The organism is Erwinia rhapontici (assembly GCF_012271765.1).
Taxonomy (GTDB): domain Bacteria; phylum Pseudomonadota; class Gammaproteobacteria; order Enterobacterales; family Enterobacteriaceae; genus Erwinia; species Erwinia rhapontici.
Window position 1 is genome coordinate 748,141 of record NZ_VRKO01000016.1, and the last position, 54,319, is coordinate 802,459.

The following is a 54,319-nucleotide window of genomic DNA, read 5'->3' on the forward strand; positions in this document are numbered from 1 at the left end:
AGCGTGGCGATAATGCGTTTCTCCCGCTCGGCGGAATTCAGCTCAGTATTCAAACGCAGTGGAAAATCGAGGATCTGGCTGATGCGCTGACGCGGGTTCAGCGAGGTTGACGGGTCCTGGAAAATCATACGAATGCGCTGGCTGCGGTAACCGTAATCACCGTACTCCAGCGCATGGTCGTCAATCACGATCTCTCCGGCCGTCGGTGCGATCATGCCACTGAGCATTTTTGCCAGTGTCGACTTGCCTGAACCGTTCTCACCAATTATCGCCAGCGTCTGACGTTCCTGTAACGTAAAGCTGATCTCTTTGACCGCCTCGACGTGCTGACGTCTGAACAGACCGGTGCGGTAGCGATAGGTTTTACTCAGATTGCGCACTTCCAGCAGTGTATCAACCATTACTGACTCTCCATATTCAGCGGGAAGTGGCAGGCAAAAAGATGGCTTTTGCTGCCTGAAAGGCGCGGCGTTGCCATACAGTCTTTTTGCGCGTAAGGACAGCGTGGGCCAAGGCGGCAACCAATCGGCAGGTGTTCCAGCGAAGGAATGGTGCCTGGCAGCGTATTCAAACGACTCTTGTGCGGCAGAGAACGACCAAAATCCGGCATGGCGCGGATCAGGGCCTGAGTGTAGGGGTGGTGCGGCGCTGTAATCAACTCTTCGCTGACGGCGGTTTCAACGGTCTGTCCGCAGTACATGACGTTAATCCGATCCGCCCAGTGGCTGAGCATTTGCAGGTCATGACTGATCAGCAGAATAGTGGTGTTGTTATTCTGGTTCAGACGCGACAGCAGGCGGAAAATCTGCGCCTGCGTGGTCGGTTCCATGGCGTTGGTCGGTTCATCGGCAATCAACAGGCGCGGCTGATTGGCCAGCGCAATGGCAATCATCACTTTCTGGCATTCGCCATCTGTCAGCTCGTAAGGGAAGCTGCTCATGATGTCTTTATGATCTTTGATCCCCACGCGGTGCAGCAGCTCAATGGCACGGCGGTGGCGCCAGCCGAAGCGCTGATACCAGCGGCCTTTCCATGTCCAGCCGGGGATCGCCTGTTTTAACTGGGTGCCGATACTCTCAGATGGGTCAAGGCACGACTGCGGCTCCTGAAAAATCATCGACACATTATGGCCGACGATCTTACGCCGTTCACGCGGCGAGAGGTGCAGCAGATCGATATCATTAAAGCGCATACGGTCGGCGGTGACGCGCCAGTTGTCGTTAGTGACGCCACAAATCGCTTTGGCAATCAGACTCTTCCCCGAACCTGACTCACCCACAAGGCCGCGAACCTCGCCTTCCGTCAGCGTAATACTTACCCGATCCACGGCTTTGACCGGGCCATCGGCCGTCATAAATTCAATGGTCAGGTTACGAATATCGAGTAGCGGCATTATTCAACTCCCGCATCGATGGCACGGCGTACACCGTCACCCAGCAGGTTAACGATCAATACGCTCAACATAATGGCTGCACCGGGTAACATCACGGTCCAGGGCGCAACATAAATCAGTTCCAGCGAATCGCCCAGCATGGCGCCCCATTCTGGAGACGGCAACTGTGCGCCAAGATCGAGGAAGCCGAGAGCGGCAATATCGAGAATGGCCATCGACAGGGCGCGGGTAAACTCCGTCACCAGCAACGCCAGAATATTGGGCAGAATGGCGTACCACAGAATATCCAGACTGCTGGCCCCATCAAGGCGCGATGCCACCACATACTCTTTTTCCAGTTCGTCATGCACCGCACTGTAAATAGCGCGCACCAGACGCGGCAGGATGGCGAGGTACACCGCCAGCATGGCATGTTCCAGCCGCGGCCCGAGAAACGCGACGACGATTATCGCCAGCAGCAGAGAGGGGATCGACAGGAGTGTATCGAGCACATGATTAAGCGCCGCAGAGCGCAACCCGTGGGTCAGACCGGCCAGCACACCGAGCACCATGGCGCAGACGGAAGCCACCAGGGTGACGACAATCGCCGAGCCAACGGTGGGAGCAGCACCGCCCAGCAGGCGGCTTAACAGGTCGCGGCCCAGGTCGTCGGTGCCGAGGAAGAAGGAGACATCGCCGTAATGCGACCAGGACGGCGGCAGCAACTGATAGCCGAGAAATTGCTGATCAAGCCCGTAGGGGGCGATCAGGCCGCCGAAAATGCACAGCAGCAGCACGGCGATAAACGCATAGAAGCCGATCATCGCCGTGGTGTCACGGTAAAACAGCCCCCAGGTATGACGAAGGGGGCTGGGCGGTCGCTTCTCAGCGTAAATATTATCGGTGGGCATGAGTTTTCACTTCAATTCTTCTGGGTGTGTTGTCGTCTGCTATGGTTTTTTGATTCATATCATAACCTTAGTCTGCATCATCCCTTGATCGTCTCGTCATGTCAGTTTTTTTATCTCAGGCGACGTGACAATTTTCACTGTGCTCGCTGAAAAGCACAGCCTGTAACGATCAGCATAGGCGATTATCCTTCGATATCACTGTCGCAAGCAAGGGAACTCCGGCAGCAATTTATCCTCCTCACGGCACGAATGCTTCTCGGGTCTTATCGGTATCTGTTTCGGTCGAACGGTAGCCGTTTTAGTCGCCGCGTGCCGATAGTTTGCACAATCGAGCAGTCATCAAAATTTTGATTATCTTCATAACACATCCATTGTGATGGTTAAGATGAAAATGGCCCCAAACCCGAGGCCAGATTGTCATTATTGATAATCCTCTGCATCAGGGATAGGGACTGAATAGTCACGGGGATTGAAGGGGTAGGGCACACCATTGACTATTTTGAACTCCGACATAATAAACCGGTTTATCATCCTCTTCGTGGGAGAACGCAAAGCGATATCAACGTTTACCTCTCCCTGGTCAGGGAATTTATAGTAGGTTTCTGGAATACAGATTTCATTGTTATCGATAGTTAAGGCGGGAAAATCCCTGTTGAAACCAGACCGTTCCGGTGCGTTTCGATCTCTTATAGAAAGGAAGTGAACGTAATAATCACCAGGATTTTCAACCTGAAAACAGAATCCGGCAGGGGGCCTGGAAACCTGCGCTATTTCATAGTGGGGAGTATAATCACCTAACAACCAACACCCTGTTAGAAGCAAAGATAACATGGCTGGAAGCAGCATTTTTTGTAACTTCATTACAAGCTCCATGGGAAGGACCTCAGCGTGTATTGATACTGGTGAATTAATTCCTGATCAGATAATTCGCTACAGTTAGTACATAAAGTATTGGACTTCCAGTCATCACGCCTTTTGGTACTTGCAAGCAGGGAATAATCTGCAATAATTGCCGCCTGCTGCTCCATGCGGTATGTACTCAGTGGCCAACTGTTTAACGAATAGTGATAGTCTACGGCCCAACTTATCAACCCTCTCAACTTAACCTTCATACCGTGTTGATACTGCCAAACGTGTGATAACTCATGAATAAAGATGTGTTGGAACAATATTGCAGCCCGCGAAAAATCAGGACTATAGTATTTTTTAAAATACATCTCTCCATTGGGTGACATCGATGTTCCCATACTCTGCAAGCCAAAAGGTAGGTAACTGCCTTTATGTATCCACACCTTCGCGTAATTAATCGTGTCACGAAAAATCTCTCGCGCCATCTTAAGCTCACCCGGTGTCATCAGGCGCAGACTGCCATCCTTAGTTCCCTTATCAAACATAACCGTTCCTTGTTTCATCCATGGTAATTACCTTGTCAATATAGCAAATTCATTTCTTGCATCTTCATAACATATAGAGCGTGATCCTTAAGGTGAAAATGGCCCCGAAACAGGGCCTGGTTTTCTACTCTTTCTCGCGCATATAGTCAGCAGTAGGCACTGAGTATTCACGAGGAGTGAAAGGCTGCGGCTCACCATCGACCATTCTGAATTCAGACACAATATAGCGACGTATCATCATTGTTTTCGTGGGTGACATTAGAGAAATGACAACGTTTATCTCACCGTATGCACGGAATTGATAGTAATCCCTTGGGATGCAAAAATTATTTTTAGAAATGGTTAAGGCAGGTAGCTGCCTGTTGAAACCAGACATCTCGGGTGCATCTCTATCTCTGATTGCGAGGTAGTCGACATAATAATTCTCAGCATTTTTAATCTGGAAGCATAACCCATTATTCACTCTGAATGCTTCGCCGACCTCATATTGAGGTAGCTGTTCCCCTAATAACCCACACCCAGTAAGTAAAGGGAAAAATAGGGTGGTAAATAGTGATTTTTTTATTGTCATTAACGGATTCATGGGAATGCCCTTAACGTATATTTATACTGCTGCATTAACTCCTCAAAAGATAAGTCATCACAGTTAGTACATAATCTATTCATTCTCCAGTTAGTATGCCCGTTGAATTGTGTAAGGAGATAATAATCTGCAATGATTGATGCCTGCTGTTCCATACGAGAGGTACTCAGTGGCCAGCTGTCTAGAGCATATTTATAGGGCGCAGCCCAGTTTATCAGCCCCCTTAATTTAACATTCATACCGTGCTTAAACTGCCATACGTGAGACAGTTCATGAATGAAGGTGTGCTGATACAAAAAGTGAGCCTTTGAATAATCAGAACTGTAATACTCTCGAAGGTACATCTCTCCATTGGGTGACATTGATGCTCTTTTAAGTTGCAAACCAAAAGGCAGATAACTGCCTTTATGTATCCACACCTTTGCGTAATTAATCGTGTCACGAAAAATCTCTCGCGCCATTTTAATCTCGCCCGGCGTTATCAGGCGCAAACTGCCATCCTTAGTATCCTTATCAAACATCGTTAATCCTTGGTTCATCCGTGATCCATTCCTGGCAAGCATAGCAAATACACTTTGTACTAAACAGGTTGTGAGGTGTAATTTGCCTGGTGTGTCACGTTGGCCTTCAATGGCCGGAAAAAAGAAGGGGTAACTAGAAAGGGGTATACCCCGCCAGCTTTAAGACGTAGCGGGATATTTACATAGCGGCAGTCAAACGAATTTAATATTGCGGTGTTCAGGTTAATGAGTTGAACAACGCATAAGCACTATTGTTATTAACGCAGCGCATACCACTCTTTATGCTTCAGCGGATTGGTCATGGCGCCTAAAATATCGGAAAGCACGTTAACGGCAATCACCAGGCTGCCCACTACCATCACGCCTGCGGAAATAGCGGCATAGTCCTGTTGGCGAATGGCATTAATCAGCCAGCGTCCCAGTCCAGGCCAGCTGAATACCACTTCGGTGATCATCGCCAGCGTCAGCATGGTTGAAAATTGCAGGCCAAGGCGAGGGATCACCGGTGGCAGGGCGTTATGCAGGACGTGGCGGCGAATAATGGTAAACAGTGACAACCCACGCGTGGCCGCTGCTTTCACGTAATTCTGCTCCATCACTTCACGGGTGCTGATACGCAGCAGACGGATCACCTCCGTAGTGGGGGCAACGGCCAGCGCCGTCACTGGCAACACCATATGTTTCAGTGCGCTGATAATCATTTCATGGCGCCACGGTGAATCGGTAATCCAGGCGTCGATCAGGGCGAATCCGCTAACATGCTTTACCGGATAGAGCAGATCAAAACGACCGGACACCGGGAACCAACCGAGATTCAGTGAGAAAAACAGCGTTAACAGCAGTGCAAGCCAGAATACAGGTAATGAAAATCCGAGCAGCGCCACGGCGCTGATCGCTTTGTCCTGCCACTTGTTACGCATCACGCCTGCGGCAATCCCCAGCGGTATCCCCACCATCAGCGCCACGCTAAATGCCATAAAGCAGAGTTCCAGCGTGGCAGGGAAAACCTCGCGCAGTTGCAGATTGATCGACTGGCCGTTAATGCTGGAAACGCCAAAATCGAGCTGCAAAATCCCTTTAAACCAGAACAGCCAGGCATCCAGTAAAGACGCACCCTGCAACGGCGCGTGTGGCGTAAAGTAGCTCAGGCTGAAGCCGAGCAGCGTCAACATAAACAGCGTTACGGCAAACAGCACCAGACGGCGCAGCGTATAGATAATCACGGTGACTTCTCCTCGCCGCCATCGCGGTAAACACCGGCAAATGAGGCATTGCCAAACGGACTGAGTACCAGCCCTTTAATATCGTAGCGATAGGCCTGCAAACGCAGAGAGTAGGCCAGCGGCAGAACCGGCAGCTCCTGAGACAACATCGCCTGGGCGCGGTCATAATAATCGATGCGGTTTGCCAGTTGCTGCGACAGCAGCGCCTTGTGCAGCAATTCATCAAAGCCAGAGTGGCACCAGTGCGCATAGTTAGTCTGGGAAGCAATTGCCGCACAGCTCAGCAACGGACGGAAGAAACTGTCCGGGTCATTACTGTCCGTTGCCCAGCCGGTCAGCGTCAGGTCGTGGTTCATCTCCATAAGTCTGGCTTCCTGGAAACGGCCTTCAACCTGCACGATGGTCACGCGAACGCCAACCTGGGCGAGATCTGCCTGAATCAACTCGGCAGTCTTCATCGGGCTGGGATTCCATGACTGGGATGCCGAGGGTACCCACAGATTGAGGTGGAGATCGTCAATGCCCAGTGCCTTAAGCTGATCGCGGGATTTTTGGGGATCGTAAGGGGTCACGCGCGCATCGGTATCATAAGCCCAGGAAGCACGCGGCAGAATCGAAGCAGCGGTTTCTGCGGTACCGTAATAAATCGACTCCATCAAACGTTCGTTATTGATCGCCAGCGCCAGTGCCTGGCGTACCTCTGGGCGATCGAGCGGGGCTTTGCGCGTATTGAATGCCAGATAGGCAATATTCATTCCCGGCCGCAGCGTCAGTCGGAGGCGTGGATCATCGCGCAGGATAGAAAGCTGGCTGGCGGCAGGGTAGGCCAGCACATCGCATTCGCCGGTGAGCAGTTTGGACAACCGCCCGGTACCGCCCGCACTCATATCAATCACCACCTGTGACATGCGCGGCTTGCCCTTCCAGTAGGCGTCGTTACGTTGCAGGCGTACATACTGCCCGGCGTGATAATCGTTCAACATAAAGGGTCCGGTGCCGACCGGTTCACGGTCCAGCTGCTCCTGACGGTCCACTTTGGTGAGTTGGTCTGCGTACTCGGCCGACAGAACTGGCGCGTAGTGTGTTGCGAGATGCCAGAGGAATGAGGCGTCCGGGCTGTTAAGACGGATTTCGACGGTGTTTTTATCGATCTTTTTCACGCTCTGCACGGCGTCAGAGAACTGGAGGCTGTCAAAATAGGGATAGCTGCCGCCGTTGACGTTATGCCACGGATGCTGGCGATTAAACACACGCTCAAAGCTGAACACCACATCATCAGCGTTCATGGTACGGGTTGGCGTGAACCATGCAGTATGCTGGAAGGGCACTTTTTGGCGCAGATGGAAACGGTAGGTCGCGCCGTCGTCCAGCACTTCCCAGCTTTCAGCCAGCTCCGGCATCAGCCGATAGGTGTAAGGATCAACATCGAGCAGGCGATCGTAAAGCTGGGCGGCGAGGGTATCCACCACCAGCCCACTACTGGCCATCTGCGGATTAAACGTATTCATTACGCCATTGACGCAATACACGAAGCCACTCTGGCGAATATCACCAGGCGTGGATGACCATACAGGGGTACTCAGCGCGCTAAGGCTGAGAAGCAAAATTGAGAATAATTTGCGCATAACTCTTCTGAAAATTCAGGCAATAAACAGAGTGTACCGCACTCGGAGGCTGCACCCAAAGTTTGCGAGGGCGAGGGGAAGAAAAATGCCCACAAGCGGTTAAGGGGGGTTAATAATAAGCCTGAACTTGTTATGGAAATGAGAAAGATTCTCAACAAAGTGCTTTACAGATCGGCTTGAGAATGATTATTATTCCCCTGCGCTTCAACGGTGGCTCTACCGTGGAAGAGCACGACATTGCTCACATTGCTTCCAGTATTTTTAGCCCGCCTTGAGCGGGCTTTTTTTTGCCTGATTTCCCGGGCCTCAATCTTCACTGACACTGATATCATGCTTCTTTAACATGGCGCGCAGCTGATGATAGGTCACGCCCAGCAGCTCGGCAGCCCGGCGTTGATTAAAGCGAGCCTGAGTCAGCGCTTTTTCTACCAGCATTTTTTCCTGTTGATACTGCCAGTGACGTAAATCAAGCGGCAGGGCGGGCAGCGCATCATCACCCTGTGGTTCTGTCGTGACGGCAGGTTCCACACGCTGGAAGGGGTTAAGAATGATGTTGTCGAGTGGATCCTCGATGCTGGCATGGCGATAGACCGATCGCTCCACCACGTTTTTCAGCTCACGTACGTTACCCGGCCAGCCATAGCCCAGCAGGCGTTGCTCCGCTGCCGGGGTAAAACCCGGAAACAGCGCCAGGCCCAATTCGCGGCACATCTGGATGGCAAAGTGCTGTGCCATCACCAGGATGTCGCTACGGCGTTCGCGCAGCGGAGGCAGCTGCACCACATCAAACGCCAGCCTGTCGAGAAGATCGGCGCGGAATTTTCCCTCACGGGCCAGCAGCGGCAGATCGTCATTGGTGGCGCACACCAGCCGCACGCTGACCTGCAACGGCTGACTACCGCCAACGCGTTCCAGTTGGCCGTATTCAATGACACGCAGTAATTTCTCCTGCACCAGCATCGGCGCCGTTGCCAGTTCATCAAGAAACAACGTGCCGCCATCGGCACGTTCAAAGCGCCCCAGATGGCGCTTTTGCGCGCCGGTAAAGGCGCCTGCTTCATGGCCGAACAGTTCTGAGTCCAGCAGGTTTTCATTCAGTGCGGCGCAGTTCAGCGAAATAAACGGCCCCTGCCAGCGGTCAGAGAGGTAGTGCAGACGGCTGGCAATCAACTCTTTACCTGTGCCGCGTTCGCCGATGACCAGCACGGGCTTATTTAGCGGTGCCAGACGGGAAACCTGCTCCAGCACATCAATAAAGTTATTCGACTCGCCAAGCAGGGTATCAGGATTTTCACTCATCATTAATTTCACCAAGTGTTAGTGATAAAAACCACTTTAGTCGCTGCATGTCATCCTGTAAAGCGATGCACTCATTGAAAATCAATAAGATAAAAACTGGCACGCCTTTTGAATAGTGTTATGCAGCAAGAACAACAGACACTAACTCAAGAGGATTTTGATTATGGGTATTTTTTCCCGCTTTGCCGACATCGTGAATGCCAATATCAACTCGCTGCTGGAGAAAGCGGAAGATCCGCAGAAGCTGGTGCGCCTGATGATTCAGGAGATGGAAGATACGCTGGTTGAAGTTCGCTCCACCTCAGCCCGCGCGCTGGCAGAGAAGAAACAGCTGCTGCGCCGTATTGATCAGGCTGAAAGCCAGCAGGCAGAATGGCAGGAGAAAGCCGAACTGGCCCTGCGTAAAGATAAAGACGATCTCGCCCGCGCTGCGCTGATGGAAAAACAGAAACTCACCGACCTGACCGCCTCATTGCAGCAGGAGGCCAGCCAGGTTGAAGAGAGCCTGACCCGCATGAAAGGGGAAATTGGTGAACTGGAAAGCAAACTGAGCGAAACCCGCGCCCGCCAGCAGGCGCTGACGTTACGCCATCAGGCAGCATCTTCTTCGCGTGATGTTCGCCGTCAGCTCGACAGTGGTAAAATTGATGAAGCGATGGCGCGTTTTGAATCGTTCGAACGCCGCATCGACCATATGGAAGCTGAAGCCGAAAGCCACAGTTTCGGAAAAAAGAAAACGCTGGACCAGGAGTTTGCTGAGTTACAGGCTGACGATGAAATCAGCCAGCAGCTGGCGGCGTTGAAAGCGAAAATGAATCGCAGTGAGTAACGGAACTGGCCACGGCAGTGGCCAGAACAGTTAAGCTTAACCTTCAAGGAACGTGAATGAGTGTCTTCATTATTGCCTTACCCCTGACGTTGTTTCTGCTGTTCGTCGCGCCGATCTGGCTCTGGCTGCATTACACAAAACGCCAGAACGGTGGGGCGGAACTGTCGCAGAACGAACTGCAACGGCTTCAGCAGCTGACCCAGGACGCACGCAAAATGCGTGAGCGTATTCAGGCGCTGGAAGCCATCCTCGATGCCGAGCATCCTCAGTGGAGGCAGCCATGAGTCAGAAGAAACTGTACTGCATCCCTGAGCAGGGGAAGCTCAAAGGTGTCTGCGCAGGGATTGCCGACTATTTGGGTGTTCCGGTGTTACTGGTGCGTGTGATTGTTATCATGTCGCTGTTTTTCGGTTTGTTTTTACTCACCATCGTGGGCTATCTGCTGCTGGCCGCGATACTGCCGGATATGCCGCCGAGTGAGCAGGGCCGCGACAAACCACTCAGCGCACATCAGCTGTTGGATGAGCTGAGCGCCGAGCTGAACGGTGGCGAGCGTGAGTTGCGCGAGGTAGAACGTTATGTCACCTCGGAAACCTTTAGCGTACGCAGCCGTTTCAGTCAGCTGTAATCTTCCGGTCCTTTTTCAGGAGTCATATTATGCGTCACTGGCAGCCCCATCCGCGCCTGAAAAAGGCCGGAAAATTTATTCTCATCAGCGCCATCACTTACGGTCCGGCCGGATTAAGCGGCTGGGCGGTGAAATCGGTGGCTCGCAGGCCGCTGAAGATCCTGCTGGCCTGGGCACTGGAACCGTTACTAAAACGCGTGATGCGCAGGGCCACCGCGCGCTGGGTGAAGCCCTCATCCTGAGTCAATATACCCGTCATACTTCAAGTTGCATGTGCGTTGGCTTCACTCAGTCACCCGAATCACATACTCGAGTAAGCTCATCGGGCCGCTTTCATGCAGCTCGAATTATTTTGGGTATAAAGCAGCAATGGCATGAGGATGTTACGATAAGGAACACACAACAATAAGGTGCCAACGCCACAGATGAAACGACTACAACATGAATTGCTGTCGCTGGTGAATCGCGGCGCGGATCGCCATCTGCGCCTGGCGGTCACCGGATTAAGCCGCAGCGGAAAAACCGCTTTTATTACCTCGCTGGTGAATCAACTTCTTAACGTCAATTCCGGTGCTCGTCTACCGATGTTCTCGGCCGTGCGCGAACAGCGTCTGCTGGGCGTGAAACGCGTCCCACAGCGCGATCTCGGTATCCCGCGTTTTACTTACGATGAAGGCGTGGCTCAACTCTATGGCACACCGGCGGCCTGGCCAACGCCAACCCGTGGCGTCAGTGAAATTCGCCTGGCGCTGCGCTACCGTTCGCAGGCATCACTGCTTCGCCACTTTAAAGAGACCTCCACGCTTTATCTGGAGATCGTCGACTACCCTGGCGAATGGCTGTTAGACCTGCCGATGCTGGAACAGGATTACCTGAGCTGGTCGCGTCAGATGACGGGCCTGTTACAGGGTGACCGCGCCGAATGGGCGCTGCAGTGGCGCCAGCTATGTGAAGGGCTGGACCCGCTGGCCCCGGCAGATGAAAACCGCCTGGCCGATATTGCCGCCGCCTGGACCGAATACCTGCAGCGCTGTAAACAGGAAGGCCTGCACTTTATCCAGCCAGGCCGCTTTGTGCTGCCCGGTGACATGGCCGGCGCACCCGCCCTGCAATTTTTCCCCTGGCCCGAGGTGGCAGAAGGGGGAGAAACGCGCCTGGCGCAGGCCGATGCGGGCAGTAATATCGGCACTTTGCGCGCCCGCTATCAGTATTATTGCCAGCACGTGGTGAAGGGGTTTTATAAAAATCACTTCCTGCGTTTCGATCGTCAGATCGTGCTGGTGGACTGTTTGCAACCGCTCAACAGCGGGCCGCAGGCGTTTAACGATATGCGCCTGGCATTGACCCAACTGATGCAAAGCTTCTCCTACGGCCAGCGCACGCTGTTTCGCCGTCTGTTTTCTCCGGTTATCGACAAACTGCAGTTTGCCGCCACCAAATCCGACCATGTCACCGCCGATCAACATGCCAATCTGGTGTCGCTGCTCCAGCAACTGGTGCAGGATGCCTGGCAGAACGCGGCGTTTGAAGGCATCAAGATGGACTGCATCGGGCTGGCATCCGTGCAGGCCACCCAAAGTGGCCGTGTTGATCACCAGGGCGAAAGCATTCCGGCACTGCGAGGGCACCGTCTGTCCGACAACACCCCGCTGACGGTTTACCCCGGTGAAGTGCCACCTCGCCTGCCGGGACAGGCATTCTGGCAGGATCAGGAATTCCATTTTGAACAGTTCCGCCCGCAGGATCTGGATGTTGACCGGCCTTTGCCACATATCCGGATGGATGCTGCACTGGAGTTTTTACTGGGAGATAAACTGCGATGAACGCACCCATTAAACCAAGAATTGATTTTGCCCAGCCGCTCAGTGACGAACCGGCGCCTGTTTTACGCCAGCAGCAGGCGTTTGCTGAGCAGCAGGATAACTTCGTGGCTACGGAGCCAGAGCTGGATGTTGAACCGGAAGGTGCCGGTGAGCTGGCGGTGGAAGCCGCACTGCGGCCTAAACGCAGCCTGTGGCGCAAAATGGTGATGGCGGGTCTGGGTCTGTTTGGTGTCAGCGTGGTTGCTCAGGGCGTACAGTGGGCACACCAGGCATGGATAACCCAGGACTGGATCGGCCTCGGCGGCAGCGTGGCGGGCGGATTGATTATCGCGGCAGGGGCCGGATCGTTGATCGGTGAATGGCGCCGTCTTTACCGCCTGCGTGAAAGGGCGGAAGAACGTGACGTGGCGCGTGAACTGCTGGCCAGCCACGGCAGCGGTCAGGGCCGCGCGTTCTGCGAAAAGCTGGCGCAGCAGGCGGGGCTGGAGTCCGGTCACCCGGCCCTGCAACGCTGGCAGGCTTCGTTGCATGAAACGCAAAACGATCGTGAAGTGGTTGCACTGTATGCCCAACTGGTGCAGCCGGTGCTGGATCGGCAGGCGCGGCGTGAAATCAGCCGTTATGCCGCTGAATCGACGTTGATGATTGCCGTCAGCCCGCTGGCGTTGGTGGATATGGCCTTTATCGCCTGGCGCAATCTGCGTCTGGTGAACCGCATTGCTGCGCTGTATGGCATTGAGCTGGGTTATTTCAGTCGGCTGCGGCTGTTCCGCCTGGTGCTGTTGAACATCGCTTTTGCAGGTGCGTCGGAGCTGATCCGCGAAGTGGGCATGGACTGGATGTCACAAGATCTTGCCGCCCGACTTTCCACCCGCGCCGCACAGGGGATTGGAGCCGGGCTGCTGACCGCCCGGCTCGGGATTAAAGCGATGGAGCTGTGCCGCCCGCTGCCGTGGCTGGAAGGAGATAAACCCCGCCTTGGTGATTTCCGCCGTGAGCTGATAGGGCAGTTAAAAGAGAGCGTGCAGCGCAGCGGGAAGGACAATCCATAAACAGACTGTCAACTTTTCATGACAGAACACTTCTGGCCTGACGAGGGATAGCGTATTATCCATCAATACGCTCCGCACTGTGATAATAAAGGTTAAAACGCATGCGTCTTGAAGTTTTTTGCCAGGATCGAATCGGTCTGACCCGTGAACTGCTGGATCTGCTGGTTGAACGCAGCATCGATCTACGCGGTATCGAAATTGCCGCCATTGGCCGCATCTATCTTAACTTTTCCACCGTCAGCTTTGAGCAGTTCAGCCAGCTGATGGCGGAAATCCGCCGCATTCCCGGCGTCACTGACGTGCGTACCGTCTCCTATTTGCCCTCAGAGCGTGAACATCGCGCACTGAGCGCGCTGCTGGTCGCCCTGCCTGATCCGGTGTTCTCCATTGACCTGAAAAGCAAAGTGGAACTGGCGAACCCGGCGGCCCAGGCCCTGTTTTCCCTTAATGAAGAGAAGATGCGCAATTACAGTGCCGGATCGTTGATCGCCGGTTTCAATTTCCAGCACTGGCTGGAAAGCGAACGCATTGAGGCTGAAGCGCATCACGTTGTGCTGCAGGGGCGCGACTTCCTGATGGAGATCACACCGATCTATGCACAGGACGAAGATACGGCGGCCCCGAACCCGGTCGGCGGCGTGGTACTGCTGAAATCCACAGCGCGTATGGGCCAGCAGCTGCAGAATCTTATCGTGAATGATGATAGTGAGTTCCAGCACATTGTTGCCGTCAGCAGCAAAATGCGCCAGGTGGTGGATCAGGCACGAAAACTGGCAATGCTCGATGCACCTCTGTTGATTGTGGGCGATACCGGTACCGGAAAAGATATGCTGGCCCGCGCCTGCCATCTGCGCAGTGCGCGCGGGAAAAAACCTTTCCTGGCGTTGAACTGTGCCTCGCTGCCGGATGATGTGGCCGAAAGTGAGCTGTTCGGACATGCGGCTGGCGCTTACCCCAATGCGCTGGAAGGGAAAAAAGGGTTCTTTGAACAGGCCAGCGGTGGCTCCGTGCTACTGGATGAAATCGGGGAAATGTCACCCCGCATGCAGACCAAACTGCTGCGTTTCCTCAATGATGGCACTTTCCGCCGTGTCGGCGAAGAGCACGAAGTTCATGTGAATGTGCGGGTGATCTGTGCCACGCAGAAAAACCTGATGGAGCTGGTGCAGCGCGGTGAGTTCCGCGAGGATCTGTTCTACCGTCTGAATGTACTGACGCTTAACCTGCCGCCGTTGCGCGATCGTCCACAGGACATCCTGCCGCTGACCGAAATGTTTGTCGCACGCTTTGCAGATGAGCAGGGCGTACCACGGCCAAAACTCTCCGCACAGCTGAATGCCTTCCTGACCCGTTACACCTGGCCGGGCAACGTGCGCCAGTTGAAAAATGCGCTGTATCGCGCACTGACTCAACTGGACGGCTATGAGCTGCGTCCACAGGATATTGTGTTGCCTGAATATGCGATGGAGATGCCGCTGGGGGATGATGCAATTGAAGGGTCGCTGGACGATATCACCAGCCGCTTTGAGCGCTCAGTATTAACCCGGCTTTATCTCTCTTATCCCAGCACGCGCAAACTGGCAAAACGCCTGGGTGTCTCGCACACCGCGATTGCCAATAAGTTGCGTGAATATGGTTTGAGCCAGAAAAAGAGCGATCCTGAATAAGGGTTACCGCGTTTCGCGCAGGTAATCAATCAGTGCTCTGAGCGGCGTGGGCACCACCGTATTGCCGGGATAATAGAGTGAATATCCGGTAAACGGGGGTGTCCAGTCACTGAGGAGCGGCACCAGCTCACCGTCTGCTATCGCCACGTCCACCAGGGCGCCGAACAGATAGCTGATGCCCGCCCCTTGTTTCACGGCGGCAACCAGTAATTCCGGCTCATTGACTCTCAAGGGGGCTGCGATATCCACCTCCAGCCTTTTTCCGTTCTTCTCAAACTCCCATCGCCACGCTGTATGATCCGACGGGCGAAAGTAAGAGAGACAGCGGTGCTGATGCAGATCTGCGGGATGCTGTGGGCATCCGTTTTGTGCCAGATACTGAGGGGAGGCCACCACGTGCATCTGCACATTGCCTCCCAGTGGAACAGCAATCATATCCTGATGCAGTTTTCCCCCCAGCCGTATCCCCGCGTCATACCCTGCGCTGACAATATCAATCAATCCCTCTTCTGACACAATCTCCACCTCAATCTCTGGATAACGGGCCATAAATCCGGCCACTTGAGGGGCCAGCAGATGCAGCGCTGCCAGCCTTGGAGCATTGATGCGCAACGTGCCTCTGGGAATGCGGCTGTGGCTGGCAAGGTCGGCTACTGCCGCATCCAGCTCGGCCAGCAGCGGATGCAACCGGGCAATCAGCGCTGCACCGGCTTCCGTCGCAGCCACGCTCCGCGTGGTCCGGTTCAACAGGCGAACGCCGTGGCGCTGTTCCAGAGATTTGATGGTCTGGCTGAGTGCTGAGGGCGTCAGCGCCAGGCGAGCGGCAGCACGGGCAAAATTGCCGCATTCCGCAATAGCCATCAGCGCCCGCAACTCCATAAATTCACTGCCACGCATTCTGTCTTTCCTGCTTAATACTCCATGAAGATTAAACAGTATTATTTAATAACCCGCTCAGTGCCAGACTCTCCTCTCTTAACACGAGGAGTAAACCATGAGTTTTAAGCAGCAACGCATCCTGATTACCGGCGGCAGCAGTGGTATTGGTCTGGCAGGCGCACAGCAATTAGCACGTGAAGGGGCTGAACTGATCGTTACCGGTCGTAACCCACAACACCTGGCAGAGGCAGCCAGGTTATTACCGGGGGAAACCCGGGTACTGCGTTCGGACAATAGTGAGCCTGACGATTTGACGGCATTAGTTGAGTGCGTGAAACAGACGGGGCCGCTGGATGGGCTGTGGCTGAACGCGGGTTATGCCGCTGTGGCACCCTGCGATCGGCAAGATAAGACGTTCTTTGATGCGATGATGTCGGCGAATGTGCGTGGCCCGGTATTACAACTGGCCGCGCTGTCCACTTTCCTGAAACCGGGGGCAGCCGTTGTTGTGACAGCCTCGTCTTCAGCCTATGAAGGTGCGGCGGCGACCAGTATCTATGCCGCCACTAAAGCGGCGCTGATAGCCTTAACGCGCTGCTGGGCAACGGAACTGGCGGCACGTCAGATTCGGGTTAATTGTCTGGTGCCTGGCCCGATAAGCAGCGAACTGCGCAGCTTCCTGCCGGTGGATCAACGTGAGGAATTTGAACAGGGTGTGCTGGCTCAGGTGCCGTTAGCGAGGATAGGGCGAGCAGAAGAAGCGGCGGCGGTCGCGCTGTTTTTGCTGTCAAGCGCTGCGAGTTATGTGACCGGGAGTCAGTACTGCGTGGACGGGGGATTGCTGATGCGATAGAGCAGGCCACAACGACCAACAAACTGCGTGAATATGGCTTGAGCCAGAAGAAGAGCGATCCGTCGTAGGGGCGAGGCACGCCTCGCCCTGGGTCGGGCATGCCCGACCCCTACGAAAAAATATTACTTCAACGCTGCCAGTGCGGCATCGTAGTCTGGCTCGGTGGTGATCTCATTCACCAGTTGGCTGTAGATGACGTTATCTTTTTCATCCAGAACCACAACCGCGCGCGCAGTCAGTCCGGCCAGTGGGCCGTCAACGATTGCCACGCCGTAGTCCTTTTTGAAGTCGCCGCCACGCAGGGTGGAGAGGGTGACCACATTGCTCAGGCCATCGGAGCCGCAGAAACGGGACTGGGCAAACGGCAGGTCTGCTGAAATACACAACACAACGGCGTTATTCACATCACCCGCCAGCTGATTAAATTTACGCACAGACGTGGCACACACGCCGGTATCAATGCTTGGGAAGATGTTAAGCACTTTGCGTTTGCCCGCATAGTGGGACAGGGAGACATCGGAGAGATCTTTGGCCACCAGGGTGAACGGCTTTGCTGGCTGGCCCGGCGCTGGCAGTTGCCCGTCAACGGAAACCGGATTGCCCTGGAAATGTACGGTCTGAGACATAATCTATCCTTTTAATGTTAATGGTGTTTAACCTGCTTCAGTGTATGCCATGCTGAAGCAGTGAGACAGTATAAATGCGATACAATGTGCTGGCATCAACTCAGATTAAGGATTGAAGCATGAGATCAGTGAAGACTTATCCGGAAAGCTGGCCGTTACATACGCCGTTTGTGATCGCACGTGGCGCCCGCAGTGAAGCGGGTGTGGTGGTGGTTGAGCTGGAAGAAAATGGCATTAAATCCATCGGCGAATGCACCCCCTATGCGCGTTACGGCGAGAGTGAAGCGTCGGTGCTGGCGCAAATTACCGCGTTGTTGCCTGCGTTGCAGCAGGGGCTGACCCGGGCAGAGCTTCAGCAGCAGCTGCCTGCGGGGGCCGCGCGTAATGCGATCGACAGTGCCCTGTGGGATCTGGAGGTGGCGCATGCCGGGCAAAGCCTGTGGCAGTTAACAGGAAGCCATGCACCTGCGCAAATCACGATGGCGCAAACCGTGAGCATCGATGTACCCGAAATGATGGCCAGCAGTGCTCTGGCGCTATGGGAGAACGGGGCCAGATTATTGAAAATTAAACTCGACGATCATCTGATTACTGAACGCCTGGTGGCGATCCGCAGCGCCGTGCCGCAGGCCACGCTGATTGTTGATGCTAACGAGTCCTGGCACAGTGAGGGGTTGGCGGCCCGTTGCCAGCTGTTGGCTGATCTCGGCATCGCCATGCTCGAACAGCCACTGCCTGCGGCTGACGATGCCGCGCTGGAGAACTTTATTCACCCCTTGCCGATCTGTGCAGATGAGAGCTGCCATACCGCGGACAGCCTGCCTGCGCTGCACGGGCGCTATGACATGGTGAACATCAAACTGGACAAAACCGGGGGCCTGACGGCCGCGCTGGAACTGGCTCAGGCCGCGCAGGCACAGGGGTTTGCCATTATGCTCGGCTGCATGCTGTGCACCTCACGCGCCATTCGTGCCGCATTGCCGCTGGTGCCTCAGGCGCGTTTTGTCGACCTGGATGGCCCCACCTGGCTTGCGGTGGACGCCGAGCCTGCTCTACCGTTTAGCTGCGGAAGCATTGAGCTTTCACGGCTGCCAGTAGAGTAAATCGACCAGCGCCCCCAGATAGCGTTCGGTCGCTTCATCGGCGGCAATCGGTGGGAATTCGGCGGTGATGCAGGGCAGGTTGATATCGGCGCACCAGCTGCCAAACGAGCCTGGCGTGGCATAACCGACGCTGGTGACCAGCGGCAGGCCCGTTTTGGCCGCCAGCCAGTGCCCCAGTGGGCTGCTGTGCGGATCTTCAATACAGGCCAGGGGCTCATGAAAGGTGACAATCCAGGCCGGGGAGAGCTGGTGAATCAGCTTGCAAAGCGCCTTCGTTTCGGGTTCGGAAGCGGCATGCTCACCGGTGGACAACAGCACATCGCGTTCCTCGGCCACGCTGTTCCAGCGGTAAACCGTGTCGCCATGCTGCCAGTTGGCGGCAGGAAAGTTGCGGTTGAGATCCACACCATTAGCATTAGCGCGCAGCCCAAGCTGGCAACCGTCCGGGTTTACCGCGAGCACCACATGATGCCGACGATGGCTATCCTGCAACGTGCGCATGGCGCAGGAGAGAGTAACCACCGCTGCGGTTTCATCGCCATGCGTACCCGCGAGGATCAGCCCGCTGTCATCGTCCGCCAGCGGGGCCGGGAACCAGAGCAGCGGTGCGCCCAGCACGGACTGTCCATAGTGTTGCGTGGGGGCATCCAGACGACCACGCAGAGGCCGGGGGTGAAGTAATGACATTGTCCTGCTCCTGAGAGAAAGTTCTGCGCTAAGCCTGGCACATCACCCGCTGCGGTTCATCATAAAAACACTGTTTCGCAGCGTGCAATTTGCGTTAGAGTGCCAGCAGTACAAAAACACCCGCCGTTTCGCTGACAGGTAAGGATATCTCTATGAGGACATCATCATCTTTTGCGCTGGCTGCTTTAGCGCTATGTATCAGCTCAACTTTGCACGCTGCCGACGTTCCGGCAGGGACTCAACTGGCCGCACGACAGGAAATTGTCCGTCATATTAAAGATGAACCGGCCTCGCTGGACCCGGTGAAAGCGGTCGGCTTACCTGAAATTCCGGTGATCCGCGATCTGTTTGAGGGGCTGACCAATCAGGATGCCAGCGGGAAAATCATTCCCGGCGTGGCGACGGCCTGGCAGACCAATGATAATAAAACCTGGATTTTCACGCTAAGAAAAGATGCCCGCTGGTCAAATGGTGACACTGTCACAGCGGCGGATTTTGTTTACAGCTGGCAGCGCCTGGTTGATCCAAAAAACACCTCAACCTTCGCCTGGTTTGCTGAGCTGGCCGGGATTGAAAATGCGGGTGCGATTGTTAAAGGTGAGATGAGCCCGGATAAACTGGGCGTCAGTGCCATTGATGCCACCCATCTGAAAGTCACACTCGATAAACCGGTACCTTATTTTGTCAGCCTGACGGCCAACTTCAGCCTGTTCCCGGTGCCGCAAAAGGTGATTGCACAATATGGCGATCAGTGGACGCGTGCGGGCAATCTGGTCGGTAACGGGGCGTATCAGCTCAACAACCGGGTGGTGAATGAGAAGGTCGAGCTGGTGCGTAATCCGCACTACTGGGATGATGCACATTCGGTGCTTACCAAGGTCACCTTTGTACCGATCAGTGAAGAGTCCAGCGCGACCAAACGTTACCGCGCCGGGGATATCGATATTACCGAGTCCTTCCCGAAAGAGCTTTACGGGCTGCTGAAGAAAGAGATCCCTGCAGAGGTCTACACACCTGACCAGCTCGGCACCTATTATTATGCATTCAACACCCAGAAGGGCCCGACGGCCGATGTTCGCGTGCGTCAGGCGCTCTCCTGGTCCATCGACCGTAAAGTCATTGCGGAGAAAGTGCTGGGCACGGGCGAAAAACCCGCCTGGCATTTTACGCCGGATGTCACGGCAGGTTTTACCCCGAAAGCCAGCTTTATGCAGCAGCACAGTCAGGCAGAACTTAACGCGCAGGCCAAAGCACTGCTCGCGGCGGCAGGTTATGGTCCCACGCATCCGCTCAATTTGACGCTGTTGTATAACACCTCGGAAACACACAAGAAGATCGCCATTGCCGTGGCCTCCATGTGGAAGAAAAACCTTGGGGTCAATGTGAAGCTGCAAAACCAGGAGTGGAAGACTTACATTGATAACCGTAACAGCGGGAATTTCGATGTTATCCGCGCTTCCTGGGTGGGGGATTACAACGAGCCTTCGACGTTCCTCAGCCTGCTGACCTCAACGCATAGCGGTAATATCGCCCGCTTTAAAAGCAGCGAATATGATGCGGTGCTGGCGCAGGCCAGTCGTCAGACTAATGACAAAGCACGTAACGACGACTACAACCGTGCTGAACAGATGATCGCCGGGCAGGCTCCGATTGCGCCGATCTATCAGTACACCAATGGTCGGTTGATTAAGCCTTATGTGAAGGGGTATCCCATCACCAATCCGGAAGATGTTGCTTACAGTCGTACACTGTATATTTTGAAGCACTGATGGCGAGGCGCACGGCTTAAGGTCTACGTTTACGTCCAGGTCAAAGGCGTTTCGCTTTCCCGCTACGCGGGCGAAGCGACAAGGGGCGGCCAGTCGCCGCCTCAACATCAAAACCCAGGTCAAAATCTAAGAAATTAAAACACCAACAAAAGCCAAGAATGGTTCGTTGGCGTTTGGTTTATTTTTAGTCCGTCTTTGATTGTTCTTTTGACGTGGTTTTTGACCTTTGAGCGGCAATTAAGCCTCGCCGAAGGAGAGCGGATTTCCAGGACGAGCCGACAGGACGTCGGCGAGAGGGTGAGCCGGGACAGGGATGTCCCGTCACGCCCGATCCGGCGGGAAAGCCGATCGACTGAGGGAACCCGCGTCAAGCGGGCGATGCGCCTGCCGCAAGCCCGGGTTCCCAGGGCGGCGGCGACTGGCCGCCCTGGGTCGCTCAGCCCGCGTAGCGGGAAAGCGAAACGCCCTTGACGTTGACGTTGACCCGGACCTTGACTTGGCCCTAACCCTGGCCACGCCCCTAACACAACCAATACCCACGAAAAGCAGCAGTTAACGCTGCTGCTTCCGCTATTGAATCGCGCACGTTATGTGCACAATGATGCCATTCTGTCCGAAACGGTAATGATGATGAAACTGACCCCTCTGCTGGTACTCTCTCTGCTACTCAGTGGCTGCGCTTTGAAGCAATATCCTGATTCTCCCCCGGTCAGTGCCGTGCAGGCCGATCAGCTGGATTGCCAGGGCGTACAGCAGCAACTTGCTGAACAACAAAAGGTCCAGCAGGATATCGATAAAACAGGGGAGTTTGACGCGTTGACGGTGGTCGGTGCCGCCATGGACTTCGGTATTGGCAACGGTATTGCGAAACATCAGGCGCAGAAGCAGGCGACAGAGCGCGAAGAACAGTTACAACAGCTGGCCGCAGCGAAGTGTTCACGCGCCAGTTAAGACACAAATCGTAACAAACCGGGAGATCTGTCACAGATTGGCAGCCTGGTACTTGAGACGCGCGTATAATCCCTTATCGTGTTCATCACTGGATTGTTACTGCATTTATGCAGGCAAAACCTGACCGCTGGAGCATATCTGGCTGTCAGGTTTTTTTGTTTCAGGCAGGGAAATGAAAATAGCAAAAGTTCTGAATAATAATGTAGTCATCGTTCATGACGAACAGGGTAATGAACAGGTGGTGATGGGGCGCGGGCTGGCGTTTAAAAAACGCAGTGGCGACGAGCTGGACCCAACGCTGGTCGAAAAAACCTTTGCCCTGAAAAGTCGGGAGCTGACCGGGCGCCTGAGCGAACTCTTGTCCGAAATTCCGCTGGAAGTGGTGATTGCCAGCGAATGCATTATCGCGCTGGCACGCGAGCAGTTGTCCTGCGCGTTGCACGAAAGCCTGGCGATTGCACTGACCGATCACGTCAATTTTGCGCTGACCCGTCATCAGCAGAATTTGCCGATCCGCAATGTGTTGCAGTGGGAAATTCGCAGTCTTTATCCGAAAGAGTATGCGGTCGGGCTGGCGGCACTGGATATTATAGAAAAGCGCTTAAAGGCGCGCTTACCTGAAGATGAGGCGGGGTTTATTGCCCTGCACCTGGTCAATGCCCAGCTGGGCAGCGAGATGCCTGCGGTGATGCATATCACCAAATTTATGCAGGAAATCCTGCATATTGTTAAGTATCAGCTGCAGCTGGATTACCAGACCGACTCGCTGAGTTACAACCGTTTTGTGACCCACCTGAAATTCTTTTCTCAGCGTATGTTGGGGAAACGCGGTGTCTATAGCGACGATGAATCGCTGCATGACGTGGTGCGCGACCGTTATCCTGATGCGTATAAGTGCGTGGAGAAAATTGACCGTCATGTGATGAAAAATTACGAATATACGCTGGGCAGTGAGGAGCGGATGTTTTTGACGATTCACATCGAGCGGGTCAGAAAAGAGACGCTGGCGTTGGGGGAGAGCCAGGACGAGGCATGATGTTTTTCGTTTGAGCGTGTGCAGTCAGGAGCGGGCATGAACACCCGATCCTGACCGCCACCGGTCAACCGTTGAGGCGCAACTGCGGATAACGCTTCATGCTGATGGCACACCACAACAGCGAAAGCATCCCGATGGCACCGCCGACGTAGCCGACACTTGCCATATTCAGGTGGAGACTCACCTGATTTCCCAGTAGCGCACCCGCACCGATACCAATATTGTAGATCCCGGACAGCAGCGACATCGCCACATCGGTCGCATCCGGTGCCAGGGCCAGCACGCGCACCTGCACGGCCAGACCAATCACCATCATCGCCATGCCCCAGACAATACACAGCGTGGAAATCGCCAGCGTGTGGGTGGCAGACACATACAGTGACAGCATCGACAGCGTAATTAATGCAATCGCGCCGAGCAAAAAGGTTGCCGGATATTTATTGCCGTAAATGCTGAACAGAATACTTCCCACAATGCCCGCTGCGCCGAAAATTAACAGCAGGAACGTGGTGAAACCGCCGCTCAGTGACGCCACACTCTGAATAAACGGCTCAATATAACTGTACGCGGTGTAGTGCGCCGTTACTGTTACTGCAATCAGAAGATACAGTGCGACCAGCGCCGGGCGGCGAAACAGCATAGGAACGCTTTTCAACGATCCGGTATGTTCACTTGGCAGCTTCGGTAACAGTTTGACCAGCAGCAGCATAGTCACCAGCGCCACCACACCAATCACAGCAAACGTGATGCGCCAGCCCAGCAACTGGCCGATCATACGGCCAATCGGCAAGCCCAGAACCATTGCCAGCGCGGTGCCCGTGGCCAGCATACTCAGTGCCTGGGTCTTTTTCCCCGGAGGGGCCACACGGATCGCCAGTGAAGCGGTAATCGACCAGAAAATCGCATGTGAAAAGGCAATACCAATGCGGGAGGCCACCAGGGTCGTGAAGTCCCACGCCACCGAGGAGAGAGCATGGCTGGCAATAAACAGCACAAAGATCACAATCAACAACAGGCGACGCTCGACATTACGCGTTAGCAACATCATTGGCAGTGACATCAGCGCCACCACCCACGCGTAAATCGTGAGCATCAGGCCGACCTGCGCCGTCTGCATGGAAAAACTGCTACCGATATCTGACAGCAGCCCCACCGGAACAAACTCCGTGGTATTGAAAATAAACGCAGCAATAGCGAGCATGACCACGCGTAGCCATGCGGTCTTACGGGAAACAGTAGTTGATTGCATTGAAGTTAGCGATGTGTTGAAGGAATGTTAACCCGAAAGAACAGGTCAAAGAATAACGTGGGGATATTGTCTTTTATTTATTCGCCAGATGAAATAAAAAAATCAATAAAATTGTAAATCAGAATTTTTATATAAGCCGGGGTTATGACGAGCGCTTATTTCCCTGTGTAAAAGTGTCTGAACGTTTATCTGCATCAATGTTTGACGCCAATGCGGCCAGGCCGCAGAATCGCGCAGTAATTCAACTCATCAGGCAGCAGCAGAGGAAAGGTATACGTGAGCGTTCTGGATAATGCATTGTTGACGGACATCCTGCAGCAGGTCAGGCCATTAATTGGTCAGGGAAAGGTGGCTGACTACATTCCGGCTCTGGCCGAGGTGCCTGCCGACCGTCTGGGTATTGCGGTCTGCATGCTTGACGGCACCGTCTATCAGGCGGGCGATGCGCAGGAGCGTTTCTCCATCCAGTCGATCTCCAAAGTGCTGTCACTGACGCTGGCGCTGACGCGCTATCAGGACAGTGAAATCTGGCAGCGGGTCGGCAAAGAACCCTCCGGCCAGCCGTTTAACTCGCTGTTGCAGCTCGAGTTGGAGCAGGGTAAACCACGAAATCCGTTTATCAATGCCGGCGCGCTGGTCGTGTGTGACATGCTGGAAACCCGCCTTACCGCGCCGCGCCAGCGTATGCTGGAGGTGGTCAGAAGCCTGACCCAGGAGCCGGACATTGCCTATGATCGCTATGTGGCGCGTTCGGAGTATGACCATTCCGCGCGCAATGCCGCTATTGCCTGGCTGATGAAGTCTTTCGGTAATTTCGACAATGATGTACCGAAGGTACTGCAAACCTATTTTCATTACTGCTCAATGACGCTGAGCTGTGTCGAACTGGCGCGCTGCTTCCTTTATCTTGCTAACCACGGCAAAGGTCTGGGGCAGGAGGAACCGCTGCTGACGCCGAAACAGACGCGACAGATCAATGCGTTAATGGTCACCAGTGGTATGTATGATGGCGCGGGCGAATTCGCCTGGCGCGTTGGCATGCCGGGTAAATCGGGCGTCGGTGGAGGTATTGTTGCGGTGGTGCCGGGGGAAATGAGCATCGCCGTCTGGTCGCCGGAGCTGGATGGTTCAGGCAACTCGCTGGCCGGAACAGCCGCGCTGGAGCTGCTGGCGGAGCGTATTGGCCGGTCGATATTTTGATGCCGGATCCGGTCTACTTCAACAGCGATTAATCACATGGCGTAATCAATGATTGATCGTGGTCAACGACCGGTTTAGCATGAATTGCTAATATTTTGCGCAGCGAAATAACACAACGCTCCACACAGCAATCCATGAACCTGAGAGGATAGGTATGACTATTCAGGCACGGCAGTTAACGCTTAATCATCAATTGCGCCAGTTTGGCGCGCTGGTCAAACTGGCTATGATCCGTTCCACGCCACAGAGTGTCGAAGTCTGGACCATGAGCGGCAATCGTCTGCGTTTCAGACCGACTCAGCAGGTTGAGGCCCAGTTCGTCGCATGTTAAGCCCCGCTTTGTGAAGATCGCCCGACACCGCGGTAACGGTGGGGTCGGGCTCCTGACCCTCATTCGATTTGTGCGTGTTAATAGTGCTGCCGTTTCAGCTCGTCTGGGCTGCCATTCTGCGCCGTGACATCAACGTCCGCACCACCAGTAACAGCATAATCAGCCACTCCGCTGCCAGCGCAGTCAGCACCGCATGCTGGTAATGACCCTGCATGTGCAGCGCCTGACTGAACACGGTGCCCAGTAGCATCGGCCCCAGACCGAACGCCGCCTGCTGCACTGTCGACAGCATCGCACTGCCTGCACCAGCATGATCTTTCGATACCTCAGCCAGACCAATGCGGAAGAAACAGCTGACGATAAACGATTGCCCAAAGCCAACCAGTATCGTCGCCGGGATCAGGCTTCTCACTCCAATCTGCGGCCAGTCCATGTTGAACGTCAGCATCAGCGCAAGCAGTCCTGTCATCTGCACCAGACAGCCGATCAGCAGCGTGTTGACTTTGCCCAGCCGCTCGACAATCCGCGTCGACAGTAATGAACCGATAAAGTAGGCCACGCCGAGAGCAATAAAGGCATTACCTGACTGGAAGGCGTTCAGACCCAGTCCCGATTGCAGCGTCAGTGCCACCACAAACATGAAGCCACTCCAGCAGGAGAAAAACAGCACGGCAATCGATAAGCCGAAACGCACGCTGTACAACCGCATCAGCGCTGGTGGCAGCAGTGGGGCACCCCCCTGTTGTTCAATGCGCTCTTCTACCTGCCACAGACGTTTCAGGAGCAGGGGGAAAGCAGCGAGCAGGGCAATACAGGGCCACGACCAGTGCAGCAGCGGCCCTAACGCCAGGGCGACCAGCAGGCAGCCAATACTTCCGGCCAGATACAGCGTTCCTGCCCAGTCGATGGCTACGCGCTGCGGCTTTTTCGTTTCAGGGATAGTGCGCGGAGCCATCAGTAAAACCAGCAGGCAGATGGGAATATTAATCAGAAACACACTACGCCAGCCGTAACCGCCGGGATTGGCGTTAATCAGAAAACCACCCAAAACCTGACCAATGATAAAGGCCATGCCGCCAATGCCGCCGTACAAACCGAGCGCACGCGAATGTTCGCGCCCGTGCAACGTAACATGCAGGGTCGCTAAGATCTGCGGCACGACCAGCGCTGCACCAATCCCCTGTAGAGCGCGTGCCAGTAATAATGTCCACACATCCGGTGTGATGCCGCACAGCAGGGAAGCGATGGCAAACACCACGACGCCGATGCAGAAGATGCGGCGGCGGCCAAAGTTATCGCCGAGCCGGCTTCCCATCGCCAGGCTGACGGCAAAGGCGATGCCGTAGATCGCGACGATCAGTTCCAGTTGGATAGGGCTGGCGTGCAGCGTGGTGGACATGGCATCGAGCGCCACATTGACAATAGAAAAATCAATCATCGGTAACAGCTGACCCGCTAACAGCACTATCAAACCGCTGTGGCCGAGAGTGGTGGAATCAAAACCGCTTTTCATGATGCGTAACCCTTGTGTTAATCAGTATCCGGGCATAGCATCAGTGAAATCTTAAACGGGTACCAGTTCTTGATTATCATAGTACCTGCACTACCTGCCTGAGTGGAGTGCCCCCCAATGAGTGAGATTCCGCTGTCGTTGAGCAGCAGTGAAAAAAACCGTCAGCTGCTGGCCACATTTTTACGCAGTCGTCGTGAAAGCATTGATCCGGCGCGGCTGGGAATGCCGCACCATCGCTCACGTCGCACCCCGGGCTTACGCCGTGAAGAGGTGGCTCAGCTGGCGGACGTGGGCGTGACCTGGTACACCTGGCTTGAGCAGGGGCGTGAGATAAAACCCTCGCCGAAAACCCTGGCCGCAATTGCCACTGCGTTACAGTGTAACGAAGCCGAGACGCAGCACCTATACCGGCTGGCCGGGCATCCCATGCCGGCCACTGCGGCAGCGAAAACCTGTGCCAAGGTCTCGGCGCATGGGCAGATCCTCCTCGACCACCTCAACCCACTACCGGCCATTATCCAGACGCCGCGCTTCGATATTCTCGGTTACAACCCGGCATGGTGCCGCCTGATGAATGTCGACCTGGAGAGCATCGCGCCAGAAGACCGTAACTGTATTCTGCTGGCCTTCACCCATCCGCAATGGCGGCAGGCGGTTGCGGATCAGGAACAGCTGATGCCGCATATGGTGGCGCTATTTCGTACTCAAATGGGGGAACACCTCGACGACCCGCGTTGGCAGGAATTACTGGAACGTCTGTTGTCCGAATCCGATGAATTTCGCGCCATGTGGCAACGCTACGAGATCCGCGCCATCGACAACCATGTAAAGCGCTTTTACCATCCGGATGTGGGCATTATCACGCTGCGGCAGAATAACTGGTGGTCTGCACCGCGCAACGGCGACCGTCTGTTAGTCTATATTCCCAACGATGAACAGAGCGCGGCAGCACTCAAAAAAATTACCGATTGACTCTCTCAAGGCTCAGGTATTCCTGAGTCAATCATGAAACAGGACAAGGACAGGAAGTGACTATGAATCAACACCCTTCGGTCGCGGTACTCGGACTGGGCGCTATGGGCCACGCTTTTGCGGCTAATCTGCTGAAAAAATCATTTCACGTTTCCGGCTGGAACCGCACGCGCGCACGTGGTGATGATCTGACGGCTGACGGGCTGGTGCTGTGTGATACCCCGGAACAGGCGGTGGCAGATGCGGAGGTGATCATCGTGATGCTTTCGGATGGTGCCACCACACTGAAGACCTGTGCGCAGATCCTGCCGGGGCTGAAACCGGGTGCGGTACTGTGCCAGATGGGTACCATCGGCGTTGACGCCACACAGCAGCTGATTGACAGCATTCACCAACAGCGCCCGGATGTGGTGCTGCTGGATGCCCCGGTATCCGGGACCAAAGCCCCCGCAGAGCAGGCACAGATACTGGTGCTGGCCAGCGGCGATCGTCAGCGTGCTGCCGCCATTGAACCGGTTTTTGCAGCGATTTCCAAAGGCGCAAAATGGCTGGGTGAAGCGGGTGCGGGATCAAAAATGAAACTGGTGGCGAACGCCTGGCTGGTTTCCGTGATGCAGGGCGTGGCGGAGAGTACTCAGCTGGCGCAGCAATTTGGCTTCACCCCGGATGATTTCTGGCAGGTACTGGAGGGCGGCCCGCTGGCGGCACCCTATGTGAAAGGCAAGCTGGCGATGATCGCCGCAGGGGAATACCCGGCACAGATGCAGCTCACCTGGGCGCTGAAGGACGCAAGGCTGGCGCTGGATGCGGCGGGCGACCGACCGATGCCTGGGCTGCAAACCATTGCCACCCAGTGGCAGGGTGCCGTCGATGCGGGTTATGGCGATAAAGATCTGTCTGTGGTCTATCGTTACCTGCATGAGCAGCATAAAAAGTAATCTGACAGGCGGGCAGGGCGCCGTGTATAAATCCCTGCAAATCATCATGATATGGTCAATAGCCCATAGTGCTTAGCCGGGTGCTTCATAAATGTGTCAAAGTTTGTTATATTATTAAACTCATATGTTTTATATTTGACTGATTTTTAATGCTTTTATTGCAGTGATTCGTTTCCAGATGAACAGAAAAAAGCAAGGATCACATCATGCTTGATATTCGCTTTCCCACCGCATTACAAATGGTGTTATGTATCGCCAAGGCGGATGGCGAGGGGCAACGTTGCACCAGTAAAATTCTCGCCGATGGTTTAGATGCCAACCCGAGTTTTGTGCGCAAAATGATGGTGCCGCTGACGCGTGACGGCATTATTATCTCGACGCTTGGCCGCTGCGGGACGATCCGTCTTGGACGCCCGGCTGATCGCATCACGCTGTGCGAAATTTATACGTCAGTAATTGAAGATAAACCGTTGATGGCAGGGCGCCCGGACGTTCCGGCGCTGTGCGTGGTCAGCGCAAATGCCTGCTGGTATTTCAAAGAACTGGCAAGAGAAGCCGAGCAGGCGTCTCTCGATGTCCTGGCCAAACGCACGGTCGCTGATGCGCTGCGTGACATCATGCAGCGCGACTGCATCAATCCGGATCAGCGCTGCGCCTCCTGAGCATCGTCTCAAGCCCCTGTACTCACCGCGTGCGGGGGACATTTCTTTCTTAACTTATTTCTGAAAATCCACAATTGACGATCCCCGATCGCGTTAACGATCGCACTTAATGCAACAATAAAACTTGCATTAAAGGGATGGCTGCCTTACCGTAATTAAATGCATTCGTGATAGTTGCTCTTTAGCATTCACCACCAACATTCATTTATAAATAGTGACCAATAAATCAGGGGATTTCCGATGAGCCATGATGATTTTATTAACGATCTCGTCAAGTGGATCGATACACACATTGAAGGGAAAATGGATTTAGACACCGTTTCTGCCCGTGCCGGTTACTCAAAATGGCACCTGCAACGTATGTTTAAACAGCACACCGGCCATGCGCTGGGTGAATATATTCGTGAACGCCGCCTGAAAAAATCCGCTGAACGTCTCGCAAGGGGCGGTGAGCCGATTCTGGATGTGGCTATCAGTTTTGGGTTTGATTCTCAGCAGTCATTTAACCGCAGCTTCAAACGTCAGTTCGGTCAATCGCCGGGCGCATGGCGTCGTCAGGTTCAGATTGCGGCCCACGCAGCCTGATAGCAGCATCCCCCTGACAGGTGAGCGGACAACAGTTTGTCCGCTCACATGAGTCACTTTCGCGTAAGCTGCCCAGCCTTGTGCCCACTGCAAATACCGCCCAGTCCCGATTTCCCCCCCCCCCTCATTTCTGCCGCCACCTTCAGATGATCGTCGCTGACGAAAATAACAATCACGCATTCAGCATTGCAGATTGATGTTATCCATCTATGTATAAACCATTGCCAATATTGATATTTTACCGCCAGCTCAAAACACGGAATATTGTTCTTATAAGACAGCAATAAGGAGAAGGGCAGCGCCCTTCGCCGCGCGTCCTGAACCCGTTACGGAGCAACCATGACCCAGATCACCTCACTACCGATCCTCGACTTCTCGCAGCTGGATGGCAATGCCGAACAGCAGCAGGCGTTTTTACAAAAACTCAGCCGCTCCGCGCGCGATGTCGGTTTTTTCTACCTGATCAATCACGGCGTTGATGCAGCACTGTCGGCGAAGGTACAGCAGTTGTCTCGTCAGTTTTTCGCCCTGTCGGACGACGACAAGCAGCAGGTATCGATGATCCACTCCCCGCATTTTCGCGGCTATAACCGCGCGGGATCGGAACTGACGCGCAGCCAGCCAGACTGGCGTGAACAGTTTGATATCGGTGCTGAACGCCCGGCGCTGGCGCTGCAATCGGGTGAAGCAGGCTGGAAGCGCCTGCAGGGACCGAACCTGTGGCCGGAAGCCTTGCCGGAACTGAAGCCCACGCTGCTGCACTGGCAGCAGGAGATGACCGCCATGTCTCAGCGACTGCTGCGCGCTTTCGCTCAGGCACTTGAGCTGGCCCCGGATGCCTTCGACCCGCTATACGGCGAAAAACCTAACGAACATATCAAGTTGATCCGCTACCCCGGCCAGACGGCAGAAACCACCAGTCAGGGCGTGGGCGCACACAAAGATTCTGGCTTCCTCAGCTTCCTGTTGCAGGACCAGCAGCGCGGTTTACAGGTGGAAGTGGAGCCGGATCGTTGGGTGGATGCTCTGCCTTTGCAGGGGGCTTTTGTGGTCAATATCGGCGAACTGCTTGAGCTGGCCAGCAACGGCTATCTGCGCGCTACCGTCCACCGCGTGGAATCCCCGCCCAACGGGCAGGACCGTCTGTCGATTGCCTTTTTCCTTGGCGCACAGCTGGATGCTGTGGTGCCTGTTTTCACGCTGCCGGAAGAGATTGCCCGCCTGGCACAAGGCCCTGCGAGCGATCCGCTCAACCCGCTGCTGCGTGACGTCGGCTGGAACTATCTGAAAGGCCGGTTGCGCTCCCATCCGGATGTCGCAGCCCGCTGGTATCAGGAATTACAACAACAACAACAACAACAACCTCAACACACCGCTTAATGAAAGGAACTGCAATGATCAAACATGCTCCATTTTCTCTGGCTGGGATCGCGTTATCCATGACACTGGCTTTTTCAGCTCAGGCGGCGGAGGCGCTACGCATCGCGGCTGATGCCGTGCCGCACGCTGAAATTCTTAACTATGTGAAGAAAATTGACCCGTCACTCGATCTCAAAATTATTGAACTGACCAGCGGCGTCAACGCCAACGAACTGCTGGCGCATGGCGATGTCGATGCCAACTATTTCCAGCACGTGCCGTATCTGCGCGATCAGGAAAAAGCGCTGGGGCAGACCTTTACCGTGGCCGCCACGGTGCACATTGAGCCGCTCGGCATCTATTCACATAAAGTGAAAAACCTGAAAGACGTGCCGAACAAAGGGACAGTGGCGGTTCCGAACAACGTCACCAACCTGAGCCGTGCACTTTACCTGCTGCAAAGCGAGGGGCTGATCACCCTGAAACCGGGCTTCAACGATCCGGCAAAAAACCAGGCAACGCCGAAAGATATCGCGACTAACCCGAAAAACCTGAAAATTCTTGAAGTGGAGTCGCCACAGATCCCACGTTCGCTGGATGATGTCGATCTGGCGATCATCAACGGCAACTATGCGCTGGAAGCAGGGCTGAACCCGGCAAAAGACGCACTGGGCCTGGAAAGCGCCAAAAATAACCCATATGCCAATATCCTGGTCACCACACCCAAACTGGCGAACGATCCGCGCATCAAACAGCTGGCGAAAGATCTGGAGTCGAAGCAGGTCGCTGAGTTTATTCAGCAGACTTATAAAGGCTCTGTGATCCCGGTCGCAGGGAAATAATATGATTGATATCGAGAATGTCACCCGGCGCTACAGCCCAGACCAGCGCCCGGCGCTGGATAATGTCTCGCTGACCATCCCCGATGGTTCGATATTTGGCATTCTCGGCCGCAGCGGGGCGGGGAAAAGTACCCTGATCCGCTGTCTTAATCTGCTTGAACGCCCCGACGCCGGTCGGGTACTGGTCGATGGACAGGACATTACCCGCCTGAGCCAGGCCGCCTTGCGCCAGCAGCGGCAGCGCAGTGGGATGATTTTTCAGCATTTCAATCTGCTGCACTCGCGCAGCGTGGCGGGTAATGTGGCTGTACCGCTGGAAATTGCCGGGGTGAAAGCCTCACAGCGGCGGGTACGCGTGGCAGAGCTGCTGGATTTAGTCGGGTTGAGTGATAAAGCGAACGCCTTTCCTACTCAGCTTTCCGGTGGTCAGCAGCAGCGGGTCGGTATTGCGCGGGCGCTGGCTGCACAGCCGGGATATCTGCTCTGCGATGAAGCAACAAGCGCCCTCGACGTGGAGACCACGGCATCGGTGCTGGCGCTGTTACAGCAGATTAATCAGCAGTTTGGTCTGACCATCGTGATGATCACCCATCAGCTGGAGGTAGTGAAAGCGATTTGCGATCGTGCTGCGCTGCTGGAGGGCGGTAAGATCGTTGAGAGCGGGGCGCTGAGCACGCTCCTGCGTCAGCCGGACTCAGTACTGCGTAAAGCATTGCTGCACGATCCGCAGGCAGAACACCGTTTCCTGCAACGTCATGGCATCCACGGAGGTGACCTGTGCGCGGTAGCCTAGACCTGAATGAGCTGTGGGAACTGATGTCGGCGGCCACGCTGGAAACCCTGTATATGGTGGCGCTGGCCGGGCTGTTTACGTTTCTGATCGGCCTGCCGCTGGGTGTGCTGCTGAAGGTCGGGCGTCACGACGGTATTCTGCCGCTGCCGCGCCTGAATGCGCTGCTGGGTGCGGTGGTTAACGTCGGTCGTTCTCTGCCGTTTGTGGTGCTGCTGATTGCGCTGATCCCGCTGACGCGCATCATTGTCGGGACCACGCTGGGCAGCAGTGCGGCTGTCGTGCCGATCACCATTGGTGCCATCCCGTTTTTTGCCCGCATCGTCGAAAACGCGCTGGATGAGGTCAATAAAGGACGGATTGAAGCCATCGTGTCAATGGGCGGTAGCGGCTGGCATGTGGTCAGCAAAGTCCTGTTGCCGGAAGCGTTACCCGCGCTGCTGGCAGGCATGACGCTGACGCTGGTGATGCTGATTGGTTTCTCTTCGATGGCAGGCGTGATTGGCGGCGGCGGGTTAGGCGACCTGGCTATCCGCTACGGTTACCAGCGTTTTAATCAGCCAGTGATGATTGGCACCGTGGTCGTTTTGATCCTGCTGGTGCAGGCCGTACAGATGGTGGGCGATCGCCTGGTGCGACAGCTGGCTCATCGCCGTTAATTCAGCAAAATCTGGCGCACGCATAGTATACTGTCTGAATTCGCTTCATTTTTTTCCTTCAGACAGGATTGGTCATGGAAATACGGAACGTTAATCGGGCGCAATTATGCCAGGTCACCAGCTACGGCCTGATTTTTATTGCGCTGTTCGCCATCTTCCCGCTGCGTTTGTTGCCCTGTTTTCTTGCCGGCTTTATCGTCTATGAAACCATTCTGGCCCTGACGCCCTTAGTGGAACGTCTGGTGAAGGGGCCGATTGCCCGCTGGATCAGCATTATGTTTCTTAGCGTGGTGATTATTCTTTCGCTGGTCACCGGCATCACCAAGCTGATCGGCTTCCTATTGCATGACTTCCAGAACCCTGCCGCCTTCCACGCCACGGCCAGCAAACTGCTGGAGGATGCCCAGCACACGCTGTCGCCCGTGATTACGCGCTATCTGCCTTCGGACATCGATGAACTGCAGAACCAGGTAGTGACCTGGCTGCGTGAACATCTGGTGGTGGTGCAGACCTTTGGCCGCAGTGCGGCACATACCTTTGCCACCATGCTGATTGGCATGCTGTTGGGCGCGATCATCTCACTGCGCACCAGCAGCGGAATCCGCCCTGAAGCGCCGCTGAAGCAGGCGATGCTGGACCGCTTAACCACCCTGGCGGCGGCGTTTCACAATGTGGTGTTTGCACAGATTAAAGTGTCGCTGGTCAATACCATCCTGACCTGCGGTTTCCTGTTCGGCGTGTTGCCGATGTTTGGCCTGCATTTCCCGTTTGCTAAAACCGTCGTGGTGCTGACCTTTATCGCCGGGCTGCTGCCGATTATCGGTAATCTGATTTCCAATACGGTGATTGTGCTGATCGGTCTTTCTATCTCGCTGGAAGCCGCGCTGATTGCCCTGATTTACCTCGTGCTGATCCACAAGCTGGAATACTTTATCAACGCGCGGATTTTTGGCAGCCGCATCAGCGCCAAAACCTGGGAGATCCTGTTAGCGATGCTGGTTTTTGAATCGGCCTTTGGCCTGGCCGGCGTGGTGGCCGCCCCGGTCTATTACGCCTACCTGAAAGCGGAGCTGCGTGCCAGCAGACTGATTTAGGGCTATTTTACTTGCGCTATGCTGGCCGGGAAACTTCCCGGCCCTGACGGATAATCCATGTCGTTATTGACCACGCTGCTTCATCAGATCTTTATTTCCATGCCGCTGTTTGTGCTGATCGCTCTGGGATGGCTGCTGGTGCGCTGGCGTCAGTGGCCGGAGAGTATCACCAGCGCCATTAACCGGCTGGTGTTCCGCGTGGCGCTGCCTGCCATGCTGTTTCGCCTGATGTGCGACTTCAGTGATGGGCCGTCGGTGGATGCCCGCCTGCTGATTGCCTTTTTCGGCGGCTGTCTGCTGGTGTTTATCATTGGCCGGATTGTGGCATCTAAGGTGTTTAAGCTTGATGGCGTGGCCGGTTCGGTGTTTGCCCTCGGCGGGATTTTCTCCAATAATGTGCTGCTGGGCCTGCCCATTGCCCGCGTGATGCTGGGTGACGAGGCGATCCCCTCCGTTGCGCTGGTGCTGGTGTTTAACGGCTTAATTCTCTGGACGCTGGCCACCGTTTCGGTGGAGTGGTTCAGGCATGGGGCGCTTAACCTGAAGGGCTTCGGTAATACCGCGCTCAGCGTACTGAAAAACCCCCTGATTATCGGCATCCTTTCCGGCACCTTGTTCAGCCTGACCGGGCTGCCATTGCCTGTCTTCGTTGATCAGCCCGTGACCATGCTGGGGCAGATCGCCGTGCCGTTGGCGCTGGTGGCACTGGGCATGAGTCTGGCGAGTTACCGGATTAAAGAAGGGCTGGCCATCAGCTATGCGCTGAGCGCCATTAAGCTGATCGTGCAACCCCTGGTCGTGTGGGGCCTGGCCTGGATGATTGGGCTGCCGCCGATGGAAAGTAAAGTGGTGGTACTGCTGGCCTCCATGGCCGTGGGCGTGAACGTGTATCTAATGTCGCAGCAGTTTAACGCGCTGACCGGACCTGCGGCGACCAGCATGTTGCTGACCACGCTTTTTTCGGCAATTACCACGCCAATTCTGATGCTTACGATGGATTGGGTGTATGGGTGAGTGAGGGAAAATGTGGGGGTGAGAAAGCTCTTCTGCAAAACCCCTGCAAAACTCTTCTGCAAAACCAGGCAGTTTTATACCGCCACGACCTTCCATTCCTTACCCCGATCATCATTATATTTATCAGTCATTGTCCTGCTTTTATGGCCCAAAAGAGTCTGTGTATCGATACCCTGATCCCGGTATAAGCGTTCTGATAATGAGCGCTGTTCATGGAAGCTTGGTGGCGTTCCAGATGACCAGGACAGCTCAGACTTATCACGAGCCCTTGAGAAGGTAATTGTTATCGAAACCTTTTTAAGCTTCTCGCCGGGTTTGCAATTCCCCTGAGAATGCCGCTGATGCAATATCCACGGGCTAAGAATTGAGTCCCTGCAAATCGCGATCACCTCTCTCAATGACATTCCGATAGCATCGCAACGAAGCGAAAGCGGTATAGCAACTTTTGATCCGGTCTTCTCCTGAACTATATGCAGGGCATCATCCCAAATGTCAGAAAATTTCATTTCAGAAATATCACCAACACGCTGCCCGGTAACAAGAGCGAGTAGCATCGCCCGTGATACCCATGGTTGCATCTTTTCGGCTTCGGCATAGATGACATGCCACTCTTCGAGAGAAAGGCGTTGCCGGTTAACCCGGGCTTTAGGATTTTTGGTTGCTAGGGCAGGGTTATAGCCCGGTGGAACTTCTCCGGCATGCTGTGCTTCTCTGAATACGTCAATCAGCACAGACCTGCTCAGCTGGGCCATCCTTGGCACGCCGCGTGTAACGTATTCATCAATAATTACGGCGATGTCCCTTGTACCCACTTCATTTAGTGGACGAATACCGCATTGTGTGACCAGCGATCTGAGTGCTGACTCTCTGCCTGCTGCGGTAGCCGGTTTGATTTCCCCAGCTGCGACTTTGCGAACGAGGATCTTGCTATACTCTTCTACCCATGACTTTGTGGTAATGCTCTTGCCACTGCTTTTAGCTATCTGCTCCCGTGCCCTGAGCATGTTCGCCATCTGATTCTCAGCTAACCGACTGTTAGCCTCAACGGCTATTACCTTTGCTGTAGCTTCATCGGTGCCGAGGCCGTGAAACTTCCCGGTCACAGGGTGTTTGTAGCGCCAATACACCTTTTTGGTTCGAGCATCGGTATAGCATGACAGCCCGGCGATGCTTACGTTGTATTTACGTGGACGTGCCATCAGCAAGAATCCTTTTCAGTCGGTCATCATCATTGTTTTTTATCGTGGGCTTGATGCCATATCCCACAAATCGAGCAGTACGTTCTACACGCCAGCAACGCCCAGCTTTAAAAGGAGAGGGGGATATCATGCCATTTTTTGCGTACTTTAAAAGGGATGGCATGCTGGGGATCGGCTCGTCGAATTCTTCCTTTGCCCAGTCCTGTAATTTGATAGTTCTGCTCATAGAAATGGCCTCACTATAATGGTGATTGACGGTCGTTGAGTCGGTCACGCTACTTTCTCCTCTGTAATGCACATTTCTGGCAGGTTGGCGCGCACAAGCGCTTCGGCGAATGGAGGCGGCACGGCGTTGCCGCAGCGGGCAACTTGTTTATCTTTCGCGTATTTGTTGCCACGGTAGTCCTGATCAATCACGTACCATGCTGGGAAGCCCTGAGCGGCATACAGCTCTTTCGGCTGCAGCATGCGCATGCCGATATCAACGATCCGGTATGTCACGCCATCAATCAGAACGAACTCATTCAGCCCATGCTGGCGCAGGAACTCGCTGACCAACGCCGCGCGCACCTCGTCATAGTCCTGCATTGCCAGACTGGTCTGGATTTCGCCGAAGTGCTGACCGCCAGCTGTGACCGTTTGCAGCGGTGTGTCGGTGGGCTGTCCGGTGTTGGTGCCGCGCATTTTGATGACGCTCGACGTCACCAGGGCGTGGTGATCCGTGGTTGTGACGGTGTGCATGGGGCCATCCAGAGGCGCACCTGGCCCGGTATAGTTCCCACCGAAGTGCTTGGCCAGAAACGCGCTGGCAATCGCAAACTTATTGCCGCCGGCAGTGACGGTTCCTGTAGGTTTATGCAGGTCCAGTACACGTGGAGCCTGGCCGACACGCTCGCCGTATCCCATCTGGATTAGCGTCGGGCAAACCAGTTGGCTTTTACCGCCGCCGCCGGCAGTAACTGTCCCGGCAGGCTGGTCGATTGCATGACCGATGCTTGCGCCGAACTGACGGGCAATAACTGGCGCAATCACGCATGAGTGATTAGTGTTAACAACGGTATTCATCGGTTGATCAACGCTGCGCGGCTTCGCTGAGTATTTCGGGCCGCCGGCGCCAGCGGTAAACGGTACCAGTTTGGGATTAACCACAGCGTAGCCCGTCTTTTTCGTGATGGTCTGTAGCGGCGCATCCAGACCCTGGCCCCGGAAAGTGTCATAACTGGTTTTGCTGCTGGTGTGGTTGCACTTCACGATGAAAGGCGTGGGGTTGTCGATCACGAAGCGCTGAATGCCACGGGCAATGCGCTTAAGCGTATTTTCAGCCAGCGGCTTTTTACGGGAGAAAATCGACGGGCAGGGCAATGACCAGTCGATGCATTCGGCGGCAGTGCGCCACGGTTTGAGCTGGCCGCTTTGCACCGGCAGTGATTTCGGGTCACCGTGCGACTGTTCCGGCCAGACTATCGGCTGCCCGTCGCAGCGCATCACCATGAAGAAGCGTTTGCGGATCGTCGGCGCGCCGTAATCGCAGGCCTGCAACTCCCGGTATTCGACGGTGTAGCCCAATCCAGTAATGAGCCGCTGTGCCGCCGGACTGTCCCGGCCGATCTGCAGGAAATCGCACACTTCATCCAGCGCCGGGTGGTCTGCCTGTACGCCAGTGCTGAGCATACCGACGAACGCGGCGAATGTTTCGCCAGCATACGACGGGTCAGGGCGTTCTTCATTTTCCAGAAGCGGCCCCCAGGTCTGAAATTCTGTAACGTTTTCCAGCATGCCTACGCGGAAATTGGTATCCAGCGCCCAGCGCAGGACAATCCATGCTAATCCACGGATCTCCTTCTTCACCGGGGTGCTGCCTTTCGCTTTCGAGAAGTGGCGGCAGTCCGGGGAGAACCATGCCAGCCCCACTGGCGCGCCGCTGGTGGCTGCCACAGGGTCAATATCAAACACCGATTCGCAGTAATGCAGCGTGTCGGGGTGGTTTGTTGAGTGCATTGCGATGGCGTTCTGGTCGTGGTTGATAGCGATATCCACGCTGCGCCCGGTTGCCATTTCAATGCCGGTACTGGCTCCGCCGCCGCCGGCGAAGTTATCTACGATGATTTCACGCATTCGGGAATTCCTTAAAAGTTGATGCCAGTGACTGAGCCATAACGATGATCCTGCCGGATGGCGCGCGGTCCAGCAGTAGATGGTTGATGTGCTGCATAACTTTGCGGTTTTTGTCTGATGGCAGATCTGCGAGGTGTTCTATTCCCCGAGCAATGCGGTGCACTTCTTCTGGCCAGACGTCGTTTTCGGTTTCCGGCAGCGGCTGGGCGGCGGGTGCTGGTGGAATCATTCTGGCCGCCGCCAGCTCAATCTGCCGCATGAACGCGGCGCCGCGCGCTTCGAGTTCATCGCGGCTCACGTAATCAAACTTGGGCCCGCGCCACGTTTTATCGAACACTGCGATTGCCGCGCCGAATCCGGCGGATGATTCCGCCGGCTGACCCTCTTCCGGACGGTACCACACCGGCAGGTCAAAGCTGATGCGCCCGCGAATGAATGCGACGTGATCCGCTTCTTCCGGCCACCAGACCTCTCCTGTTGCCGCTTTAATCAGAAAAACATAGCGGCCACCGGCTTCACGCATGGCAAGCGTGTGAGCCATGATGTGGCGCATGCCGGTGATGTACTGGCCGTCGTGCTGGCTGGCTCGGGAATATGGCGGATTTGCGTAGCCAGCGCCGTTCAGTTCCGCCAGGCGTGCACTCCAGTCCTGAGTGAGCGCGTTATCCTCGGCACTGTAGAACGCTTCACACTTGGCATTGTCACGATCGGCGAAAAGGTCTAGCACGAACGGGCCAAATTTTGAGTTGATGCCCCACCACAGCCGATCCGGTGACCGCCACTGGTCGCCGACCTCCTTCAGCTTGTGCGTGGGCGCTGCGCGAAGGGCTTCGAGAGCTGCGCAGTACGGGTGAATAATCATTTGAGGGTTAGCTCCGCAATCAGGGCCGCGATAAGCAGCAGGATCAGCACGGCAGCCGGGCAGGCGCCGTCATAGGAAAGTTTGTGGCGCGCAGGTGGCGCCGGAATTTTTTTTCATGTGATGAGGGGCGTAAAAAAACCGCCAAGGTGGCGGTTAGTTTTTTAGTATGAGCTGTGAACTTGTATTTATTAATTATTAATTATCATGTTATCCCAACTATTGTTAACAATACTTTTGGGGCTATGAATGCAAAAATAAAAAGAAAAAGCATAAATGCACAATGTTTTACGAAGGATGTGCTGGTGAAATATTCACCACCTTTGCTTATACCTGCCATGAAGACAAAAATGAAGCTTAATGTACACGACCAAAGTATAAGAATAATTGCTAACGCGGTGCTAAGCTGCATATCTTTAGAGAAGATATTTACAGATATCGAAATGAAAGTAAAGAACGAAGCAAATAATGCGATTACAGCAAGAATTGAATTTCTGGCATTTACTACTTCCCCCTCGAAGGATTTAACGCTTTCATTCAGTCTTTCTTCAGCATCAAAAATTAAAGTGTCAAATTCAGTTAATTTAGCTTGTTGCGTTGTTATCATTCCCATTAATTTAGTGGACATGATTTTGCTTTTTTTTATTTCTTTTTTATTTTCAGATAGACTTACCTCAAAGCCAGATATCTTTACTGACGCGTCGTTCCATAAGGTAAAAATGGCATGGTTAAAACTTTGATTCGGACTTGTAATGTTCGAGGTTGAGTTTTTTTCAGAATTTTCTGTGTTATTGGTGTTGATGTTTTTTGTATTACTAATGAAATCGATAGGGCTATTTTCTTTAGCTCCTCCATGGAGGGTATGCAAAAGATCCCCATTAGTGGTGTTTTTCTTATTTGTTTGAAATTTAAGAAAATTGTTGTTGGTTGAAGAAGCAACGCTTTCGATTTCATTGTCTGAATTTAACTGCAACTTCCCAGTATTAGTACTGGGTGAGTTAATAAAGCTAATTCCATTCCGGTCCTTGTTATAATCAATTGAGTTTGATTGAACTAGGGGGATAAAATTTTTTAAGCCTTTTTTAGAAGATTTCATTTCCCCCCCCCTATTCAGGAATACTCACTTTATCCCTAAATGTCTCAATGACAACATTTATATTGTTATGAGATGAATAATCATCTTCCATACTAGTGTTAATATCAACTTGCTTAACAAGAATTATTTCGTTGCCATCTATGCTCTTCCCTGTGTTGTAAGTGGTTATGTTGTTAAGTTGCACATTATCATTAAAGAGTGGTCTGTTGTAAGAAATGGAAACATCACTGAGATCTTCTGTTTTTTTGATTCTTTCTGAATTTAAAAATCTATCGGCAATGTATTTATTAGGGTTCTCAGCGTCAATAAATCCAATTGCAACCAAACCAATTCTGTTGATTTTTTTATTTATTTTTTCATGTGCATCACAAATGCTCTTAATCATGGAGCAAAAAGAATTCATGTCGAACTTTTCATCAACGGTACTATGGTCATAATAAAAGTCACAACGCAAATTTGAGCACTGAAGGCGAAATTTATTGTCAGTTGAATGCAATTGCAATCTAGGTATTTCTGCAGGGGCATCTTTTGGTAAAAAACCAAAAGATTGAGCATTTTCGAGTGTTACATTTAAGATTTCTTTAATGGATTTTTTGAAGAAATAAGAGAGCCCATCAAAGTCTAAATTTACTTGATCTTTATAAAACACTGCCATTTGGGCCTGAAGAATCTTCACTGGGGTTGTCCTTTTTTTAAACAAATCTTTGTGGTTATTATTACAAAAACCTATCTTAAATGAAAGATCATTGAAAATGAATAATAATTCAGGATATTGCATGATGATTAAAAACGATTATTGTTACTGAGAACCATGAATGGATGGTAAGTGCACAAAGACCTGTATTCCAATCTTGTAACTTCATCAACATCTAGCACAAGTTGAGCTTGTGCTCACTGGAATGAGATGTCGCTGGCTGCTGCGCTGCTTTACATTCCGCTGCTGACGTCCCCATCAGGCGCACGCTCGCATAGCGGTGTAGTGACCAGCGCTGAAGAAATCCATGATTGAAACGCCCAGAGCCTCCGCATATTTCTCGCATGTCGAAATACTGGGTTTATCGTGAGCCATTACGCCATGAACTGAGCGAACGGGGATCCCCATGCGCTTGGCAACCTCATTTAACGGTATGTTGTGAGTAAGAGAAAGGTTTTGAACTGCTAGGCTGAACGAGAACTTTCCCGGCTCTGCCGATGGCGGTTGCTTCTGCTTCAGGCTGCTCAACGCAATCTGGTGCAGGGCTAATGTTGTTTCCATAAAGTCAGCCGATGGAGCGTTACGCGCAATGGCGATTTTAAGCTGCGACATGCGCAGCTCACATTCAGCAATCAGTAAGGGTGTATTCATGCTGCCTGCTCCTTCATGAAAGCAATCCAGTGAGTATTGGCACGCTTGCCGGATGGATGACCAAATGCAGGCTTCTCTGGCGTCAGCGCCAGTATTTCCCGCGTCGCTATCTGGGTTTCATTCCACTTAAAAATGAGAGTGCCGCCCGGACGGAGAACACGGAATGCCTCACGGAAGCCAGTGGCAAGGTCATCGCGCCACGTTGCTTTGTTCAGAACGCCGTATTTGGCGCGAAGCCAGCTGGTTTCGCCTGCATATTCGAGGTGCGGAGGATCGAACACTACAAGGTTGAATGACTCATGCTCGAACGGCAGGGCGCGGAAGTCAGCGACCATATCAGGTGCGATACTCAGTGACCGGCCATCACAAAGCGTGTGCTGTTCGCTTCGGATATCGCAGAACATGACGCGCGGATCGGTGCGGTCGAACCAGAACATTCGGGATCCGCAGCACATGTCCAGAATGGATTTTTTCATCCCTACGGCTCCCAGTAGCTGAGTTCTTCATCGACGTGCCAGCACGCATCGCCCTGGTCTTCGAAAGGAGGCTCACCGCTTTTCTGCCGCTCCTCGATAGTGACTTCGGAGTTACGGCTGCAGAACTCTTTCCACTGCTTGCGGCCTTTTTTCCAGCCCCGGTGCCAGCCCAGTGCTTTCGTTTCGATACGCCAGGCACGGTTGGCCAGCTGCATTTGAGTTTTAGGCATTGGATTCCTCTCTGGTGCGTGGCGCACCGCGATATTCAGGATGTGGACGGTGTTTCGGCGGTGCTATGGCGTGCTTGATTGCTGCCTGCCATGTGGCGCGGTTATTACGCAGCCAGCGCCCGCCGTTCACATCAAAGAAACCATCTGGAACTGGATGGGATAGAGGTTCTAGCACATCACATGGGACGGCTATGGTGTTCTCGCCATCGTTGTAATAGCTGAGGTGGGCCTTTATCTGGCTGTCGGTGTAGCGCCCGGCAGCGGCCATACGACCGCGATAGCCGGAGTCGTCAGGCGCCCATAAAATGATGTACGGGGATCTGCGTTGAGTGTGCGCGATGCTCAAAACGAAATATTCACGCTCAGACATTGGTTCTCCTTCGAAGCGTTGATCGCCAGTCCCGAAAGAGACGCACCCGGGCATTGCCGGGCCGTTAAGCGTCAGAGAGTTGGCGGGGAGTGGGGATCAGGAAGATAAGAAATGGTGAGGGCTAATTTTTATTGCCATATGCTGACTGCATTTCAGCATATATAGCGCTGCCATCATCATCAGGGTCATCATAGGCATTAGCCCAGTCATGCCAGTTGTTGGCAAAGGCTTGCCACTTTTGCCCGTGCTCCAGCATAAGGTCGATTTTTTCGTCAACTTCGAACCCGGGAATTGCTCTAACCATTCGCAGGCAACGACCGAAATCATCTGGATCACGCGGATAAGCAAACTCTGGTTCAGGGAATCCATCTTCACTGAGCACCCAGGCCATATATTTGCTGCTAATACCAACATCATCACTGGACAGCCATGCGGTCAGGCCCATTCCGCTACTGGCTTTAACGATCGGTTTGGCGAACTCTTTCACCAGGCCATCCGCGGCTGCGATAACTGCATTCATCAGACGAGGTTCTGCGGGAAGCCCCGGATGCTGTCGGCATACTTCATTATTAATCGCTGTGAACAAGCTGATTTGGTCGAGTTTATAGCTCATGATTAGCGATCACCTTTCGACTGGTTATACCGGTTCAGGAACAGCACTCGCGCCTGGCGGGGGAGTAGCTGCGACACGATGAAGTCAGCGCAGGGGATGTCTTCGAGAGCAGGCCAAGGCGTGCCGTCATCCATATCGAAGTCGCGGCGCTCAGTGGCCAGCATAATCAGGTCGGCGTATTTGACCGGAGAGGACATCGCTGGTGGCAGGCCGAACTTACTGCGGATCACCGCATCAACTCGGTCCTCAATCACGCGGTACTCCGGTATCAGCGCTTTGAGCGGCGTGCTTATGTCGTTGCAGTAAGCCTCCGCCGCATCGTGCAGCAGCGCCTCTAGGGCGAACTCTGGCGGCACAAGGTAGCTGACGTGCACCGAGTGCTGGGCCACGCTGTAAAAGTCCTGGAGGTGGCCCGTAAAGCGGCAGATATTCGACAGCGCGGCGGCGATATCTTCGATGTTGATGCTGGACGGGTCGGTATCGGTAAAGCTGAAGTGATGTCCGGAAAGGGTGTTAATCCACGTCATACCGTTGGTTCCTGTGCTGCGTTGCGGCGGGCGGTACCGGCGCAGAACTCCGCGCGCTGTTCTGCCCAAAGGATGTTATGGCCGGTGGCTGCACGGGATGCTTGCTGCCACTGGTGGGCCGCTTCTGAGAAACAGCCTTTCTTCTCGCTATCAGCGGCCTGCTGAGCGAGGTTTTTATAGGTCAGTCGCATAAATGCTCCAGAAAGCCCCCGTAGGGGCTGCAAGCTGGGGATCAGAAGGGAATGTCGTCGTCGAAGGGAGGCGGTGTTTGCTGCTGCTGTCCGACATTTCGTGATCCAGCATTGCGCTGCAGGTTTGACTGCTGATGCTGGTTCTGCTGCTGATTACCGAGCATAGAGCGCTGCTGGTTGCCGAGCTGGCCGCTTATTGCCGGGCCACCACCGCCACTCTGTGAGCGCTCATCTTTATCAGTCAGCGATGCGACCAGTTTATCGACCACCTCTGCTGGCAGGTTTTCGACAGCCTCTCGGTATGTTTTGCGCGTTTTGGTACCGAATGCCTGGCGAATTTCGAAACGGTAGCCGTCTTTACCGTCATTTTTGGTGTAAAGAACCTTCTGCAGGACGAAACCGATGGGCTTGCCTTCCAGTTCTTTGCAGTGGTACTCAATTTCCCCCTGCTCATTGCGCACTTCGGTAGCATGCAGAGCGGTTACTTTGGTCAGCCCCATGATGGCGTTGATCATCGCGGTACCGCCACGAAGCGGAGTTCCATCGCGCCCAATGTAAGACAACCGGAGATAGTTGATGCTGCCCACGTCGGCATCAAGCGTGAATTCCATCGACTGTGACTGCGAGTCTGTGTCACGCGCTGAAGTGAATACTGCAGTTTTAATAGTGCCGGCGTAGGTGCCGCCTTCGGATGCACCGGAAGGCCCAGCCGCTTTAGCTGAGTCTGCGTCAAAGGTAAAAATAGGTTGCTGCATTATGCGGTTACTCCGTTGTTGAGTTCATAGTAGTCCCTGATCGCCGCATCAACGGTTGCCAGGTCATTAGGGATTTGGAAATCTTCAAACAGTCCGATGGGAGATTTAACCGGGTCGGTGCCGTCTGACTGAGTGGTGAAGTGGTAACGGCCATCAGTAACCGATGTGCGCAGGGCGATGGTAAACATGCCCTCTACCGTTATTTTTTCGTCCAGCATTTTGCCGATGGTTTTCATCTTGATGCGGCCAGTGGCGGTTTCTTCCGTGTGCGCCAGGAAGTAAACGATCAGCTCGTCTTCCGCCTGCTGCGCCGCCTTCACGACGTCCCATGCACCACCACCGATTTCGGTGAACTTCTCGAATGATTTTTCGCTGCGGCGCCGCATGAATGAGTTGCCCATCACATACTGGAAGTCGTCTATCACGACGAATTTACGTCCGGCCCGGCGGGCGTGGGTGATAATCATCACGATGTCGGAAGCCAGATCCGTGTGGAAGACGTTGCCCGTTTTGGCAACGAAATCGCGCTTTACCCAGCCTTTCGACTTAAATGGGAGCCGTTTGTTTTCTGGGTTAATCAGGAAGCCTTCTTCAGGATTGAGGTGCATCATGCTGGCCGACTTGCCAGACCCTGAGTCACCCAGGATAAGTACTGGGATACCCATATTAGCCTCCTGCTTGCAGGTAATGCCGCATGGTGAACTCCTGATCCTCGTCCAGCTCCATGTTCGCCAGGCACCATTTGAGATAGCCCCGGTCAGTGGCTCCAATCTCCTCAAATGACTTACCCTTGTGCTTGCCGAACCGCATGGCGTGAAGCAGGGAAGGCCGTGCCGTAATCTCACGCATCTGAGCGATGGTGAAMCGGGCGTGCTGGTTAATMGAAATGAGGATYGCYGCKGTCACGTAGCAGTCATACAGCGCRCGGTGAGCATGCAGGCCTTCCGGCACGTTCGCATTCACMTGCAGGTGATAGCGCAGGTACTGGTTGCCGTGGCTCTCCAGTTCTGGCCAGAGTTTGCGCGCCAGCTTCAWTGTGCARATCCACGGTGCGGTGATTTGTGGCAGCTTGCTGCGGTCAAATTTCGCGTTGTGGGCTACGTATACGTCAGCGCCGAGGTAACGACCGATAACCGATTCGATAGGCGGCGCACCGGCGACATCCTCGTTCGTGATGTGATGGATTGCCATGGAGCCAATGCTGATAGGTTCAGGCGGCTTAACGAAGTCGCTCATTGGGTTGCAGATCACACCGTCGACGATATCGACGCTGGCAATTTCACAGATGCCACCTTCCAGGCTGGTTGTTTCGGTATCAGTCACACGTAATACTGGCATGCTGTTCTCCGGTGAGTTGATCGGCAGCAGCATCGCGCTGTGCCAGCTGGTGGTCCAGCTGCTCTAAATCGGCAGGGCCAAGTTGATGTTGTTCGCACAGCGTCAGAATTGTGCTGAACGCCAGGTTGCGCATCGCTTCGTGCAATGAGAATTCAGTGGGGATAAGCGTTATCGACATAACATGTACGTCGCTGTGAAGATAAGCAGGGCGGCCAGCACCGGATTCGTCCAGTGCCGGGTCTGTGGCTTGAAGTCGTCGCCCGTAAGCCGGTGGCGAAACTGCATGCGGTCAATCGGTTTCATGATGCTTTCCTCATTGTGAGGCGCGTTCTCGTTTGTGACGGCACGCGAATGGTCTGCTGATAGCGCTTMGCACATTCAGTGTCAGCGCAGAATTCATGTGCTTCGGCCCGGTCCCAGAATTCGATCAGCTTTTTTCTGATGTCGCCTGGCTGCCGGAACTTGCCGCAGTATTTGCACATCACCGCATCGATAAATTCGGTACCGCATTGCAGAACCGTTGACTCGCAGTGCGTCTGCTCCTTGCCTTCCGGATCGAGATAGTCAACGAACGTTCTCTCGTCGCCCTTATAATCCGGTCGGATGCTGCAGTTACTGAAGGTGACCAGCTGGCTGCCCAGCCGGATCGGGGTGCCCGGCGGCAACTCAGCCAGGCGTTGAGTGGTCAGTTTTGGAATGGCTTGCACGGACACCTCCGTTAGTTAAATGAATGGCAGCACAACCATCGCCAGCACCAGAGACAGGCCAGCGAGGAAGGCAAGCGCGAGGCAAATTTCCATAGGGTTCTCCAGTGAGAGGCGAAAAAAAGCCCCCTGAGGCGGGGGCAAAGGCTACACAGCAATGGTTGGGATTGTGCCTGCCGGAATCGAACCGGCCCCAGTCGGGATCAGCGCTGGTCATACCCATACGACACAACGAGGAGAGCACTGGCGGGACTGTCGGACTGTGTAAGCTGCGCCAGCTAGATCACCGCCAATGCTCTTTTCGTTGGGTGCCGGGGTGATGCCCGGCTTCTTGCCGCCTTTACTTTTAAGCCCAATGCACTGCTGCGGTTCTCCGGGCTGTCTTCACTACTTTTTCTTTTTCAATACAGGCCAAATCAAACCCACAACACCGATAACAAACACAGCATCGGAGACGGTTGATAAAATGCGACTGGTGAAATCAACCGCGATGACCAGAAAAAGAAGCACAGCAACGCCTGCATAGCGCAGCCTGTCGATCACAGATACTGGTCCAGGGACAATTGAAGCGCCTGAGCAATTTTCTTCAGCTGCTTCTCTTCTTCTTCACCGATGCCGTCCTGATCTGCGATATCCAGACACAGGCACAGAACGCTCACTGCATCAGCGGTTCCGGCTACGTCTGCCAGCTCAGTAATTGCCTGTGCGTTAGCACTGCGCGGTGATGCATCGTAACGAGCGCGGATGTTGCTGCTCATTTGGGCAATTTCACCAGCGAACGGGGCGAATGCAGGCAGTGCAGCAATCGTCTTCTCAAGGATGGCGATCTCTTTCGCATCACAAGTTCCGTCGGCGTATGCGATGGAGTAGGCGCCCCAAACGGTGGCTTCAACCGCGTCGCGATTTTCCATCTTCTTCACTTCTGCCACTGCTTTTCGTGCTTTCTTCTTGAATAATCCAAACATTTTTATTTCCTTCATGGTGGTGGAGTAGTTCTCTTTGATGCTGCGCCAGACCACGCTATCAGCCTAAGTCCCGGCCTTTCGGTCCGGCTATGACTGCCTCACTGGTGCTGGCGCAGCTCAAAGAAAACTGCACCCCATCATCGGGGCGCTTCAATTTGCACAGCAGCCCGTTGTGGTTACGGGTTCCCCTCCGCGAACTATCACCCGCAGATGATTCGCCCGCCTGCCTGGTATCCTTACCGGCGCTATTTCATTTTGCCGGGAGCGTTGGCCGCTTCTGGCTGCTGTGAAAACCGAGTTGTTAAAGAGCGGGTCAGCGTTCTGCGGTGGGCTGCGTCGTGCTGATGGAGTGAATTTATCTCAAAGATAAATATTGGTAAATAGCAAAATGATAAATAATTATGCATTCAAAATTATCCATTTGATAAATAAAGGATTATAAATTTATCTTTAAATTATGCAGACGTAAAAAAACCCGCCGTAGCGGGTTTGATTGGGAAACTAATTATCTTTTTTTCGTTTTAACCGAGGCGCGTGTAGTTCATTTCCCACTTCCCAACTACAAATCCTTGGATGTGAAGTTGGCTTTCGTCATCAGAACCTATCTCCCAACGGTCGTATGTCTTATTGTCACTGATCACCATCAGGCGATCTTTAAGCCATTGCAGTCTCTTTATGTGGACGCTGTCACCATATGAGAAAGCATAGATGCCATCACTAACAAATCGGTTAACAGTCACATCAAGCACGACTAACTCACCAGGTTCAACAGAACCACGCATGCTATCGCCTACAGCCGTTGTGATCTTTAAGGAGGCGGCAGGGCGCCCGCCGAACATGCGCTTTGCATATTCTGGATCAATTTCAATTGACTGAATTATATCCGGATACTCACTATTCATTCGCCCTCCACCACAACTAAATTCGGTATCTAGTTGCTCTATCCTGTATGTATGATCAGTATAGTTTTTAGAGAGATTTAGCAAGGAGTATTCCTTGTTGTTTCCCGCACCAGAGGCCGAATCTAAAAATTCATGTGGCACATCAAGCCAGCCTCTGCCAAGCCCCAGGGATTCTTCAACACGTCTCGCCACAACGTCACCGATGTTCCGTACAGGCTTAGAAGATGCGACCTGACTTAACTGGCTAGCAGGCATGCCAACGTCATCAGCGAAGTTTGCTTTAGATTTACCTGACCGCACGTACTCGTCCATCAGGTAGCGCAAATTTATGCGTCTTATTTCTTTAGTTTCCATCCCTTCATCATCCCAACTTTTATCTAAATGATAAATGTGCTTGCTGATAAATCGTGTTGCGGTAAATTTATCATTAAGATAAACTCGAATTTATCATCCATTGCAGGGTATTGCTTATGAGTAATGAACTACTCCGCTGGCGCCGGGAATCTTCTAATGAAGATTGGGAAGCCTTGGCCGCTTTAGCTAAAACCTCCGTTGGTTATCTGGATCAGATTGCGTATGGCTTTCGCCGTGCCTCTCCAGACAAAGCGTCTGATATCGAAAGTGCTTCAAAGCAGTTCGAAAAATATCAGCCAGTAACCAAAGAGAATCTTGTATTCGCAGCAGCAAGAAATAGCGCTGCATAACCAACCAGTAAACAGGGAAAATTATTAATGAATTCAATTGCAACCACACGCAACGTTAAGGCGCGTGAAATTCAGAGCGAGATTTTAAGCCGCATCGCCGTGCAGGGGGTTACGGCAGTTGCGAAGCAGATCGGCGTTGATAAGTCCCAGGTAAGCCGCTGGCAGAGTAAGGGCGGTCTGGTTGAGAAGGCCAGCCAACTGCTTGCGGTGATCGACTTTCAGAAGCCTCAGGGTTTGGTGCTTTTCCAGGGGGAGGACACAGCAGACCTTGCTCGCGGTCTTGTCGCGATGCTGGATCACCTGCGGAATCATGCCGGAGGAACTGGTGGATGAAGACCGTTTTGTTGAAACCGATCAGCCATACCGCGATCACCGGGGAGTTGTTGTGCGCGTCATCAGCTATGACCGCCAGGAGCGCAGGATTATTTTTATGCGGCCCAATTACCCGCATCCATGCTGCGTGCCGAAATGGTATTTCGAGAAATTTTTCAGGAAGTACGAAGGGAAAGGTGAAGGCTGAACAGGTAGGACTGAACAGCCGGGTACCACATTGCTTAGCTATAGCGAGGTCAATTATGCGTCAGAAAACCAAGTCAGCGCAACCACAAAATACTGTACATAAAGACATGGCCCGGGATCAGCTTGCCCGGGGATTTACTCCAGAGGCAGTCAACCGGCTGCGTCAGCTTCTCGAGCAAAACAAACGCGCGAGGGAAGGGAATGAGTAATACCGCCGAGATCATCAATTTCCGCGCTCGTAGTGAGCGTGAGGAGCAGCGCGTGGCTGATACCGACGATGGCTATGCCAAGCTGGCTAACATGCTGCTGGAGGAGTATGCAGGCGCGGATCTTACTAAGCGCCAGTTCAAGGTGCTACTGGCTGTCCTGCGGCTGACCTACGGGTGGAATAAAAAAATTGACCGTATCAGCGATTCGCAGATTTCGGAGATTGCTCGCCTGCCGGTTAAGCGCTGCAATGAAGCCAAATTGCAACTGGTTGAAATGAATATTCTTATCCAGCGTGGCCGCCAGTTTGGTCCAAACAAAAACGTCTCTGAATGGCGCATCCCTCAAAACGAGGGATTATCCCTCAAATTAGGGGATGAAAACTCCCTCAAATTAGGGGGGCGCTATCCCTCAAAGCAGGGGGACACCAAAGACATTATTCCTAAGACAGTAAAAACAGATCCCCCTAAAGCCCCCAAGGGGGAATTTTCGGAGGAGGTAATCTCACAGGCAAAACAGGTCCTGGAGTATTACAACGAACTTACAGGGACCACCTGCCGCTCTGCAGAAGCCTTTGCCGTTTTACTGACTGAACGTTCCGCCCGGGCCGCATACACAGTGGACGACCTGAAGCTGGTGGTGCGCTGGGTTGTGCTCACCTGGAAGCGCCGCAACGGCAACGGCACCGTGGCCAAGCCATCGAACATCTGCCGGGTTAACCGCTTTGACGGGTATCTGGCTGACGCATCCGCATGGTTGGATACCTACGTTGAGATTGACTGTGCAGCTGTGGTCGATGCTTACAACGAACTGGCTGGCGAACGCATGCCTCCAGCAGAACTGGACAGCGACCGGGAAGTGATGATCCGCGAGTTCGTCACGCACATGAGCAAGAAAACCGTGGAAGCCTTCCGCGCGTATTTCTCTGCGTTCCTGGCCGAGGCCCGCCCGTATTACTTCGGTGAAAGCCCGTCTGGCTGGCGCGCTAACTTCGATTACCTGATGAAGCCTGACACGCTACGCAAGGTACGGGAGGGTTCACTGTGAGCGACCTGTATCTCGAAGCCAGCGTGATCGGCAGCCTGCTGCACGCAGGGCTTACACCGGATGCCAGCGATGTGTTGAATACTCTTGACCCGAAAGCGTTTACCCACCCGTTCTACGTGAAACTGTACGTTGAGATTAAGCGCCAGGCGACCCAGCGCAAGATGATTGACGCGCTGCTGGTGGCAAATGCAATGGGTGACGAACCGGGTGTATTTGCCGATGTCATGGAAACTGTGAAAACCATGCCCAGCGCAGCAAACCTTAAAGGGTATGCGAAAAGCCTGAATGAGAAGTTTGTGATCCGCAGCTTCGCCCAGCTTATGGAAACTAGTTACGACAGCATTACCGGGGCCAACAACCATGAGCAGGCTATGGAGAACATCCAGGCGTTTACCAGCCAGGTAATGGCGCTGGGTCGACCCGCTGACGAGGTGGTACCGGTTCGTGTTGGTGATCTGCTTGATGGCTACATGGACACGCTGGAAAAGCGCGTCAGTGACGGAGACGAGTCATATACCGTTAAAACTGGCATCGAATCCCTGGATGAAATCACCGGGGGGCTGAACGACACCGACCTGATCATCATCGCTGCGCGTCCAGGCATGGGCAAAACCGAGCTGGCATTAAAAATCGCTGAAGCAGTGGCGCAGCGCATGATCACTCTCGGTACCGAGCAGGTAAAACGGGGGGTGCTGATCTTCAGTATGGAGATGCAGGCACAGCAGATTGTCGAACGCCAGCTGGCAAACGCCTCGAACGTATCGGTATCAATGCTGCGTAAAGCTTCCCAATTGGATGATGAGGACTGGGGCCGGATCTCGATGGGGATTGGTCAGCTGGCAAACCTCGATGTGTGGGTTGTTGATGCCACTAACCTGAGTATTAACCAAATCCGTGCAGTGGCCTCACGTCATAAGCGCGCTTATCCCGGCCTTTCGCTGATCATGGCTGACTACCTCGGCCTCATTAAAAAACCTGCTGCTGAACGTAACGACCTTGCGATCGGGGAAATTACCCGTGGGTTGAAAACAATGGCGATGGAAGAAAAAACGCCGGTTGTGTGCCTCAGCCAGCTTTCGCGCGACGTTGAGAAACGGCCAAACAAACGCCCTGTAAACGCGGATCTGCGCGACAGCGGCAGTATTGAGCAAGATGCAGACGGTATCTGGTTCATCTACCGGGACGGCGTTTATAACCCGGACAGCCCGGCGGCTGATATTGCTGAAATCATCGTTGGCAAGAACCGACATGGGCCAGGCGGCACGGCTTATCAGCGATTCCATAACGGTCATTTCAAAGACATTGACCAGGCAGAGGCGGCACAACTGGCTCGCGAACGCCCATCACACAGCAGCAACGCCCAAAGGAGAGATTTTTGATGCAGGTTTACGATATTTGCCCTCTGCCAAAGCCCCGGCAAACGCAGCGCGACCGATGGGCTAAGCGTCCGGCCGTTCTGCGGTACCGGGCGTTTTGCGACGAAGTACGCCTGCGCGGTGTAGTGCTTCCCGTCTGCCGCTCGCACGTCACGTTCGTGATGCCCATGCCGCCCAGTTGGAGTAAGAAAAAGCGCGCGGCACACGCTGGCCAGCCGCATCAGCAGAAACCGGATGCCGACAATCTGCTCAAAGCGTTGATGGACGCCATCTATCACGACGACTGCGCGGTGTGGGATGTGCGCGTTACAAAGCTGTGGGGCGAAACCGGCAGCATCAAAATTATCGAAACAGCCTGAGGAGGCCGTATGCCAGAACTGACCGTGATACAGAAAAATGTCTGCCGCTTCATCAGGGATTTCTCTGCTGACAACGGATACGCACCGTCGCGTCAGGAAATGTGCGACCACTTCGGCTGGAAGTCCTGCAACGCCGCAGAGGCCCATATCAAAGCGCTCATGAACAAAGGCGCCATATCAAATAAGCCCCGCAAGCCGCGCACGCTCAAGGTGCTGATCGACGTTTGACCGCAGTGAAGCCGTGACAGCAGTAGAGCCAGATAAGAAAAACAGACCGAAACGATAAGGGGAAACAACAGTGAGAATCGAAGCCGTGTTAAAACATTTCAGTCCAAAAAGCCTGATGATCACCGACATCCCCGGCGCGACCGCATCGGAGAACC

69 protein-coding genes (2 of these 69 running past the window's edge) are annotated in these 54,319 nt (G+C 53.9%); 32 read left to right on the forward strand and 37 right to left on the reverse strand.

What is annotated here, in order from left to right:
- The 10 genes from sapF to pspF form a co-directional block, all read right to left on the reverse strand.
- Positions 1-401, reverse strand: the 5' portion of a protein-coding gene (gene sapF / locus FVB43_RS20440; protein ID WP_133845064.1) for a putrescine export ABC transporter ATP-binding protein SapF. Its footprint begins 406 nt before the window's first position; 401 of the gene's 807 nt are visible here — the first part of the coding sequence; the start codon lies at positions 399-401; its stop codon lies beyond the left edge, outside the window.
- Positions 401-1,393, reverse strand: a complete 993-nt coding sequence (gene sapD, locus FVB43_RS20445) for a putrescine export ABC transporter ATP-binding protein SapD (protein WP_133845062.1) — start codon at positions 1,391-1,393, stop codon at positions 401-403. Before sapD ends, sapF begins: the two co-directional genes overlap by 1 nt.
- Positions 1,393-2,283, reverse strand: coding sequence for a putrescine export ABC transporter permease SapC (gene sapC, locus FVB43_RS20450; RefSeq protein WP_167864636.1), 891 nt, complete (start codon positions 2,281-2,283; stop codon positions 1,393-1,395). The genes sapD and sapC overlap by 1 nt, the downstream gene beginning before the upstream one ends.
- A 420-nt stretch (positions 2,284-2,703) precedes the next feature.
- Positions 2,704-3,144 carry a putative T6SS immunity periplasmic lipoprotein gene (locus FVB43_RS20455; protein ID WP_167864637.1) on the reverse strand — a complete coding sequence of 147 codons (441 nt, stop codon included), beginning with the start codon at positions 3,142-3,144 and terminating at the stop codon, positions 2,704-2,706.
- Positions 3,144-3,677 carry a type IV secretion protein Rhs gene (locus tag FVB43_RS20460; protein WP_167864638.1) on the reverse strand — a complete coding sequence of 178 codons (534 nt, stop codon included), beginning with the start codon at positions 3,675-3,677 and terminating at the stop codon, positions 3,144-3,146. The genes FVB43_RS20455 and FVB43_RS20460 overlap by 1 nt, the downstream gene beginning before the upstream one ends.
- A gap of 124 nt (positions 3,678-3,801) precedes the next feature.
- Positions 3,802-4,260: a putative T6SS immunity periplasmic lipoprotein gene (locus tag FVB43_RS20465; protein WP_167864639.1), complete on the reverse strand. Its 459-nt coding sequence runs from the start codon at positions 4,258-4,260 to the stop codon at positions 3,802-3,804.
- Positions 4,257-4,799, reverse strand: a complete 543-nt coding sequence (locus FVB43_RS20470; RefSeq protein ID WP_242462170.1) for a type IV secretion protein Rhs — start codon at positions 4,797-4,799, stop codon at positions 4,257-4,259. The genes FVB43_RS20465 and FVB43_RS20470 overlap by 4 nt, the downstream gene beginning before the upstream one ends.
- 239 nt (positions 4,800-5,038) lie before the next feature.
- Complete coding sequence (sapB, locus tag FVB43_RS20475; protein ID WP_167864640.1) at positions 5,039-6,004, reverse strand: putrescine export ABC transporter permease SapB; 966 nt, start codon at positions 6,002-6,004, stop codon at positions 5,039-5,041.
- Complete coding sequence (sapA, locus tag FVB43_RS20480; RefSeq protein ID WP_133845040.1) at positions 6,001-7,629, reverse strand: ABC transporter substrate-binding protein SapA; 1,629 nt, start codon at positions 7,627-7,629, stop codon at positions 6,001-6,003. The genes sapB and sapA overlap by 4 nt, the downstream gene beginning before the upstream one ends.
- 306 nt (positions 7,630-7,935) lie before the next feature.
- A complete protein-coding gene (gene pspF / locus FVB43_RS20485) occupies positions 7,936-8,931 on the reverse strand; it encodes a phage shock protein operon transcriptional activator (protein WP_133845038.1) in 996 nt (331 codons plus the stop codon).
- Positions 8,932-9,091: 160 nt separating this feature from the next.
- On the opposite strand from pspF, the gene pspA reads away from it, so the two are divergent.
- The 7 genes from pspA to tyrR all read left to right on the forward strand — a co-directional run bounded on the left by pspA (position 9,092) and on the right by tyrR (position 14,927).
- Positions 9,092-9,757 carry a phage shock protein PspA gene (gene pspA, locus FVB43_RS20490; RefSeq protein ID WP_133845036.1) on the forward strand — a complete coding sequence of 222 codons (666 nt, stop codon included), beginning with the start codon at positions 9,092-9,094 and terminating at the stop codon, positions 9,755-9,757.
- 56 nt (positions 9,758-9,813) lie between these two features.
- Positions 9,814-10,041, forward strand: a complete 228-nt coding sequence (gene pspB / locus FVB43_RS20495) for an envelope stress response membrane protein PspB (RefSeq protein ID WP_133845034.1) — start codon at positions 9,814-9,816, stop codon at positions 10,039-10,041.
- A complete protein-coding gene (gene pspC, locus FVB43_RS20500) occupies positions 10,038-10,385 on the forward strand; it encodes an envelope stress response membrane protein PspC (RefSeq protein ID WP_133845032.1) in 348 nt (115 codons plus the stop codon). Before pspB ends, pspC begins: the two co-directional genes overlap by 4 nt.
- A 29-nt stretch (positions 10,386-10,414) precedes the next feature.
- Entirely contained in the window at positions 10,415-10,627 is a 213-nt protein-coding gene (gene pspD, locus FVB43_RS20505) for a phage shock protein PspD (RefSeq protein WP_133845030.1), read from the forward strand.
- 183 nt (positions 10,628-10,810) lie between these two features.
- The gene (locus tag FVB43_RS20510; protein ID WP_167864641.1) at positions 10,811-12,208 is read left to right on the forward strand and encodes a YcjX family GTP-binding protein; all 1,398 of its coding nucleotides are present in this window, start codon (positions 10,811-10,813) and stop codon (positions 12,206-12,208) included.
- Positions 12,205-13,260 (forward strand): YcjF family protein, encoded by a 1,056-nt coding sequence (locus FVB43_RS20515; protein ID WP_133845026.1) that lies wholly within the window; start codon positions 12,205-12,207, stop codon positions 13,258-13,260. The genes FVB43_RS20510 and FVB43_RS20515 overlap by 4 nt, the downstream gene beginning before the upstream one ends.
- 101 nt (positions 13,261-13,361) lie before the next feature.
- Complete coding sequence (gene tyrR, locus FVB43_RS20520) at positions 13,362-14,927, forward strand: transcriptional regulator TyrR (RefSeq protein WP_133845024.1); 1,566 nt, start codon at positions 13,362-13,364, stop codon at positions 14,925-14,927.
- 3 nt (positions 14,928-14,930) lie between these two features.
- On the opposite strand, the gene FVB43_RS20525 is transcribed toward tyrR, so the two are convergent.
- The gene (locus FVB43_RS20525; protein WP_167864642.1) at positions 14,931-15,824 is read right to left on the reverse strand and encodes a LysR family transcriptional regulator; all 894 of its coding nucleotides are present in this window, start codon (positions 15,822-15,824) and stop codon (positions 14,931-14,933) included.
- A 97-nt stretch (positions 15,825-15,921) separates the two neighbouring features.
- On the opposite strand from FVB43_RS20525, the gene FVB43_RS20530 reads away from it, so the two are divergent.
- On the forward strand, positions 15,922-16,659 hold the full coding sequence (locus FVB43_RS20530) for an SDR family NAD(P)-dependent oxidoreductase (RefSeq protein WP_159337162.1): 738 nt from the start codon (positions 15,922-15,924) through the stop codon (positions 16,657-16,659).
- A 122-nt stretch (positions 16,660-16,781) separates the two neighbouring features.
- Here the strand turns inward: FVB43_RS20530 and tpx are convergent, their stop codons facing one another.
- Positions 16,782-17,285: a thiol peroxidase gene (gene tpx / locus FVB43_RS20535; protein WP_133845018.1), complete on the reverse strand. Its 504-nt coding sequence runs from the start codon at positions 17,283-17,285 to the stop codon at positions 16,782-16,784.
- A 119-nt stretch (positions 17,286-17,404) separates the two neighbouring features.
- On the opposite strand from tpx, the gene ycjG reads away from it, so the two are divergent.
- A complete protein-coding gene (ycjG, locus tag FVB43_RS20540; protein WP_159337161.1) occupies positions 17,405-18,388 on the forward strand; it encodes an L-Ala-D/L-Glu epimerase in 984 nt (327 codons plus the stop codon).
- Here ycjG and mpaA read toward each other — a convergent pair.
- The gene (gene mpaA, locus FVB43_RS20545) at positions 18,368-19,075 is read right to left on the reverse strand and encodes a murein tripeptide amidase MpaA (RefSeq protein WP_167864643.1); all 708 of its coding nucleotides are present in this window, start codon (positions 19,073-19,075) and stop codon (positions 18,368-18,370) included. The two genes, ycjG and mpaA, sit on opposite strands and share 21 nt — an antisense overlap.
- Before the next feature lie 152 nt (positions 19,076-19,227).
- Between mpaA and FVB43_RS20550 the strand changes: the two genes are divergently transcribed.
- The 3 genes from FVB43_RS20550 to licT all read left to right on the forward strand — a co-directional run bounded on the left by FVB43_RS20550 (position 19,228) and on the right by licT (position 22,831).
- Positions 19,228-20,844 (forward strand): ABC transporter substrate-binding protein, encoded by a 1,617-nt coding sequence (locus FVB43_RS20550; protein WP_133845012.1) that lies wholly within the window; start codon positions 19,228-19,230, stop codon positions 20,842-20,844.
- A gap of 627 nt (positions 20,845-21,471) precedes the next feature.
- Positions 21,472-21,795, forward strand: a complete 324-nt coding sequence (locus FVB43_RS20555) for a hypothetical protein (RefSeq protein WP_133845449.1) — start codon at positions 21,472-21,474, stop codon at positions 21,793-21,795.
- Between the two features lie 172 nt (positions 21,796-21,967).
- Entirely contained in the window at positions 21,968-22,831 is an 864-nt protein-coding gene (gene licT / locus FVB43_RS20560; RefSeq protein WP_133845010.1) for a BglG family transcription antiterminator LicT, read from the forward strand.
- A gap of 64 nt (positions 22,832-22,895) precedes the next feature.
- On the opposite strand, the gene FVB43_RS20565 is transcribed toward licT, so the two are convergent.
- Complete coding sequence (locus tag FVB43_RS20565) at positions 22,896-24,080, reverse strand: sugar transporter (protein ID WP_133845009.1); 1,185 nt, start codon at positions 24,078-24,080, stop codon at positions 22,896-22,898.
- A gap of 276 nt (positions 24,081-24,356) precedes the next feature.
- Here FVB43_RS20565 and glsB point away from each other — a divergent pair, with 276 nt between their 5' ends.
- Together glsB and FVB43_RS20575 are read left to right on the forward strand one after the other, a co-directional pair.
- Positions 24,357-25,280: a glutaminase B gene (glsB, locus tag FVB43_RS20570; RefSeq protein ID WP_133845007.1), complete on the forward strand. Its 924-nt coding sequence runs from the start codon at positions 24,357-24,359 to the stop codon at positions 25,278-25,280.
- 154 nt (positions 25,281-25,434) lie between these two features.
- The gene (locus tag FVB43_RS20575) at positions 25,435-25,611 is read left to right on the forward strand and encodes a hypothetical protein (RefSeq protein ID WP_159337159.1); all 177 of its coding nucleotides are present in this window, start codon (positions 25,435-25,437) and stop codon (positions 25,609-25,611) included.
- A 94-nt stretch (positions 25,612-25,705) separates the two neighbouring features.
- Here FVB43_RS20575 and FVB43_RS20580 read toward each other — a convergent pair whose 3' ends face one another.
- The gene (locus tag FVB43_RS20580) at positions 25,706-27,124 is read right to left on the reverse strand and encodes an MFS transporter (RefSeq protein WP_159337158.1); all 1,419 of its coding nucleotides are present in this window, start codon (positions 27,122-27,124) and stop codon (positions 25,706-25,708) included.
- A 117-nt stretch (positions 27,125-27,241) separates the two neighbouring features.
- Here FVB43_RS20580 and FVB43_RS20585 point away from each other — a divergent pair, with 117 nt between their 5' ends.
- From FVB43_RS20585 to FVB43_RS20630, 10 genes are all read left to right on the forward strand, one after another.
- A complete protein-coding gene (locus FVB43_RS20585; protein ID WP_133845003.1) occupies positions 27,242-28,096 on the forward strand; it encodes a helix-turn-helix transcriptional regulator in 855 nt (284 codons plus the stop codon).
- Positions 28,097-28,158: 62 nt separating this feature from the next.
- Positions 28,159-29,034, forward strand: coding sequence for an NAD(P)-dependent oxidoreductase (locus tag FVB43_RS20590; RefSeq protein WP_133845001.1), 876 nt, complete (start codon positions 28,159-28,161; stop codon positions 29,032-29,034).
- 206 nt (positions 29,035-29,240) lie between these two features.
- Positions 29,241-29,696 carry an RrF2 family transcriptional regulator gene (locus FVB43_RS20595; protein WP_133845000.1) on the forward strand — a complete coding sequence of 152 codons (456 nt, stop codon included), beginning with the start codon at positions 29,241-29,243 and terminating at the stop codon, positions 29,694-29,696.
- A 240-nt stretch (positions 29,697-29,936) separates the two neighbouring features.
- Positions 29,937-30,281, forward strand: coding sequence for a helix-turn-helix domain-containing protein (locus FVB43_RS20600; protein ID WP_133844997.1), 345 nt, complete (start codon positions 29,937-29,939; stop codon positions 30,279-30,281).
- A 339-nt stretch (positions 30,282-30,620) separates the two neighbouring features.
- Positions 30,621-31,661, forward strand: coding sequence for an isopenicillin N synthase family dioxygenase (locus FVB43_RS20605; RefSeq protein WP_167864644.1), 1,041 nt, complete (start codon positions 30,621-30,623; stop codon positions 31,659-31,661).
- 14 nt (positions 31,662-31,675) lie between these two features.
- Entirely contained in the window at positions 31,676-32,482 is an 807-nt protein-coding gene (locus FVB43_RS20610; protein WP_133844993.1) for a MetQ/NlpA family ABC transporter substrate-binding protein, read from the forward strand.
- 1 nt (position 32,483) lies between these two features.
- A complete protein-coding gene (locus FVB43_RS20615; protein WP_133844991.1) occupies positions 32,484-33,275 on the forward strand; it encodes a methionine ABC transporter ATP-binding protein in 792 nt (263 codons plus the stop codon).
- Positions 33,276-33,298: 23 nt separating this feature from the next.
- Positions 33,299-33,931, forward strand: coding sequence for a methionine ABC transporter permease (locus FVB43_RS20620; RefSeq protein ID WP_167864770.1), 633 nt, complete (start codon positions 33,299-33,301; stop codon positions 33,929-33,931).
- A gap of 74 nt (positions 33,932-34,005) precedes the next feature.
- Complete coding sequence (locus FVB43_RS20625) at positions 34,006-35,025, forward strand: AI-2E family transporter (RefSeq protein WP_133844989.1); 1,020 nt, start codon at positions 34,006-34,008, stop codon at positions 35,023-35,025.
- A 57-nt stretch (positions 35,026-35,082) separates the two neighbouring features.
- Positions 35,083-36,039 (forward strand): AEC family transporter, encoded by a 957-nt coding sequence (locus FVB43_RS20630; RefSeq protein ID WP_167864645.1) that lies wholly within the window; start codon positions 35,083-35,085, stop codon positions 36,037-36,039.
- A 74-nt stretch (positions 36,040-36,113) separates the two neighbouring features.
- Here FVB43_RS20630 and FVB43_RS20635 read toward each other — a convergent pair whose 3' ends face one another.
- The 22 genes from FVB43_RS20635 to FVB43_RS20735 form a co-directional block, all read right to left on the reverse strand.
- Complete coding sequence (locus FVB43_RS20635; RefSeq protein WP_167864646.1) at positions 36,114-37,238, reverse strand: phage integrase Arm DNA-binding domain-containing protein; 1,125 nt, start codon at positions 37,236-37,238, stop codon at positions 36,114-36,116.
- Positions 37,222-37,512, reverse strand: coding sequence for an excisionase (locus FVB43_RS20640; protein ID WP_420361211.1), 291 nt, complete (start codon positions 37,510-37,512; stop codon positions 37,222-37,224). The genes FVB43_RS20635 and FVB43_RS20640 overlap by 17 nt, the downstream gene beginning before the upstream one ends.
- Positions 37,509-39,353 carry a DNA cytosine methyltransferase gene (locus FVB43_RS20645; protein WP_167864647.1) on the reverse strand — a complete coding sequence of 615 codons (1,845 nt, stop codon included), beginning with the start codon at positions 39,351-39,353 and terminating at the stop codon, positions 37,509-37,511. Before FVB43_RS20645 ends, FVB43_RS20640 begins: the two co-directional genes overlap by 4 nt.
- A complete protein-coding gene (locus tag FVB43_RS20650) occupies positions 39,346-40,215 on the reverse strand; it encodes a phage N-6-adenine-methyltransferase (protein ID WP_167864648.1) in 870 nt (289 codons plus the stop codon). The genes FVB43_RS20645 and FVB43_RS20650 overlap by 8 nt, the downstream gene beginning before the upstream one ends.
- A gap of 202 nt (positions 40,216-40,417) precedes the next feature.
- Positions 40,418-41,308, reverse strand: a complete 891-nt coding sequence (locus tag FVB43_RS20655; RefSeq protein WP_167864649.1) for a hypothetical protein — start codon at positions 41,306-41,308, stop codon at positions 40,418-40,420.
- Positions 41,309-41,318: 10 nt separating this feature from the next.
- Positions 41,319-41,984, reverse strand: a complete 666-nt coding sequence (locus FVB43_RS20660) for a hypothetical protein (protein ID WP_167864650.1) — start codon at positions 41,982-41,984, stop codon at positions 41,319-41,321.
- Positions 41,985-42,260: 276 nt separating this feature from the next.
- The gene (locus FVB43_RS20665) at positions 42,261-42,653 is read right to left on the reverse strand and encodes a helix-turn-helix domain-containing protein (RefSeq protein WP_167864651.1); all 393 of its coding nucleotides are present in this window, start codon (positions 42,651-42,653) and stop codon (positions 42,261-42,263) included.
- Entirely contained in the window at positions 42,650-43,129 is a 480-nt protein-coding gene (locus tag FVB43_RS20670; protein ID WP_167864652.1) for a class I SAM-dependent methyltransferase, read from the reverse strand. The genes FVB43_RS20665 and FVB43_RS20670 overlap by 4 nt, the downstream gene beginning before the upstream one ends.
- Before the next feature lie 2 nt (positions 43,130-43,131).
- Positions 43,132-43,359, reverse strand: coding sequence for a hypothetical protein (locus FVB43_RS20675; RefSeq protein ID WP_167864653.1), 228 nt, complete (start codon positions 43,357-43,359; stop codon positions 43,132-43,134).
- Entirely contained in the window at positions 43,352-43,729 is a 378-nt protein-coding gene (locus tag FVB43_RS20680) for a hypothetical protein (protein WP_167864654.1), read from the reverse strand. Before FVB43_RS20680 ends, FVB43_RS20675 begins: the two co-directional genes overlap by 8 nt.
- Positions 43,730-43,850: 121 nt before the next feature.
- Entirely contained in the window at positions 43,851-44,342 is a 492-nt protein-coding gene (locus tag FVB43_RS20685) for a hypothetical protein (protein ID WP_167864655.1), read from the reverse strand.
- A gap of 2 nt (positions 44,343-44,344) precedes the next feature.
- Entirely contained in the window at positions 44,345-44,869 is a 525-nt protein-coding gene (locus tag FVB43_RS20690; protein WP_167864656.1) for an HD family hydrolase, read from the reverse strand.
- Entirely contained in the window at positions 44,866-45,060 is a 195-nt protein-coding gene (locus FVB43_RS20695; protein ID WP_167864657.1) for an ANR family transcriptional regulator, read from the reverse strand. Before FVB43_RS20695 ends, FVB43_RS20690 begins: the two co-directional genes overlap by 4 nt.
- A gap of 41 nt (positions 45,061-45,101) precedes the next feature.
- Positions 45,102-45,815, reverse strand: coding sequence for a hypothetical protein (locus FVB43_RS20700; RefSeq protein ID WP_167864658.1), 714 nt, complete (start codon positions 45,813-45,815; stop codon positions 45,102-45,104).
- The gene (locus tag FVB43_RS20705) at positions 45,815-46,480 is read right to left on the reverse strand and encodes an ATP-binding protein (RefSeq protein WP_167864659.1); all 666 of its coding nucleotides are present in this window, start codon (positions 46,478-46,480) and stop codon (positions 45,815-45,817) included. Before FVB43_RS20705 ends, FVB43_RS20700 begins: the two co-directional genes overlap by 1 nt.
- 1 nt (position 46,481) lies before the next feature.
- On the reverse strand, positions 46,482-47,153 hold the full coding sequence (gene exoX / locus FVB43_RS20710) for an exodeoxyribonuclease X (RefSeq protein WP_167864660.1): 672 nt from the start codon (positions 47,151-47,153) through the stop codon (positions 46,482-46,484).
- Entirely contained in the window at positions 47,131-47,331 is a 201-nt protein-coding gene (locus FVB43_RS20715) for a hypothetical protein (protein ID WP_167864661.1), read from the reverse strand. Before FVB43_RS20715 ends, exoX begins: the two co-directional genes overlap by 23 nt.
- Positions 47,322-47,456, reverse strand: coding sequence for a hypothetical protein (locus tag FVB43_RS24770; protein ID WP_277950374.1), 135 nt, complete (start codon positions 47,454-47,456; stop codon positions 47,322-47,324). The genes FVB43_RS20715 and FVB43_RS24770 overlap by 10 nt, the downstream gene beginning before the upstream one ends.
- Positions 47,453-47,860: a hypothetical protein gene (locus FVB43_RS20720; RefSeq protein WP_167864662.1), complete on the reverse strand. Its 408-nt coding sequence runs from the start codon at positions 47,858-47,860 to the stop codon at positions 47,453-47,455. The genes FVB43_RS24770 and FVB43_RS20720 overlap by 4 nt, the downstream gene beginning before the upstream one ends.
- A gap of 384 nt (positions 47,861-48,244) precedes the next feature.
- Positions 48,245-48,400, reverse strand: coding sequence for a DUF3927 family protein (locus tag FVB43_RS20725; protein ID WP_167864663.1), 156 nt, complete (start codon positions 48,398-48,400; stop codon positions 48,245-48,247).
- Positions 48,397-48,822, reverse strand: a complete 426-nt coding sequence (locus FVB43_RS20730) for a tellurite resistance TerB family protein (protein ID WP_167864664.1) — start codon at positions 48,820-48,822, stop codon at positions 48,397-48,399. The genes FVB43_RS20725 and FVB43_RS20730 overlap by 4 nt, the downstream gene beginning before the upstream one ends.
- Before the next feature lie 521 nt (positions 48,823-49,343).
- Positions 49,344-50,078: a S24 family peptidase gene (locus FVB43_RS20735; protein ID WP_159337992.1), complete on the reverse strand. Its 735-nt coding sequence runs from the start codon at positions 50,076-50,078 to the stop codon at positions 49,344-49,346.
- A 116-nt stretch (positions 50,079-50,194) separates the two neighbouring features.
- Between FVB43_RS20735 and FVB43_RS20740 the strand changes: the two genes are divergently transcribed.
- The 8 genes from FVB43_RS20740 to FVB43_RS20775 all read left to right on the forward strand — a co-directional run.
- Positions 50,195-50,428 carry a transcriptional regulator gene (locus tag FVB43_RS20740; RefSeq protein ID WP_159337993.1) on the forward strand — a complete coding sequence of 78 codons (234 nt, stop codon included), beginning with the start codon at positions 50,195-50,197 and terminating at the stop codon, positions 50,426-50,428.
- A 27-nt stretch (positions 50,429-50,455) separates the two neighbouring features.
- On the forward strand, positions 50,456-50,761 hold the full coding sequence (locus FVB43_RS20745) for a CII family transcriptional regulator (RefSeq protein WP_159337994.1): 306 nt from the start codon (positions 50,456-50,458) through the stop codon (positions 50,759-50,761).
- Positions 50,754-50,948, forward strand: a complete 195-nt coding sequence (locus FVB43_RS20750; RefSeq protein ID WP_242462171.1) for a DUF4222 domain-containing protein — start codon at positions 50,754-50,756, stop codon at positions 50,946-50,948. The genes FVB43_RS20745 and FVB43_RS20750 overlap by 8 nt, the downstream gene beginning before the upstream one ends.
- A gap of 200 nt (positions 50,949-51,148) precedes the next feature.
- A complete protein-coding gene (locus FVB43_RS24800; RefSeq protein WP_167864665.1) occupies positions 51,149-52,201 on the forward strand; it encodes a replication protein in 1,053 nt (350 codons plus the stop codon).
- Complete coding sequence (locus FVB43_RS20760; protein WP_167864666.1) at positions 52,198-53,580, forward strand: replicative DNA helicase; 1,383 nt, start codon at positions 52,198-52,200, stop codon at positions 53,578-53,580. The genes FVB43_RS24800 and FVB43_RS20760 overlap by 4 nt, the downstream gene beginning before the upstream one ends.
- Positions 53,580-53,936: a RusA family crossover junction endodeoxyribonuclease gene (locus FVB43_RS20765; RefSeq protein ID WP_167864667.1), complete on the forward strand. Its 357-nt coding sequence runs from the start codon at positions 53,580-53,582 to the stop codon at positions 53,934-53,936. The genes FVB43_RS20760 and FVB43_RS20765 overlap by 1 nt, the downstream gene beginning before the upstream one ends.
- A 9-nt stretch (positions 53,937-53,945) precedes the next feature.
- A complete protein-coding gene (locus FVB43_RS20770; RefSeq protein WP_167864668.1) occupies positions 53,946-54,164 on the forward strand; it encodes a LexA family protein in 219 nt (72 codons plus the stop codon).
- A gap of 70 nt (positions 54,165-54,234) precedes the next feature.
- On the forward strand, positions 54,235-54,319 hold the beginning of the coding sequence (locus FVB43_RS20775) for an antitermination protein Q (protein ID WP_167864669.1). The gene runs 680 nt beyond the window's last position; the window shows 85 of its 765 coding nt (coding positions 1-85); it begins with the start codon at positions 54,235-54,237; the stop codon falls past the right edge of the window.

Excerpts from the sequence above, each read along its gene's own strand:
- FVB43_RS20770 (WP_167864668.1), top strand. The coding sequence starts at position 53,946 with ATGCCAGAACTGACCGTGATACAGAAAAATGTCTGCCGCTTCATCAGG.
- FVB43_RS20625 (WP_133844989.1), top strand. The coding sequence starts at position 34,006 with ATGGAAATACGGAACGTTAATCGGGCGCAATTATGCCAGGTCACCAGC.
- FVB43_RS20675 (WP_167864653.1), bottom strand. The coding sequence starts at position 43,359 with ATGCCTAAAACTCAAATGCAGCTGGCCAACCGTGCCTGGCGTATCGAA.
- FVB43_RS20470 (WP_242462170.1), bottom strand. The coding sequence starts at position 4,799 with ATGAACCAAGGATTAACGATGTTTGATAAGGATACTAAGGATGGCAGT.
- FVB43_RS20460 (WP_167864638.1), bottom strand. The coding sequence starts at position 3,677 with ATGTTTGATAAGGGAACTAAGGATGGCAGTCTGCGCCTGATGACACCG.
- sapC (WP_167864636.1), bottom strand. The coding sequence starts at position 2,283 with ATGCCCACCGATAATATTTACGCTGAGAAGCGACCGCCCAGCCCCCTT.
- FVB43_RS20615 (WP_133844991.1), top strand. The coding sequence starts at position 32,484 with ATGATTGATATCGAGAATGTCACCCGGCGCTACAGCCCAGACCAGCGC.
- sapD (WP_133845062.1), bottom strand. The coding sequence starts at position 1,393 with ATGCCGCTACTCGATATTCGTAACCTGACCATTGAATTTATGACGGCC.
- FVB43_RS20555 (WP_133845449.1), top strand. The coding sequence starts at position 21,472 with ATGATGAAACTGACCCCTCTGCTGGTACTCTCTCTGCTACTCAGTGGC.
- FVB43_RS20735 (WP_159337992.1), bottom strand. The coding sequence starts at position 50,078 with ATGGAAACTAAAGAAATAAGACGCATAAATTTGCGCTACCTGATGGAC.
- FVB43_RS20590 (WP_133845001.1), top strand. The coding sequence starts at position 28,159 with ATGAATCAACACCCTTCGGTCGCGGTACTCGGACTGGGCGCTATGGGC.
- FVB43_RS20620 (WP_167864770.1), top strand. The coding sequence starts at position 33,299 with ATGTCGGCGGCCACGCTGGAAACCCTGTATATGGTGGCGCTGGCCGGG.
- FVB43_RS20685 (WP_167864655.1), bottom strand. The coding sequence starts at position 44,342 with ATGAGCTATAAACTCGACCAAATCAGCTTGTTCACAGCGATTAATAAT.
- sapA (WP_133845040.1), bottom strand. The coding sequence starts at position 7,629 with ATGCGCAAATTATTCTCAATTTTGCTTCTCAGCCTTAGCGCGCTGAGT.
- FVB43_RS20530 (WP_159337162.1), top strand. The coding sequence starts at position 15,922 with ATGAGTTTTAAGCAGCAACGCATCCTGATTACCGGCGGCAGCAGTGGT.
- FVB43_RS20515 (WP_133845026.1), top strand. The coding sequence starts at position 12,205 with ATGAACGCACCCATTAAACCAAGAATTGATTTTGCCCAGCCGCTCAGT.
- FVB43_RS20680 (WP_167864654.1), bottom strand. The coding sequence starts at position 43,729 with ATGTCTGAGCGTGAATATTTCGTTTTGAGCATCGCGCACACTCAACGC.
- FVB43_RS20730 (WP_167864664.1), bottom strand. The coding sequence starts at position 48,822 with ATGTTTGGATTATTCAAGAAGAAAGCACGAAAAGCAGTGGCAGAAGTG.
- FVB43_RS20670 (WP_167864652.1), bottom strand. The coding sequence starts at position 43,129 with ATGAAAAAATCCATTCTGGACATGTGCTGCGGATCCCGAATGTTCTGG.
- FVB43_RS20655 (WP_167864649.1), bottom strand. The coding sequence starts at position 41,308 with ATGAAATCTTCTAAAAAAGGCTTAAAAAATTTTATCCCCCTAGTTCAA.
- FVB43_RS20525 (WP_167864642.1), bottom strand. The coding sequence starts at position 15,824 with ATGCGTGGCAGTGAATTTATGGAGTTGCGGGCGCTGATGGCTATTGCG.
- pspF (WP_133845038.1), bottom strand. The coding sequence starts at position 8,931 with ATGATGAGTGAAAATCCTGATACCCTGCTTGGCGAGTCGAATAACTTT.
- FVB43_RS20600 (WP_133844997.1), top strand. The coding sequence starts at position 29,937 with ATGAGCCATGATGATTTTATTAACGATCTCGTCAAGTGGATCGATACA.
- FVB43_RS20455 (WP_167864637.1), bottom strand. The coding sequence starts at position 3,144 with ATGAAGTTACAAAAAATGCTGCTTCCAGCCATGTTATCTTTGCTTCTA.
- pspB (WP_133845034.1), top strand. The coding sequence starts at position 9,814 with ATGAGTGTCTTCATTATTGCCTTACCCCTGACGTTGTTTCTGCTGTTC.
- FVB43_RS20550 (WP_133845012.1), top strand. The coding sequence starts at position 19,228 with ATGAGGACATCATCATCTTTTGCGCTGGCTGCTTTAGCGCTATGTATC.
- licT (WP_133845010.1), top strand. The coding sequence starts at position 21,968 with ATGAAAATAGCAAAAGTTCTGAATAATAATGTAGTCATCGTTCATGAC.
- FVB43_RS20765 (WP_167864667.1), top strand. The coding sequence starts at position 53,580 with ATGCAGGTTTACGATATTTGCCCTCTGCCAAAGCCCCGGCAAACGCAG.
- FVB43_RS20565 (WP_133845009.1), bottom strand. The coding sequence starts at position 24,080 with ATGCAATCAACTACTGTTTCCCGTAAGACCGCATGGCTACGCGTGGTC.
- FVB43_RS20665 (WP_167864651.1), bottom strand. The coding sequence starts at position 42,653 with ATGAATACACCCTTACTGATTGCTGAATGTGAGCTGCGCATGTCGCAG.
- FVB43_RS20715 (WP_167864661.1), bottom strand. The coding sequence starts at position 47,331 with ATGTCGATAACGCTTATCCCCACTGAATTCTCATTGCACGAAGCGATG.
- FVB43_RS20595 (WP_133845000.1), top strand. The coding sequence starts at position 29,241 with ATGCTTGATATTCGCTTTCCCACCGCATTACAAATGGTGTTATGTATC.
- FVB43_RS20695 (WP_167864657.1), bottom strand. The coding sequence starts at position 45,060 with ATGCGACTGACCTATAAAAACCTCGCTCAGCAGGCCGCTGATAGCGAG.
- pspC (WP_133845032.1), top strand. The coding sequence starts at position 10,038 with ATGAGTCAGAAGAAACTGTACTGCATCCCTGAGCAGGGGAAGCTCAAA.
- FVB43_RS20465 (WP_167864639.1), bottom strand. The coding sequence starts at position 4,260 with ATGAATCCGTTAATGACAATAAAAAAATCACTATTTACCACCCTATTT.
- tyrR (WP_133845024.1), top strand. The coding sequence starts at position 13,362 with ATGCGTCTTGAAGTTTTTTGCCAGGATCGAATCGGTCTGACCCGTGAA.
- pspD (WP_133845030.1), top strand. The coding sequence starts at position 10,415 with ATGCGTCACTGGCAGCCCCATCCGCGCCTGAAAAAGGCCGGAAAATTT.
- FVB43_RS20650 (WP_167864648.1), bottom strand. The coding sequence starts at position 40,215 with ATGATTATTCACCCGTACTGCGCAGCTCTCGAAGCCCTTCGCGCAGCG.
- FVB43_RS20605 (WP_167864644.1), top strand. The coding sequence starts at position 30,621 with ATGACCCAGATCACCTCACTACCGATCCTCGACTTCTCGCAGCTGGAT.
- FVB43_RS20645 (WP_167864647.1), bottom strand. The coding sequence starts at position 39,353 with ATGCGTGAAATCATCGTAGATAACTTCGCCGGCGGCGGCGGAGCCAGT.
- FVB43_RS20700 (WP_167864658.1), bottom strand. The coding sequence starts at position 45,815 with ATGCAGCAACCTATTTTTACCTTTGACGCAGACTCAGCTAAAGCGGCT.
- FVB43_RS24800 (WP_167864665.1), top strand. The coding sequence starts at position 51,149 with ATGAGTAATACCGCCGAGATCATCAATTTCCGCGCTCGTAGTGAGCGT.
- FVB43_RS20575 (WP_159337159.1), top strand. The coding sequence starts at position 25,435 with ATGACTATTCAGGCACGGCAGTTAACGCTTAATCATCAATTGCGCCAG.
- FVB43_RS20510 (WP_167864641.1), top strand. The coding sequence starts at position 10,811 with ATGAAACGACTACAACATGAATTGCTGTCGCTGGTGAATCGCGGCGCG.
- FVB43_RS20630 (WP_167864645.1), top strand. The coding sequence starts at position 35,083 with ATGTCGTTATTGACCACGCTGCTTCATCAGATCTTTATTTCCATGCCG.
- mpaA (WP_167864643.1), bottom strand. The coding sequence starts at position 19,075 with ATGTCATTACTTCACCCCCGGCCTCTGCGTGGTCGTCTGGATGCCCCC.
- FVB43_RS20745 (WP_159337994.1), top strand. The coding sequence starts at position 50,456 with ATGAATTCAATTGCAACCACACGCAACGTTAAGGCGCGTGAAATTCAG.
- tpx (WP_133845018.1), bottom strand. The coding sequence starts at position 17,285 with ATGTCTCAGACCGTACATTTCCAGGGCAATCCGGTTTCCGTTGACGGG.
- FVB43_RS20610 (WP_133844993.1), top strand. The coding sequence starts at position 31,676 with ATGATCAAACATGCTCCATTTTCTCTGGCTGGGATCGCGTTATCCATG.
- pspA (WP_133845036.1), top strand. The coding sequence starts at position 9,092 with ATGGGTATTTTTTCCCGCTTTGCCGACATCGTGAATGCCAATATCAAC.
- ycjG (WP_159337161.1), top strand. The coding sequence starts at position 17,405 with ATGAGATCAGTGAAGACTTATCCGGAAAGCTGGCCGTTACATACGCCG.
- FVB43_RS20635 (WP_167864646.1), bottom strand. The coding sequence starts at position 37,238 with ATGGCACGTCCACGTAAATACAACGTAAGCATCGCCGGGCTGTCATGC.
- FVB43_RS20580 (WP_159337158.1), bottom strand. The coding sequence starts at position 27,124 with ATGAAAAGCGGTTTTGATTCCACCACTCTCGGCCACAGCGGTTTGATA.
- FVB43_RS20740 (WP_159337993.1), top strand. The coding sequence starts at position 50,195 with ATGAGTAATGAACTACTCCGCTGGCGCCGGGAATCTTCTAATGAAGAT.
- FVB43_RS20585 (WP_133845003.1), top strand. The coding sequence starts at position 27,242 with ATGAGTGAGATTCCGCTGTCGTTGAGCAGCAGTGAAAAAAACCGTCAG.
- FVB43_RS24770 (WP_277950374.1), bottom strand. The coding sequence starts at position 47,456 with ATGAAACCGATTGACCGCATGCAGTTTCGCCACCGGCTTACGGGCGAC.
- FVB43_RS20705 (WP_167864659.1), bottom strand. The coding sequence starts at position 46,480 with ATGGGTATCCCAGTACTTATCCTGGGTGACTCAGGGTCTGGCAAGTCG.
- FVB43_RS20690 (WP_167864656.1), bottom strand. The coding sequence starts at position 44,869 with ATGACGTGGATTAACACCCTTTCCGGACATCACTTCAGCTTTACCGAT.